Source organism: Amycolatopsis thailandensis, from assembly GCF_042723255.1.
Classification (GTDB): Bacteria; Actinomycetota; Actinomycetes; order Mycobacteriales; family Pseudonocardiaceae; genus Amycolatopsis; species Amycolatopsis thailandensis.
In genome coordinates this window covers 1,764-59,434 of record NZ_JBHXJK010000019.1, presented here as the reverse complement: position 1 = coordinate 59,434, position 57,671 = coordinate 1,764, and the positions used below count along the sequence as shown (strand labels likewise).

Sequence of the window (57,671 nt, the reverse complement as noted above, 5' to 3'; positions counted from 1 at the left end):
CGATCTGAGTCCGGGTATGGAAGTCGAGTTTGTTCAGGATATGAGTGATGTGGGTTTGCACGGTGCGCGGGGAGAGGGTCAGGTGCTCGGCGATCTGCTGGTTGGTGAGGCCGCGGCGGACGAGATCGGCTACCTCGAGTTCCCGTCGGCTGAGTGAGGGCTCGCCGTCGGTGGACCGCCCTGTGCGTCGGCCGCGGGTGTTCGTCGATTCGGGATCGAGCGCGTAGGTGAGCCTTTGCGGTGCTGTCATGGATTCGCCGACGGTGTGGTGGCGGCGGAACTCGCTGTCGCCGAGCGCGACGCGGGCGCGATTCACGTGCCGGTGATGAGGGGCGGTGAACAGGGCCAGTGCGTGCATGGCGAATCCGTGTTCGCGGCTGGCGGTTTCGGCGGCGCCGTAGAGCACGGCGGCGCGTGTGTGGTCGCCGAGCCGTCCGGCGACCCAGCCGATGGCGGCGAGGGTGTCCCCGGCGAGGGGACACATCCCGGTCTGTGCCGTGGTGTGCTGGAGTTGCCGGAGAGTGGCCGCCGCCTCGGCGGGGGTGCCGTACTCGGCGTCGACGCGGGTGAGAGCGTCCAGCAGGTAGTTCTGGCTGTAGAGTTCGTCGTGCTCGACGCTGTCGGCGAGCCCGTCGCGCAGGATCTCGCGTCCGCGGCGAGGGTCGCCGGTGAAGGCCGTGCACCAGCCGAGGTGATAGATGCTGGCGAGTTCCCGTTGCCGGTCACCGCTCGCGTGGAACTCTTCGACCAGGACGGCGAATTCCGTGGTGGCCTGGCCCAAGTCGCCGGTGAACGTGGCCAGCATGGCGGACATGTAGCGCGCCCGCGCCGCTACATCGCGTGCCCCGCCGTGTTGTGCGAGTTCTCGGGCCTCGTCCAGCAGCTCCGTGCCACGGGCGAAGTCGCCGACGATCACGGCGTAGTGCGCGTCGCACAACACCGCTTCCGCGCGCCCCGGCCCGTCACCCGGCCCTGCCTTGAGCAGCCGGTCGAGCCAGTCCCGGCCCTCGGCCTGGGCCCGGCACGCTTGCCAGTACACGTCCAGGTTCGAGGCGAGTCGCCAACCGGCCGCGGCCTCGCCGGGCGTGTCCACACAAAATCGTAGCGCTACCCGGAAGTTCGGGTGATCCGTTCGCAGGTCATGGCACTGCGGTAGTGAGGCTGAGGTGCCACGGGCGCGGTGCAGCCGGGTCGCCAGGCGGGCGTAGTGGTCACGGTGGCGCCGCCGCACCTCCTGCTCGTCGGCGAGGTGCTCCGCGCCGTACTCGCGAAGCGACTCCAGCAGCCGGTACCGGAGACCGTCGCCGTGACGTTCGGCCATGAACACGGACTTGTCCACCAGGGACCGAAGCACCTCCGGGACACGCTCGGCCCCCAGCGTGCCGTCATGGCACACGGAGCGGGCAGCGTGCAGATCGAACGTCCCGGCGAAGACGGACGCCCGTGCCCACAACAGCCGCTCGTCCGGGGAACACAGATCGTAACTCCACGCGAGAGTGTCCCGCAGCGACCTCGTGCACGGCGACCTGTGCCGTTGCTTGGCTCCCAGGAACCGCAGCTGGGAATCGAGACGTTCCGACAACTGCCCGACCGACAGGGACCGCATCCATCTCGCCGCCAGTTCGATGGCCAGCGGGAGCCCGTCCAGTTCGCGCACCAGCCGAGCGATCTCGTCACGGTTGTCGCGGGTGACCGAGAATGACGGCACGACCGAACGGGCCCTGTCCACGAACAGCTTCACGACGTCGAAGGCCTCGATCTCGGCCAGTGTGCACGGCGCGTCCCTGTCCGGCACCGGCATGGGGGCAAGGGGGAACAGCCGCTCTCTTGGCGACGCGAGAGGCTGTCTGCTGGTCATCAGGAGCACGATCGCCGGACATGCCTCCAGAATTCTGGAAGCCACGTCCGCGCAGACACGGATCAGGTGCTCGCAGTTGTCCAGGACCAGCAGCATCCGGCGGTCGCGCAGGGTGTTCAGCAGATTGTCGATCGGGGTGGCGGACCCGCCCGGCAAGCCGACGTGCACCGCGATCGTGTGTCCTACCAGCGCCGGATCACGTACTTCGGTCAGATCGACGAACACCACCTCGTTCCCTCGGCGCGCCCCGGCCTCGGTCATGACCCGGCGCACCAGCCGCGTCTTACCGACCCCGGGCGCACCGACGACGGTCACCAGCCGCTCGGACGCCAGAAGCCGCAGCAGGTCCCTGATCTCACCATCGCGGCCTATATAACCGGCAGAATCCGTGACAAGAGCGGGGTGGTCCTCGCGGGAGATGACACTCATTGCGTGAACTCCAGGAAACTGTGACGTCACACGATCCGGGACTGAATGTGAGTACTTTGTCTTTCTCCAGGTGGGTGGCAGGGGCCGGAACATTAGCTCTCATGCGCGGCTGTCGACAACGCGAGAGACGCTCGATGGTGGGTCTATCGGAGACGGCCACGTTGTCCATGTCAATAACTCGGCTGGTGCGGAACCCGGCGTGATTCGGTGTGCCAGCGGTCTGAGCAGCCCAGGACGGTCACCGGATGGCGCGCGCGATGAGGGGGCCGCGTCAATAAAGTGAATACTCCTCGCGAATGTCGCGTCGCTGTCCTGTCCGCGAAAACGCGACTTTCGTAGGTGTCCCGCAGTTCTGTGCGTCCGAAGTCGCGCAAGTGGCCCTTCCGGACGCATTCCTTTCCTCGGTACGAACTTCGGCATAGGTCACGGCCGCGGGGCGAGGCAGGGCATGAAGATCCAGCCTTCATGTGGGTACCGGACCTGGAGCCAGGTGTTCATCGGGACGGTGCCGACACCACAGGTGACTGTTCCGGGTTCTCCCGTGACCGGACGACAGGCGCCGTAGACGGTTTGACCGTTGTCGGTCATCATCGTCATCCCGAGCGCGCGGTCGAACTTGGGTTGTGGACGGACCGCGACGTTGCGGAACGCGAGTCCGTAACTGCATTCGCCTGCTCTGGCGTGCTCCGTGGCGTCCGGTGGGGACACGGTTTTCGTGACGACGACCGCGACCACGCCTGCCACGAGGGCCGCGCAGGTCGCGGTGAGGATCAGCAGCAGCCGCCGTCGTCGTCCGTCTTGGGACGGTGACGCGGCTTCTGGCGTCGGTCCAGGGCCTTTGCCTGTCACGGTGTCGGTCTGGTCCGTGTTCGGTGCGCGTTTGGCTTCGTCAATCCGATCCCAGGCGTCGCCCCAGGGGCCAAGCTTGTCGTCCGCGACGCCGAGAGTTTTGAGGATGGCTTCGTAGACGTCGTGTGGTGCGAGGGTCCGGCCACTGAGGTAGTTGTCCAGCGTGCTGCGAGGCACCTCCTTACCGCGATGACGCGCCACCGGCGCGACCAGCGCGTCCAAGGAAAGCCAGCCGGCCCCCTGTCTGCGGCCTTCGCCGCGCCGGAGCCGGTCGAACTCTCTCTTGAGATCTCCCAGTGTGTGCACGGCGGTCGGATCGGCGACGTCCACCTCTACCCCCTCAGTAACGGTAGGTAGTAATTCTGTCACAAGATCATCCAGGTTCGTTCATGGTCGTCCAGAGCTGTCCAGATCCGCGTCTTCGCAGGTCCGAGGCGGTGTTCCGTGAGGAGTGCGAGATCGCCTCGCAGCATCACGACATCCGGAAAGAGAGTGATCGACCATGTCCAAGCACGCACCGCGACCGCACCAGCGGCGGCTCGCGACCGCTGTCGGCGCGGCGCTACTCGGGACTGTCGCCCTCGGGACTTCCGTCGCGGAAGCCCTTCCAGGCCCGCTCGCGGACGGTCTGGTCAGCGCCCAGTACGCGGCCACACAGGCAGCGAGTCCGGTGGTCCTGCCCGTCGAGTGGCAACAGCAGACCAAGGGCTACAACTGTGGCCCGGCCGCCACCCGGATCGCGCTGTCCGCCCTGGTCCGCCGGGACCGCCTGCCGTCCCAGCAGCAGCTCGGAGTCGACGAGGGCACCAGCCCGGACACCGGCACCTACCGCACCGGAATGGCGGCAGGCCTCAACAAGTACACCCCCAGCGTGCGCTGGGAGCCCAGCACCGGGGACATCTGGACCGGCGTGACCGCGGCGATCAACAAGAAGCGTCCCCTGCCGATCGCGATCGAGATCGGCAGCCGCAGTGAACTACCGCCCGGGTGGAGTGCCGGAAAAGTCGGCGTGCAGCACTGGTTCACCGCCATCGGCTACAACCCCGCGACACACGAGGTCAAAGTCGCCGATCCCGCGTCCAAGTTCAGCGGATTCAACTCGAACCCCGAGTACTGGATCAGCCTGACGACACTGCGGGCCATCCACGTCGCTCACATTCGCCCCACGGCCTGAACCCGGCCGCCACCTGAACGGAGTAACTGATCATGGAAACGAACACCTTGCGGCGCTTCCTCACACTGGCCGGCACAGCGGCCCTCGCGGCCGTCGCCTTGGGAACCGCTGTCGCCGAAGCCCAGCCGACGGCCCCCATGCCGCGGACAGAACCCGCACAGGAGGTCCTGGCGGCACCGTACCGGGTCACGCCGTGGATGTATGCCACGGTCCGCAACCAGCCGCGATCGGCGGGCAAGCCGGTCGACAGGGTCACCGCGCACCACGGTTACGACGCCTACTGCTGGCTCCATGGTGAGAAGATCAACGGCAACACCATCTGGGTGCGGCAGCTCGGCAACGCGCGCATCCAGGGCTATGTGCCCGCCGCGTTCCTGGAAGGCGGCGTGACCGGCGGCGTGGCAACCAAGTGCTGAACCGCCCAGAACTGATCTGACCGAGGGCGGGGCCCGCGGTTCATCGCGGGCCCCGCCCTCACTTTGTCGGTGGCGCAGCACCGGCGCGCCTCTGACGAGACCGCGAAGCGAGAAACGTGCCACGTTGAGATCCGGCAAGACGCTGCTCATGGCCGGTGGCACTTCTCGCTGTAACAGCGGCGCCGAGGTCGACGACTTCGTTTCGCGTACGACACCCGTCGCGATCCGATGGCACGCCCCCCGGCCCCGGATCGGCAGCCGGGTGCGTGGGCAAGGTGTCAGTTCGTGCACGGACTGACACCCCAAGACTGCTCGATCAAGAAAACCTCGTACGCATCATGGTCAGGTGAGTCGTGGTCGTGACTTCCCCGGAGAACCGCGGTTCACACCATGCGTCGCTCATGCTCGGGAATTCGACGCTCACAGCGGGCGCGAGAGCGTGGTGTCCTAACGCGGCTGGGGTGGTGGGACGCGGCGACCCGATTCCGGGTAGACGAGTACGAAGCCGTGCTCATCGACTTCGAGGTCGCCTTCGAAGGCGCGGTGTGCGCCGATGTGGCGAACCAGCCCGACCCCGTCTGCCGGTGCCCGTAGATGCTCGTAGCGCTGCCGGGAGGGGTGCACGCTCAGATCGGGCACCGACACCCAAGCCGGACGGGTGGCCTTGGGCGGTCACCTCACCTGGTTGACCAACCTGCGCCACGCCATCGACCAGCCACGGTAGCGATTCACCGGGAGACACGAGTTCCCGCCGGAAGACGTTCGTCGGGCGTTTCGCCGAAGTCTCGTGCGGGTACCTCTTCGCACGCAACGCAGGTCTGTGGTCTGTCAGGAGGCGTCGGAATGGTGCCGGTCGGACGAGATGTGGTGCGTCCCCGGGCGCTTCCGGGAACCGCGGCTATCTCATGAACGTCGATTCGCACCCGGTCGACAGCTCGGTCAACTGTGGGCACGACCCGGTAAGGGACTGGGAAAGCCCGTCTCGAGACTTTCGTGCCTGCACACAATGCGCCAGTCTGCGAGCGTTGGTCGAAGAAATTCGATCCGTGTTGAGGTCGCTCGCCCGGGCGGGAGTGGAACCCAGGCCGGAGCTGGCGGACCTGATCATCGAGCGGTTACGTGCGACGGGTCATACCCGATCCGGGCAGCGGCCGGCTCGCCACCGGTATCCGCTTGCTTGATCGACCGAGAACGAGCCACAAGAGAACGGACAGGACGAAGCTGGGGATCACCAGCAGGTAGACGGACCAGTCTCGGAAACCGGAAAACCACAACATCGTGGCGAGCGCGACGGTGATCGAGGTCCAGGTCGCCGCGAGAGTGACTCCGTCCCGCCGTCGAGGCGCAGGTTGGTGCACGCGGCTCTCGACGTTTCCGGTTCGTTCTTTCGCAAGCCCCATAGTCCTTCGATACCCCGATCCGGGCTTTCCCAACCGCGTCCCCGTGAAGCCCGAAAGCCGGTGAGATCGGCGCGAAGACAAGGAAATCCGGTCGATGGCCCCGGTCGGAGAAAGTATGGACCGGGACCATCGATTCAGCTGGCGGGGAGGGCTTAGAACCAGTGGGCGCGGCCGCCCACCTTGCGGCCGGTGCCGCCAAGGATCGCCAGGACGACGCCCACGACGGCGAGCACGGCGCCGATGGTGGTCAGCACCGGGATGCCGACGATCAGGCCGACCACGAGGATGATGACTCCGAGCACGATCATGGTGATTCTCTTTCCTGGCAAGGCAGGCACGCGCCTGCCGCTGCGATGGGGACTTGCCTCGTGTGCCCCGGCTCGCGCCGGGCCAAACCCGCGAACCGGAGGAGAACCGTGACGCTCGGCACTCCGGTCTGTTCGAAGCCAGTGGCCGCGATGGAGACGGCGATCCCGTACAGCCCAGTACCGCTGTTGGCTACGGATCCTCATCTATCGCTTCCGGCCTGGCCGTGGCCTCGGCGCCAGGGAAAGCTGGGTCCCGTGTCGAAGCGATTCGAGGAGCCCGCGACCGTTTCGACCCTCGGGCCGCGCTACGTACGTGACCGCATGGTGGCCGGCGTGCTTCACCGGATGGCGAGTATGGCGGACGTCGCCCCCTACCTGCGGGGGCCGTCACGCGTGGCCGTGGTCCGGCTGACCGGCGAGGTGCTTTCGCGGTGCCTCGACGCGCTCGAGCCCGAAGGTCGGCTCAGTGGCGGCGAGGACGCGCTGCGACCGCGCGCGGGAGAGCCCGCCGCGGTGAGGATCGTGCTGGCCAGGGTGCTGGGCCGGTTCGCGTGGGAACAGCTGACCGAGGTCATCGGCCCGTTCGAAGTACCCCCGCTGGCCGTGTGCCGGTCCGCGGAAGCGCTGTTCGACAGTCTTGCCGAGCTGGCCCGCCCGGCCTCTCATTAAATGAGGGCCCTTAGAGAAATCCCGGACAGAAGGTTCGCGCTTAGAGTCGTTCCATGAGCGGTGCGACAGCGGATTTCGTCGCAGGGACGGCGCGGGCGATTGCCCGGTGTCCCGCCTTCGCCGTGGTCGAAGGCGAACCGGGAGCGGGCCGGACATGGCTGCTCGACGAGCTCGCGCGCCGCGAAGCCGGGGAATGCGCCGTGGTCCGGGTCCGCTGCGCCCGACGGCGGCGGCCCGTCCCGCTCGGCCCGGTGCTCGAAGCCTTGAGCGCAGACCTCGGCAGGTGGACGACGGTCGCCGCTCTGCTGTCGCCGCTCGCCGGAGTCCTCCGTCCCTTCCTGCCGGAACTGGCCGGAGTGCTCCCCGCCGAGCCGGACGGCACCGACAACCGCCACCTCGTGTTCCGGGCGCTCCGCGAACTGCTGACCGCGCAAGACCGCACGGTCCTGCTCGCGGACGACGCGGACGAAGCCGACGAGGAGACCCAAGATCTCTTCCGGTTCCTGGCGGACAATCCTTCTCCGCGGCTGGCTGTCGTCACCACTTCGGCGATCCGGGCGCATTGGCCCGTGCCGGGTGAGTCCTGGTGGCCTCCGAGATCGGGAGTGACCGCGAGACTCACCTTGGCGCCGCTGGATGTCGACGACGTCGTGGCGCTGGCCGGCTCGCGGGAGCTCGGCGAGCGGGTTCATCGACGGACGGGCGGTGTGCGCGGAGCTGTTCACGCGGTTCTCGAATCGCCTCGCGCTCCCGTGCCGCCTGCTTGGTCCGCCGCCCTCACGGCCAGGCTCACGGAAGCGGATCCGGGCTGTGCCGCGATCACCGAGACGGCCGTCGCCTTCGGCCGTCCGGCCGACTGCGCTGAGCTAGCGAAAGTGTCCGAATTGGACGGTGATGTCGTCGACCGTGCGCTGCTTTCGGCTCTCGACGCGGGATTTCTGCGCGATCTGGGCAGAGGACGGTACGCCGCACGCAGTCCTTTGGTGGCGGAGGTCGTCCACGCCGCCGTCCCCGGTCCCCGGCGGTGCCGCCTGCACGGTCGCGTCGCTCGTCTTCTCGCCGGTTCGAGTGAGCCGGACGCGTCGAGAATCGCACAGCACCATCGGGTGGCCGGTGAGCTCGGCGATTGGGTGCGGTGGACCTCGGAGGCCGTCGACAGAGCGGTGGCCGACGGCAAACCGGACGAAGCCGTGCGCCTGCTCGAAGCCGCGCTCAGAGACGACGGACTTTCCCGTGCCGACCGGGAGAACTTCGCGGTCAGGCTCAGCAGGGGAACCGCCTACGAGCTGATCAAGGAGCCGACGGTCCGGTTGCTGCGCACAGCGGTGCGGGAGTGGCCGATGAGCAAGACCGCCCGCGGTGAGATCCGGATCAATCTCGGCCGGGTGCTGATCAACCAGAGCGGGCAGATCGACGCCGGTCGCTCGGAGATCCAGCTGGCCGTCGCGGACCTCTCCGACCATCGCGCCCTGCTCGCTCGTGGCCTGGTCACGCTGGCGCTTCCGCATCTCGGCGCGATCCCGGTCGAAGAGAACCTGCGCTGGCTCGATCAGGCCGAGCGGGCCAGCCAAGGCATCCGTGACGTCGAACTGCTCGCCGCGGTCACCGCGAACCGGATGTCCAGCCGGATGCAGGTCGCCGACCCCGGTGTCTGGCAGGACGTCGGCACGCTTCCGGAGTCACCGCGTTCGGCCGATGTGCGCCGCCAGGTCTGCCGGACCTACATCAACCTCGCCGACGCGGCGGCGTGGAACGGCTACTACCCCGTGGCCAGGTCATACCTCGCGACTGCGCGGAGGCTTATCCAGGACGAGTACCAGCCTTATCTGGAGGCCTTGGCGGCGGGCACGGACCTGCGGCTCGACGTCGCGATGGGCTTGTGGACCACAGTGGACAGCGAGGCTCGTGACCTGGTCGAGCGAGTGGGCGAGGACAGTTCCCTGGCGGGGGAGCCGCTACTGGCGCTCGGCTGGTACCACTTCGGTCGAGGGCGGCGGGCGGCGGCGTTGCGTGATTTCGACGCCGCGTTCAAGCTTTCGGCGGGAAGCGTCCCCTTGCAGGCCTCGTCGTTCGCGGGACGGGCCGCGGTCCAGCTGGCGGGCAAGGATCTCGCGGGGGCGCGCCGTCTCGTCGAGTACGGGCTGACGAACGTCCGCCGCAAGAACAACTGGGTGTGGGCGGCGGAACTGCTTCCGCTCGCGGTCCGGATGCTGATCGAGGCGCACGAGAGCGAAGCCGCCGAAGCGCTGCTGGCCGAGTACCAGGAAGGGATCGCCGGGCGTGACGCGCCGCTCGCCGTCGCGGCGGACCTGTTCTGCCGGGGCTTGCTCGCCCGGTCCCGCCCCGCTGAAGCCGCCGAGCTGTTCAGTCGCTCGGCGCGGTCCTACCAAGCGTTGCCGCGACCTCAAGCGGCCGCGGGCGCGGAGGAACGCGCGGGCGAGTGCTACGCCGAACTCGGCGAGCACGAACGGCTGCTGGGCGCGCTGACCTCGGCCGAGACGACCTACCGGGCGCTGGACTCCCTCGCCGACGCTCAGCGGTGCCGCCGGGCACTCGCGGCTCACAGTCCGGACGTTCCGCGACGCGGCCGTCGCGGCTACGGCAAGGCGTTGTCACCGCGTGAGCTCGAGGTCGTCGGCCTCGCCGCGCAGAACCTGACCAATCGCCAGATCGCGGAACGCCTGTTCCTGTCGGCGCGCACCGTCGAGGTCCATCTCGGCCGCGCGCTGTGCAAACTCGATCTGCCTTCGCGCGCCGTGCTGAGTGAAGAATTGCTGCGGGACCGGATCGCCGGGTCGAAAACCGCCTGAGTCATGTGATTCAATCAATTTGACCTTTTCGTGTTCGCGTTATTTGATGAGGTCCCTTATTTTTTCGGCATACGGTTCTCAGTGATTCGAGCCGGTCGCTACTGGTGTGACTTGCGGCAAAAGTGCTGGTAGCGGCCCCGTGAATTTAATGAGTAGTCCATCGTGGACAACCACTATTGTTCTCGGCTCCCGGAAAATTCACTGTTGTCACAGCGTCGCGGCAGTCCTCGTTCTCTCCCCGCCCGCGCCGATTCCCCACCTTCAGGAGTATGCCGATGCGTGAACGTTTCCGTCCTCGACGGACCTTGGCTCTGGCCACGGCCCTGTCCGCCGCAGCCCTCGTCCTGCCGTCCGCCGCCTCCGCGGGCGAACAGGCCGTTCTGAAAGGCGGTCCCGGCGCCATCCCGGGCGCCTACCTCGTCACGTTCAAACCCGGTCAGGCCACCACCGCCGACGCGCACTCGCTGGCCTCCGGCTACGGCGCGCAGGTGACCCGCACCTACGACTCGGCCCTGCGCGGCTTCGCCGGCCGCATGACCGAGGCGCAGGCCCGGAAGCTCGCCGCGGACCCGGCGGTCGCCACGGTCGAGCAGGACTCCCTCGCCCGCGCCACCGACACCCAGAACGACCCGACCTGGGGACTGGACCGGATCGACCAGAAAGACCTGCCGCTGGACAAGAAGTACGACTACGCCAACAAAGGCGACGGTGCCACCGTCTACGTCCTCGACACGGGGACCGACTACCGGCAGTCCGAGTTCGGCGGCCGGGCGAGCAGCGGCTACGACTTCGTCGACAGCGACAGTGACGCCTCCGACTGTCATGGCCACGGCACACACGTCGCGGGCACCGTCGGCAGCACGACCTACGGCGTCGCCAAGGGAGTGAAGATCGTCGCCGTCCGCGTGCTCGGCTGCAACTCCAGCGCGCCGTGGTCGACGATCGTCTCCGGTATTGACTGGGTCACCAAGAACGCCAAGAAGCCCGCGGTGCTCACGATGAGCATCGGCGGTGGCGCGACGTCCACAGTGGACCAGGCGGTGCAGGGCGCGGTCCGGGCCGGGATCACCGTCACGGTCGCCGCGGGCAACGAGGGACAGGACGCCTGCAACGTCTCACCCGCCCGCACACCTGAGGCGATCACCGTCGCCGCGAGCGACGCGCAGGACAAGCGTTCGATCTTCAATTCGTCGCAGTCGTCGAACTACGGGACCTGCACGGACCTGTTCGGGCCGGGCAGCAACATCACCTCCACCCGCAACGGTGGCGGCACGCAGCAGATGAGCGGCACTTCGATGGCCACCCCGCATGTCGCGGGCGCGGCCGCGCTCTACCTGACCGCGAATCCGTCGGCCACCCCGGCACAGGTCACCAAGGCGCTGCTCGACAACACCACCCCCGGCAAGATCTCCGACGTCAAGGGCTCGCCGAACAAGCTGCTGTACACGGGTTTCCTCGGTGGCGGCACGCCGAATCCGCCGTCCTGCGCGGGTGGGAGCAGTAATGACGACGTCGCGATCCCGGACGCCGGTGACGCCGTGTCCAGCACCGTGACCATCGGCTCCTGCGACGCCAAGGGCACTTCGGGCACCTCGGTCGCCGTGGCGATCAAGCATCCGTACTCGGGCGATCTGAAGATCGACCTCGTGACGCCGAGCGGAAAGGTCGTCAACCTCAAGCAGGCCGGCGGCGAAAGCTCGATCGATCTCTCCAAGACCTACACCGTCGACACCTCGGGCGAGAACCGTTCCGGCGACTGGAAGCTGCGTGTCCAGGACGTCTACCGCTTCGACTCCGGCCTCCTCGACAGCTTCGGCCTGACCTTCTGATTTCCTCCCCTGTGAAAGGAAACACCGTGCAGAGAAAAAGAATCCTGGGCCTGCTGGCGCTGGGCATGACGGCGTTGTCGATCCCCGTCGCGGGCGGCACCGCCGGGGCGGCGCCCCAGCCGTCCGCGTCCGCCGTCGCCCCGACCGGCGACGTCCGGATCCCCGACGGCGCCCACGCCCAGGGCATCGGCGGCGTGCCGGCCTCGGTGAAGGACTACCCGTTCGCCATCGCGGCCCTGCGTGAAGGCGGCTCGCGTCCCAAGGGACAGAGCTGCAGCGGTTCGGTCGTGGCGCCCCGCAAGGTGATGGTCGCGGCACACTGCAAGGAACTGGCAGGTGAGAAGTCCGTCCTTTATGGACTCGACGATCTGAAGAGCACCGGCGGTACCCAGCTCAAGGCCGTCGACTACCAGCTCCACCCGAAGTTCACCCAGCCCTGGAACGGCTACGACGTCGCGATCATCACCACCGACGCCGACATCCCCGTCCCCGCGGGCGGCTACGCGAAGGTCGCCACTTCCGCCGACACCGGTCTGGAGACACCGGGCAAGGACGGCTTCAGCCTGGGCTACGGCAAGAAGACCCAGAACGACAGTCCCGCCGACGTCACCCTGCAGAAGCTGACCCTGCCGATCGTCAACGCGAATCAGTGCACGGGGGTGGAGAACGGTGTCGACCCCAAGACGATGATCTGCGCCGGCTACTCCGACGGCCGCAAGACCGTGCTGCCCGGGGACAGCGGCGGTCCGTTCATCGTCAACGGCGTGGTCGTCGGCATCACTTCGTGGAGCCGCAGCGACTTCAAGTGGTACAGCGTCTACAGCCGCCTGAACAACGAGATGGGGGACTGGGTCAAGCAGCAGATCGGCGACGCGCCCAGCGCGGACAAGTTCACCCTCGCGGCCTCGCCGGGTTCGGTGAAGGTCGACCCCGGCAAGTACATCTCGACGTCGATCACGAGCAAGCCGGGCAAGAACGGCAGTGAGAACGTCGCGCTGACCGCGTCCGGGCTCCCCGACGGTGCCAAGGCGACCTTCCAGCCGTCGACCATCAAGTCGGGTGACACCGCGAAGCTGACGATCGAGACGGCGGCGGGAACACCGGAACGGGACTACACGATCACCGTGTCCGGCAAGGGCACGACCGACACCGTGACCACCACGCTGACGCTGACGGTCGGCAAGGGCGGGAGCGAGCCCGGTGACATGAAGGTGACCCTCGACCCGGCTTCGGGGACCGCTCGCCCGGGTTCGATGGTCAGCACGAAGGTTTCCGTGACCGGCGGCAGTGGTTCCATCACGCTCTCGGCCTCCGGCTCGGGCCTGCCGTTCGCGCCGTTCTTCAACCCGCAGACCATTTCCAGCGGCGGCACCTCGACGATGCAGGTCTTCCCGCCGTTCCAGGCCGGGACGTACCCGATCACCGTGACGGCGAAGGACGGCTCCGGCAAGACTTCGACAGCCACGTACACGCTCACCGTCCAGTGACCACGAAGACCACGGAGGTGATCCACCATGCGTAACTCACGAAAGTTCCTGCTGGCTCTGGGAGCGCTGACACCGTTGCTGGCGCTCGGCGTCGGGAACGCCGTCGCCGCGGAAGCCGAAGGTGTGGTGATTCAGGCGAAACAGCACTACGGCGATCAGTACATCGTGGTGCTGAAGGACGGCCTCGCGACCGCGCAGGCGTCGTCCGCGTCGCTGACCCAGCGCTTCGGCGGCGAGGTCCGGTCCACCTGGTCCGCCGCACTGAACGGCTTCTCGGTCAAGAAGATGACCGAGAAGCAGGCGCGGCGGCTCGCGGCCGATCCGTCGGTGAAGGCCGTCTACCAGGACGGAACGGCCCGCGGTGCCGACACGCAGACCAACCCGACCTGGGGCTTGGACCGTGTCGACCAGAAGAACCTGCCGCTGGACAAGAAGTACACCTACAACAACAGCGGTGAGGGTGTCACCGCGTACGACCTCGACAGCGGCATCAACCCGTCGAACCCGGAGTACGAAGGCCGGGCCAGCCTCGGCAAGGACTTCATGGGCGGAGACGGCAAGGACTGCAACGGGCACGGCAGTCACACGGCCGGCACGATCAGCAGCAAGACCTACGGCGTCGCGAAGAAGGTCAAGATCGTCGGGCTGAAGGTCCTCGGTTGCGACAACACCGGCCCGGACTCGGGCATCATCGACGCCGTCGACTGGGTGACGGCCAACGCGGTGAAACCGGCCGTGGCGAACATGAGCCTCACCACTGACGCGCCGGGTGTCGGTGACGACGCGGTCAAGCGGTCCATCGCCTCCGGAGTCGTCTACGGCATCGCCGCGGGCAACGCCTCGACCGACGCTTGCAACACCAGCCCGGCGCGGGTGCCGGAAGCCATCACGGTGAACGCGACGGACTCCAGCGACAACCGCTCATCGTTCTCCAACTACGGAAGCTGCACCGACCTTTTCGCGCCGGGCACCAACATCACGTCGCTGAGCCCGAGCAACGGCGGCTCCGCCGGAATGAGCGGGACCTCGATGGCGACACCGCACGTCGTCGGCGCGGCCGCGCTCTACCTGGCGGCCAACCCGTCCGCGACTCCGAAACAGGTCCGGGACGCGCTGGTGAACAACGCTTCCGACGGTGTCGTCAAGAACCCGGGCAGCGGTTCGCTGAACAAACTGCTCAACGTCTCGTTCATCGGCGGTGGTGGCCCGGCGCCGAAGTGCGGCACGAAGTCGAACACGACCCCGGTGTCCATCCCGGACGCCGATGCCGCCGTGACGAGCTCGGTGACGCAGGATGGTTGTGACGGCAGGGCGTCCTCGTCACTGCCGGTGAAGGTCGACATCTCACACACCTATTCCGCGGATCTGGTGCTCGATCTGATCGGGCCGAGCGGTAAGGCGTACCGGCTCAAGGGCTCCGGCGGAGTCGGCACGGCAGGTGGTGTCCACGAGACGTACACGGTGGATGCCTCCGGCGAGAACGCCAACGGCACCTGGAAGCTGAGCGCCCAGGACGTCTACAAGTTCGACACCGGCAGTATCGACGGGTTCACCGTCACGTTCTGACCCGGGGGCGAGGAACGAGGTGGGGCCGGACTTGGCTACCGGTCCCACCTCACCGCGTCCTTGTCCGGCTGCCGGTGCGGGGATCCGACGACTCCGGACACCTTGCCGACGACATCGCCCGCCCGCGGATACTCGCGAATGCCACCCTGACTCCCCGGACCCGGTTACGGTTGGCGCGTCTGATAGTCGGGCAGGGCTGGGGCTGCCCGCAGGCGGCGATGGTGGAGATGGTCTGCCGCGACACCTCAGCACCATAGATCTCGGCCAGGTGCGCGGAGATCTCCCCGGTCGTCAATCCCTTGGCGGTCAAGGAAATCACCATCTCGTCCATACCCCCAAGGCGCTTCTGCCGCTTCGCCACGATCTTCGGCTCAAACTGGCGTCCCGATCCCGACATCCTAGTCAACTGCGCACCTACCACTGGGCCATTGTCAGTGCTCTGGTCTAGCCGTTGGCTATGAGACCCCCCGACAGCGAGGTTCGGGCTCGTATCGCGAAAATGGACGAGATCGACGTCGCCGCGCACGCCACGGCCGTCGGCGCCGACCTGGAATTTCGTGGATTCGATGTTGAGATATGTCGCTATTCGGATAGGTGACGGTGGGTCGGCTTTGACTCTCGGTTCCTGGACACCTGCGACGGCTCATGCTGTTTTTGGAAGGCAACGGTCGGTCGCGGCGACACCCAATGCGCTCAAGGGTGGGTGGTGAGTTCGTTGATGTGATGTGCGAGTGCGTCGATCTGGTCGAGTAGCTGGCCGACCTCGACGTTCAGGTCGAGGTGTCGGACGTGGATGCGGATTCCGGCGGTGGGCAGGAGATGGGTTGTGCCGCTGTGGGGGCCGTCGGCGTAGATGAGGGTCGCGTCGGGCAGGTTGGCCGCGGTTGCGTAGGCGAGGGTCTGGTAGAGGTGCTGTGCGGTGCCGCGGCCAGTGTCGAGGCGGTATTTGAGTTCGCCGACAAAGCGGCAGTGGCCGTCGACCCAGCGGCTCAAGTCGGGCTGGACATGCAGTATTCGGCGCTGGTCGAGATGAAGTGCCTGCGAGTCCGAGCCTGCGGGGAAGTCTTGTTCGCTCAGGCCGAGGGCGCGCCGGGTGGTGGTGCGGACGAACTTCTCGAACACGTCGGTCATTCTGATGGCGAACCCGGGGGTGGTGATCGTTCCTGGGCCGAGTTCGGGTTCGGTGCCGATCAGTATGAGGCGGGCGAGCTCGACCGCCGGCTTGTAGTGCTCGTTGAGCCGGGTCCATTGGACTAGCGGTAAGGACCGAGGCGCCCGAGAGACCGGCGTGACCGATTCGAACGTGCGCCGTAGCCGGGCCAGCGATCGGCGAACCTGGTGCGAGGTGATCGGGATCTGTGCCAGCAGATCGAGTGCTGTACGCAGTAGCTGGTTCTCGGGAATGTCCTCGTCGTGTGACTGGTAGGTCACCGCGAGCGGGAGGTCACGACCGGGTGAGCCCCGCAGCTGTTCCGCGAAGTCGATACGGCCGCGAACTGTATGGAGCCGCTCGTGATGGTCGCGGTATCCGCGGAGCAGGCCGGTGCGGACTGCCTGGTCACACATGTGCGTGAAGACCGCGGCCATGGCGTCGGTCAACGATTCGGCGCTGTCGAGCCTGGCTTCGTTCGTCCATGCCGGATCCACGGCGTGGGTGATCAGGAACAGCACTCGTGCGATGGGCAATTTCGGGGCCACGACGATTGCGGTGTCGCCGACCATGGCCATGCCGACCCGGTCCTGGGCTCGCACGTCGTACTGTCCGTTACCGTTGTCGGTTCGCGTGACAAGGCATTTGAACGTCGTGCGCAGCACGGTGACCTCGGCCGGCGTGAGCGGTACGTCGCGCCGCTCCCGGTACTCACGAAAGTGGAGTGTCCTCATCAGTGCCGCCCGTCACCTCCTTACGCAGAGCCGTGAGCGAGAGTTCCTCCAGTTTGTGCGTCCGGCCGTGGAAGTGGTCGCGCAGAGTCGGGAGGACGGCGTGCTCCCAGATCAGTTCGAGCCAGGTGTCGTCGATCGGCGTGTTCCGGAAGAAGTGGCTCGGGCCGATGGCGGCGTCCGGGTCGGCGATCTTCTCGTTGGCTTTCTCGACAGCGTCGGCGATCCACCGGTAGTCGTGCTGGTGCTTGTCCAGGTAGCGGCGCAGTACTCCAGCCACGGGTTCGGTGTGGGGGGCGAAGTCGACGAAGTAGAACCGGCGTCGGAGCGCGCTGTCGAGCAGGGCGATCGACCGGTCCGCGGTGTTCATCGTGGCGATCAGCAGCAGGTTGGGCGGCAGCGTTATGGGCTGCTGGCGGTAGATCAAGTGGGCGGACTGATCGCGGTATTCCAGGAGGAAGTAGAGCTCGCCGAACACGCGGGCGACGTTGGCGCGGTTGAGCTCATCGATGATCAGGACGTGATCGTGGTCCGGGTTCGCGCGCGCCTGCTCGGCGATGGTGAGCAGCGGGCCCGAGATGAGAGTGAAGCCGGTTCCGTCCTGGCGGGGACGGTAGCCCTCGACGAAGTCCTCGTAGGAGTAGGTGGGGTGGAACTGCACGAGCCGCACGCGGTCCGCTGAGCCGGCGAGCCACTTGGCGAGTGTGCGGGCGACGTGGGTTTTGCCGGTGCCGGGGGTGCCCTGAAAGATCACCTGCTTCTTGTCCTTCAGCAGGGCGACGACCTTGTCGAGGAACGCCTCGTCCAGATGCAGGTCCGCTGCGACTTCACTCAGCGTACTGTCAGCCTCCTCGACGGAGACCTGTCCGGCTTCGTCAGCCGTATCGGGAGTGGCGGGGAGTTGTGGTGGCACCGCACCGGTGCCGCGGCGCCAGTCCCGGAACGCGGCGATCTCTTCCTCTGTCCAGTCCTCGGGAGGGTCGTAGGTCATCAACGCCCAGATGATCGACTGGGCGTCAAGTCGGTCACCCAAGGGGACGCCGTTGCGGCGGAACGCGTCCATGACCTGATCGAGGAAGACCAGGAACGCCTCGTACCGTTCACCCTCGGTAGCGGCCGGTTCCGGTTTGGTATGGCCGGTGAGGCGATACGCGAGATCGACTGCCCGCGCCCGCCATGGGGGATAGCGGAGGGCATCGTTCGCCCCCAGCAGCACTGACGCCAGGCTGAGCCGCGCCCCGGTCCCGTCCGCAGCGGATCGGGGGAGGCGGCTGAGGAACCGGTCCACCGACTCAGGGCCCGCGTCACCCCAAAGTTCATTGAGGACTTCCCAGCCGTCCTCGGCTCCGTCGAGCCACCGGAAGAAGTTGTCAGCGGCACGCCAATCGATCAGATTGTGTCGCCGCAGAAACGCGAGGTCAGAGGTGGTCCCCGACGAGCGGGCAGCCTGCAACGCCGCGGCGCCGGCAAGTTTGTAATCGCGTTCCTGGCCTGTGAGGTCGATCGACTGGCGTATCCGCTGGCCCCACCGGACCAGGGCGTTCCATCGGTCGTTGATCTTTCCCCAGTCCCACACGTAGGGCGACCGATAGAAGTTGACGAACTCGCCAGAAGCCCAGCGGCCGGTCGGGGCCAGGGCGTTGGCCACAGACGCGACACGAAAAGACGCCGGTTCGGAGGTAGAGCCGGCCAGCTCGGGCCAGGTCGCCTGGATCTTCTGGCGATGCTCGCGGCTCACGACGGGGGCGAACACGTCCGGGAAGAGTAGATGCTCCAGCGAGAACCGCTGGATCGCTGCACCGTTCTCCTCGAGACCGTCGAGAAGCTCAACGAACCTGCGAGGCTCTTCCAGAACCTGGCGGCGCTCGGCTCCGGGCAGCCGCTTGAGCGCCGCGACTGCTTCGATCAGATACGCGTACTGGCGCCAGCGGTAGTTGTTGTATCCCTGACCAGGATTCAGCAGACCGGACTCGAGCGTGCGGGCGAGATTCTCTGGTACGTCGTGACCGCCGTCGACGAAACCGAGCACACCCCGTATCAGTTCCAGCTTCTTCTGACCGCCGATCGCGGAGCTCCGCGCGATCAGCAAGTGCACATACAACAGTTCCGCGGCCAGCCGCACAGCACCTGGTGACGAAGTCGCCAGCTGACCCCTCAGCTTGCCGCGGAACGTGCCCTCACCCAGGTCCGGCTGGAGCACATAGTCTCGGACCAGGATCTCCGCATTCTCCAGAGTGGAAACGCGGTCATCTTCGAAGAGACTGAGTTCATCGAGCAGACATCGGTCTCGCCACAGCTGCGCCGCCGCGTACACCGGTTGAGCGGAAGGATAAGGAAGCCTCGTCCGGGTCATACCCGACATCAGATCAGAGAAGACACTGTGCCGCGACTGGCAGCGACCAGCGGGAGGCGCGCGACGACCTTCTCAAAGCAGACTCCTGACGGCAGGCACGGGCACGCTAGATGTCACAGTCGCGACCGAGCCCATGTCGCTATCCGGCAGGAACTGGAGATCCTCGGCCCCGCACGCGGTCGTTCTCACCGGCGAGCACGACTCCTTGCACGGCGACGGCGACCGGTACGCGGCCCGGTTGCGTGAAAACAATGGCCGCTCGCTCTGGTCGCGAGCGTCGTCCGTAGTACGTTTTCTTCGGGTTCGACCAGGCAGACTACGAAACAGTCCCGGTGAATGCACCGGTGCATGAGGCCCGGCTGCAGGCCGGTTGAGCAGTTCTGTGTCGGGGCGGAGCCAGCTATGTCCCCGGTGTGCGGTGAAGTCGTTGGCGCGCAGGTTATCGACGTGAATCACCTCGTCGAAATCGTGCCTCGCAGCGAGGTGTTCCACTATGGTCGTCTTACCGAGGCTGGAGCCGCCGCCGATCGCGTACATGGTCATCATCGTTGACTATCATGAAAAATGCCGGCCAACATCGCCCAGGTTGTCAGGCGACGTCGGTTTCGCGTCCCATACTCTTCTCCGAAGACCTGGCCCCACTCGCTGAAGGTCTTGTTTGAGGTCAAGACAATCGAGCCCTTCTCATATCGCTTCGAGCTGACCTGGAACACCAGGTTCGTCTTACCCGCGCGATGGCGGACCCGGTCAAGGACTCGGTCGGCCCGGGTTGTTCGGGTTACGCGGAAAAGTGCCCAGAGGCTCAACCCCAAAGTGGACCTGGTCTCGACGCTCAACGGCAGCGAGTTCACCCTCCTCGTGCCGGTCGACGACAGGTTCGCAAAGACCGCCGGAGTCCGGGCCGGTTTCCGGCGGTAACGCGCTGTCGGGCGACGATGCTCGTCGCCTCGGGCACCTGGCCCAGGGCGGTGGGTATCCCCGGCGATCGCTGGATCGGGCGAGCACCGGGGACCTGTCCTCGTCTACGCAGCGGTGGGGTCACCGCTGCGGAAAGCTGGCCTACTCGTGCTCGACGAGAAGAGCATCGACCTGGTCGCCACTGACGTTCGCGAGATTCCGGGTAGGTGCGCCGTTGTAGTGGGCAAGAGCCGGCACCACCGCGATCTCCTGGCCGCCGGTGAGCGGGACAGGGCAGATGCAGGTCGCGTGATTGAAGTTGTTGGCCGCCTGGATACCGCCTTCGGTGAACTGCTGGGTGTTGTGGTCGTCAGCTGACGCCGACGAAGCGCCCGCGAGAACCGCGCCGGTCGCGGCGAGCAGGACAGTGGCAATGCGTGATGGTTTGAACACGCATTGCAGCGTAGTGGGTGGCTCGCGGCGCACCGAACGAGTGATTCGCCAGAGCTATTCGGGGCCCGCGTCGGCCAGGTACTGGAAGTCCAATCACCGTGTCGAGTCGCGGCAGATGGTGCCCATGGATGCGCTGAATGGATCATCCGGTGTGGGGTGTTCTGCTCTGTTCGAGTGGTCGTGATTTTCTGGCGCTGCGGCTGGTGATCAGCGGGCGCTAGCGTCGGCTGGTCTGGCGGCGAACCCGCCGTCTGGGGAGCCTTCGGGCTTTTGAGGGGAGATTTTCCTTATTATGCAACGAAAATTGTTGCGGCCCTTTGTGCTGCGCACAATCAGTGCGGCCGCCGCGGGTGTCCTGGTGGCCGTGGTTCCGGCGACAGCGTCGCCCGCTACGGCCACGGAGGTCTCCGGTGGTGTGCCGTTGCCGGTGACGTGGACGCCGCCGGCGCAGGTGAACCGGACCCCGACCGGTGTCCCGGCCGATCAGGTGACCGCGAGACCCACGGAAGCCAGACCGGGTTCGGGGCCGTCGACCCAGTCGGTGACCTGCGCGACCTTTGCCCGGCTGGGAATTCAGCCGTGGTTCCCGATGGACCGGTATCCGATCTCTGACCGCACCGAGCTGCTGGTCAACCGGGCCAACGGCAACGCCGTGATCACCGATCGGGCGCTGACGGTGAAGGGCACGGGGCTGGATCTGTCGGTGAACGCGGTCTACAACAGCCGCGGCGTCATCGGCGCGTTCGGCAAGCTGTGGACGGTGTCAAGCGGGCCGGACGTCCAGCTTGACGTCAGCAGCAGCGGAGTCATCGTGCAGGACCCGACGGGATACTGCTCGGAGTATCTGAAGAATCCCGACGGCAGCTACGCCACCCCGATCGGCGGACACGCCACGCTGGTGAAGCTGGCTGACGGCAAGTACGCGCTGTCGCAGCACTCGTCGGGTGAGACTTGGTCGTTCACCGGTGCGGGGCGGCTGATCTCGCAGGCCGACCGTAACGGGCACAGCCTCACCTACCGCTATAACGCCACTGACGGCACGCTGGCCTCGATCATCGACACCCAGGGCCGTGTCACCACCGCCGCCACCGATGCCGACGGGCGTATCAGCGCGATCACCGATCCGGCGGGCCTGGTCGCCGGCGGCTACGCCTACACCGAGCCCGGCCCGGGTGGCCGCCTGTCGAGCATCACCAACCGGAGTGGCGGCAAGACCACCTTCGCCCAGGACGACATGGGGCGGGTCACGTCCGTGACACCGCCGGCGGGCGGGGCCTACACCCTCACCTACGACTCGGCGGGCCGGGTGACGCAGGTGAAGGCACCGAACTCGGACGGCGTCCCCAGCGTCACCGACTACGCCTACGGCGACACGACCACCACGGTCACCGACCCCAACCGTCACCAGAGCACCTACACCATCGACGACAAGCAGCGGCAGATCAAGGCGACCGACGCGCTCGGCCACACCAGGGCCCAGTCGTGGTCGGCGAACGGTGACGTCGCGAGCGTGACCGACGGCATGAACAACTCGGTGACCTACGACTACGACGCGCTCAACAACCTCAAGGGCGGCAAGCTCCCCACCAGCGCGACCGCATCAGTCGGCTACACCGACACCGCGCACCCGCATCTGCCCACCCAGGTGTCGGACTTCTCCGGCACCAAGGTCAGCAAAACCTATGACAGCAACGGCAACGTCAAAGCCGTGCGCTCCGATGGTCTCGGCGCCGACGTGGCGAAGTACACCTACACCGCCACCGGCCTGGTCGCGACCAAGGCCGACGGCAACGGCAACGTCACCCGCTACGGCTACGACAACGCCGGAAACTTGACCACGGTGACACCGCCCGCGCCGCTCAAGCCCAGCATCTACACCTACGACTCCCTGTCGAGGGTGACGAGCGTGACCGACGGCAACGGCGTCAAAATCAACTACGGTCACGACAAACTCGACCACATCGTCGCCGTGTCCACCGCCGACGGCACCGGCCTTGCGGCCTACGGCTTCGACGGCATCGGCAACCGCACCAGCGCCCGCACCGCGCACGCCGAGTTCACCAGCACCTACAACCGGCAGCTGCTGACCCGGGTCACCCGCACCGCCGGCGGCGCCGGCCAGCCGACGATCTACTCCTACGATCGTGCCGGGAACGTCACCGGTGTCGAAGACCCGAGCGGGCGCACCCTCTACGGCTATGACGCCGCCGACCGGCTGACCTCGCTGACCGACCAAGCGGGCAAGGTCACGAGCTACGGCTACGACAACGCCGGCAACCGCACCTCGGCGTCCCTGCCCGGCGGGAGCAAACAGACCATCGAGGTCGACGTCAGCGGGCGGCAGAAGGCGATCACCGTCACCGATTCCGCGGGCAAGTCCCTGTTCTCCAGCAGCTACCGCTACACCCGGACTGACGGCACCGACACCGGCCAGATCCAGGCCCGGACCGACTCGGCCAAGTCCACCCGCTACACCTACGACGGATTCGGCAGGCTCACCCAAGCCGGCACCCGCGGCTACGCCTACGACCTGGCCGGGAACCTCACCTCCGGCGACGGACGCACCTACACCGTCAACACCGCCAACCAGATGACCAAGGTCGACACCACCACCGCCACCTACGACGGCGCCGGCAACCTCTCGACCACCACCCCCGGCGGCCAGACCCGCTACAGCCCCACCAACCAGCTCACCTCGATCACCTCCGGCACCGACACCCTGTTCACCGCCTCCTACGACACCCTCGACCAGACCCAGCCCGACACCATCACCGAGACCACCGACGGCGCCACCACCAGCCACGCCTTCACCCGCACCGCCATCGGCGTGTCCCGCACCGTCGTCAACGGGGCCACCACCACCTACACCCACGACACCGGCGGGAAGCTGACCGCGGTCACCGACACCACCGGCAAACACCACAACGCGATCACCGACAACCAAGGCAGCGTCCTGGCACTGGTCAACGACACCGGGCAGCTGACCGCCCGCTACGACTACACCCCCTACGGCACCACTACCGCCACCAACGTCCTCGGCTCCGGCGCCGAGGCCAACCGGATCCGCTGGATCGGCACCTACCAGCTCGCCTCCGGGCTCTCCCTGACCGGATACCGCCACTACAACCCCGTCTACAGCCGCTTCACCCAAACCGACCCCACCGGCCAGGAACCCAACGACTACGCCTACGCCCAAGGCGACCCCATCAACAACAGCGACCCTTCCGGCGCGAAAGCCAGCAAGGGGTGTATCGGAGCTGGCGTCGCCGCGATCTTCGGTCTCGTCGGCGCGGCGGCCGCGGTCGCCGGAGCCGGAGCGACAGGAGGAGCCCTGGTGCCCGTCGCCATCCAGACCAGCATCACCGCCACAGGTGCGATCACCGGCACGGCAATAGCCTGTAGCTGAGCGAACCAAAGCCAACGGACCGAAGAAAGGATGGCAGCCATCGACAAGAAGATCACCGGTCCCGCGATAGCAGGAACAGTGTCCGTCCTGTTCGCCCTCTTCGCTTTCCTGTACCTGCGGAACCTCTACGTCAACATCATTGCGGTAGCAGGTCTCCTGGCAGCGATCTACACCTTCTGGCACTACTACCGCCACCAGCGGCAAGCCCGCTCCTAGCCGGACGTCGGGGTCCCGATTGCTCAACAGCTGCGGGACCCCGACGCAAACGAAAAACCGCCCTACTTTGGCGAACTTGCCAAGTGGGCGGTGTTTCGTCGATGTGTAGCTAAGGGGCGTGCTCCAGGAGCATCATGACGAGACACGCCGCGCGTTGATCGATCTCCCCGGGATCGCCGACGTGATCATCGTGTCGCGCCCAGGGGTGCTTCCGCCAGTAGACGAGGGGAAAGCCGTCCGCACGTGGCAAACGTTCAAAGCGGTTGGTGTCAGCCCCGAAATCCGGGGCCGGCACCTCGCGCTTTTCAGACGGCGGTCGGCAGCGTCGGCGTGATGGTGACGCCGTTGATATTCCTGTTCGCAGGGGATGGCGACCGCTTAAAGAACGCCGACCGCCGACCGAGCTGTATTGCGATGATCGCATCCCAGGACCAAAGCGATCAACCGACGAATACTCGCTGACTACGAACAGACAACGCCCGGATGTCAAGCAATCCCAAGTCGCCCTGAAACCCTCAGGATCACGTGATGCCGCGCCTGTTTCGCCGGTGTCACCAGCTACTGTATCGCCAGGTCTGGACCGCCTGGTTGGTGCAGCTCCACTGCTGCAGCGCCGCACCAGCGCCACCCCAGTTCTTGTCGTCCACGCAGAGGCCGCCCATGGCGCTGGGTTGGGATCTCTACGGGATTGTGTGGCTCGTTCTGGGGTTGACCGACGAGGGCCCGATGGATTGGAGGAACTGGGGCAACATCGGGCTCGGCACGTTCTTGCTGGTGGGAAGCTGCTATTACTGGACTCTGTTCGTGCGCAGGCGCCATAAAGATCGCTGACAATCGTCGTGGACTCGACACTTGGCCTCCTATAGCCGCTTGCCACGCGACTGCCCTGCCGCACCTGTCTGAGCCCCCACGATCCCACTCGGCACAGGAATGGAAACGGCTCGTCATTGACGCGACCGCGACGTCGTGGAGCTCGATGTCGATGTGCTGGGAGACCTCGCGCAGTGTGGCGAAAGCCTGCTCTGCGTTCCAGTTGCGTAGCAGGATGATCATGCCCTTGGCCTGCTCGATCACCTGTTGCGAGGTGAGCGCGGTGTTGAACGCTCACCCGACTGTTTTTACGCATGATTAGCCGAACGAACCGGTTGCCATACCTGCGTCCTTGATCGTCTCGGCCCTCGGTGACCTGGTCGGCGTCCACCGCGAGTTCTCACGCGACGTTCGACGCGATCAGCCTCGGCGGTGGAACGTCCGGAGAGGCGACCATGCCGCGATGTGCAGCCGCAGGCAGGGCGGCTGCACATCACCCTCAGGTGCTCCAGGAACCCGGATCATTCCACGGCGCTGTCATTCGGGCTTTTCGGGAAGCTGGACGTCCTTCCGCTTCCGGCGTTCGAAAGTGTTTGTCAGCAGTATCACGGTCAACTCGGCCGCAGGCGCCCCCATGAGTTGCAGCAGATCGCGTACCGACCCGGATTCGAGCAGAAGATTGCCGGTCATTGTGGTTACGCAGAACATGATCAGGACGATGATTCGTTGTCGGCTTGTACGGTCCATGCCTGTATGTGTGCGGAAAACCGCCGGTCTGCCCGAAACCGGCGGACCAAAGCGTGTAACACCCGAACGGGCTACGAATCAGCCGATCGAGTGAAGTTCCGGGTAACCGGGAAAGGGAACGATTTCGCGGCGCACCTACTCCGTGAATGCCGACTTACTCCATGGAGGAACGCTGTGACACATGTCCACGATCGGACGGGTACGACACCGGCCGCGGCCGAGAGCGGCGATCACGCGGACGCGGCCCCCGGAACCCTTGACGAGCATCGAGGGTTCGCCCGGGAGGTCGTCGCTTTCACCACCGCTCCCGAGGGCGACCGCGCCCTGGCTTTCGAGCGGATCATGGTGTCCCACCAGGACTATTTGATCAATGGACAGATAAACAGGAGGAGCGCCCCGCGCCGAGACCTACGGTAACCGGACTTCCCACGGCACGGTTGTTTCTGGTGTTCGCTTGTGGATTCTCCGACGGCGTCGGCAGAACTCTGTTCCGTCCTCGACGTCCGTTCTCCAGGGATCCATGGAGACGACTGCGGGGATGGTCACGGTGCGGCGCTTGGCAAGGGACCGCGCGGGCGTCGGATCACTTGCCCGGCACCCGCGCTTTCCCGGACACACAGCTGTCCACGAAGTAGTCCCCATATAGTGAGAGCCAGTCCGCTGTGGAGCTGTACGGCTCGTCCCACGGTGCGCCACCGGTGAAGCGTTTGAGGTTGTTCAAACACGCCTCGGGCGTGGGAAACGCGAGCTCGGCGAGCAGCGTGACGTGTGCCTCGGCTCCTAGCTCACCCGCTCGGCGTAGCTCCACTACCTTCTGTTCCTCGCTCATCATCGTTATCGCCGAGCACGACGAGACCAGCAGCACCATCGCACCAGCCGCCACCGCAGCCACTGTGCGCCCCCATGTCGTTGTCATACATACAAGTCAAGCAGCATGGCCTCGTCCGCGGCCACAGGAAGTCATCCTCGACACCCTCAACGTCCTCGTGACCGTGTCTGTCCGGAAATACGGAGGCGAGCAGTGCCCGCACCGTCGGGATTCCGGCGAGCTGCGGTTCTGTTCCCGCTGTGTCCTCCACTGTCGCTGGAGGGAGCGAGTGTCAGCCGGGCGGCATCGACAGGTGTCGACGCAACGGACGGATGCACTAACAGCCGCGGCGTAGTGGGTAACGGTCGGTTGGCCCGTGCCGGCGGCCGTTCGCCCGCCACCGCGGTGGCGCTGAACTCGAGGAACCGAAGACGTCACAGTCGCTTCCGCCTGTGCCGTCCCTGGTCCTGGGCGGTCAATCACCAAGAGCGCGTGGTGCACCTAGACGAGCAGGCTGCGCTCCGGCGAGGTTCAAGTCCCGGACCCGTGAGGCAGGCGAGCTTCGAGGTGGGGGCGAGGACGGCGAAGTCGTCGGTCAGGTGAGTGAGCGCGAGGTAGCTGCCGGAGACGGTGGCGTCGCCGTATCGGGCGAAGACCGTGGGGACGTGTCGGCTGTGGGCGGGAGATAGTGCCCAAGCGCGACGGCGAGCACTCCGATCTGCTGGGTCAGGTCGAGAAGAGCGCGACCCGGCGGGGACTTGAGGACGTCAGCAGGGCGTGTGACCTCGGCCTGCGGCGCGGCGGCGTGTTGGTTCCCGGAGAGGAGAAGTTCACGGTGGGCGAAGGCGACGGGTTCGTAGACGACGTGGCTGGCGGGGTCGACGGCTTGTGCAATTTCATGAACGTTCCCGACAGTGGGATACCGGAGCCCAGGTCGAGGAACTGACGTACCCCAGTGTCAAGCATGAACCGCACGGCCTGGCGCAAGAAGACCCGATTGCGCCGGGCGACCTTGACGACCTCCGACTGGATGGCGATCAACCGCTGCGCGATGGCCCTGTCAGCGGCGAAGTTGTGGGCGCCCCGAGCAGATAGTCGTGCGGGCGGCGGTCGTGAGTGCGGCTACGGACCTTCAGAGCTCGCGGCGGTGCTGGATGACCCACTCGGCGACCAGTTGCAGTTTCATGTTGGCGGTCTGGGAGGACTCGAAGAGCAGGCGGAAGGCTTGGGTGTCGTCGATGTCGTGGCGGTGCATGAGGATGCCTTTGGCCATGCCGATCGTGTCGCGGTTCTCGACCGCGAGGTGGAGGCGGGCTTCGGTTTGCGCGCCGACGAGGGCGATCGCGGCGTGGGCCGCGAACAGCCGCCCGTCGTCGTCAGCCTGGTCGCTGAAGGCGTCTCGGGCGCGAGCGTAGAGGTTCAGAGCGCCGAGTGTGTGTTCGGAGACGAACAGCCGGTAGGACAGCATGGAACGGATCCCGGTCTCGGCTGCCGCGGGGGTGAACGCCGGCCAGCGCTGCTCCGCGGTGAGGTCGCCGGTGCGGAAGATCAGGTGCTCGGTGATGGCGTCGAGGCAGGGGCCCTGCCTGGTCCGGTATTGCAGTTCGTCGATGGTGGACACGACCTCGCTGGTCGGAGCGACGGTCCGGATCCGGTGTCCGGGCTCGACGAGGGAGATCCCGGCGTGCTCGGTGCCCGGGACGTGGTCGACCGCGGCTTTCACGATCGCGACGAGGGTGGATTCGACGTCCGGCTCGGCTTGCAGGGTGCGGGCGATCCCGCCGAGCACCGTGTTCAAGCCGTCGCCGGCGGCATGTTCGTGATCGTACATCGGACCCCTCCGCCCGCTGTGACGAATGATCAGTCTAGCGAGGGATGTTGCTGGCCTTGAGCCTGCTCGGCGCACGCTGTCCGTGACACAGCCATGGGTGGACCCTTCCGACTGGATCGTCCTGTTGCGCCGGGTAGGCCGGGCCGGCGCTCGATCAGCTGCGTGGTGCTGTGCGCGGACACCGGCCACGCTCAGGAACGTCACTGCGTGCAGATCGATCCCGATCACCTGGCTCACCACACCCGCTGCAGCGCCTGGTCTACCGCCGAGTCGAGAAAGTAGAGGGGCGTCGCCAGGAAGGGGACGATGGTGAGGTCTTGCTTTCTGGCGATCCGGATGTGTTTCGGTGCTCCTTGCCAGAGCAGGTTTTCCTCGGGGGCGAGGGTGAAGGGGTCGGCAGGTACGATCGCGCTCTGCAACCTTGGCACCAACCACAGCTGCAGCGGCGACCACCGGTCGGCGCTGTCCTATCGCGACGGTGAGATGAGCCTGGTGTCCCCTACCGGTTAAGTGAACGCCCGACGGCTGTGTGGTGAATGCCCGGCTGAGCGTGTAGCGCGGCCGGTGGGCATCCGATGATCAGGACAGATGGCCGAGGGGGAGGGCACGATGGTCCGTCGCGCGCTGGTGTGCTTTCTGCGTTTTCTCCTGGTGTTGTCGCTGACGGCGGGTGTCGTGGCGGCGTTGCCTGTCGGGACCGCTTCAGCTGTGGGTGATGGGGGTGTGGACAAGCCGCTCAACAGTGTCCCTGATCAGCCTGATGTGGATCCGGCGAAGGTCTCGGTTCCTTCGGAGGAGACGCCGAAGCTGCCGCCGGCGGGGTCTGCGGCGCGGAAGTCGGTGGATGACGCGCTGGCGGCACGCGATGAGGCTGCGGCGCGTGTTCGGCAGAAGCTGACGCCGGTGCGGGTGGAAGGCGCAGCAGCCCGGCCTGTCGAGGTGAATGCGGCCCAGCGTCAGGCGGTTGCGCCGTCGTGCGGCGACGGGGGGCCGCCTTATGACCTGAAGTGGGAGAACCTGGGCGTCACCGTGCAACCGTTCTTGCCTACTGGTGGCCGGGTGAAGCTCCGGCTGACGATGGTGGGGGCGGGAGACTTGCCTGCGGGGGCGGCTTTCGTCAGTTATCACCTGGGTGGTGCGTCCGGGTTGCCGTGGGTGAAGTACGACGGGAACCCCTTGCAGGACATCACGGTTCCGTTCAGGCAGGGGCAGGCGCTCGAACTGGAGGTGCCGCTGGCGGGTTTGAAGCCGGGCAGCCATTTCGTTGCTTGGGACGTGTTCGTCAAGGGGTATGGCTGGCTGAGTGAGAAAGGTGTGTGTTCGCTCAGCGTCTTCTACAACGTCGCGAACCGTGCTCCGAATATCAGTGTGCTCGGCCCGCCGAACGGCGGAACCACCTTAAGTCGCTCGCCATCTCTGGCTGCGGTCGCGAACGATCCGGACGCCTTTCCCTTCGCCAATCCTCGCTACCTGTTCACGGTGTGCTCCGACAGGGAGATGACAACGCGCTGTAAGACGAGTGGCTGGCAGGATCACTGGGCGTTTCAGGTGCCGGACGGATACGCCCGTTGGAACGATACGCTCTGGTGGAAAGTCGAGGTCACCGACGGTGCTCTGAGCACTGTGACCCCGGCGATGGCGGTCATCGTGGTGCCGCCCGCTCCGGATCAGTGGCGCACCGTCGGCAGCGGCATGAACCTCAGTACGGTACGCGGCACGGTGCTGCCGTTCGGCATGTACACGCGCCAGGCCGTGGATCTCGAGGTGCGGACCGAGTCGACTCCGAAACTTCGGGTGAGCCGGGGTTACTCGAGCGCGGCGACCACCGCCGGTCTCGTGGGCGCGATGGGCCGCGGCTGGATGAGTTTCTTCGATTCCCAGGCCAGCTGGAACACGGCGGAACAGTCGTTGACGATCACCTATCCTGACGGACGGCAGCAAGTATTCGGAAAGAACCCCGACGGAACTTTCGCAGCCCGAGGCGACACCGGATCCAGCAACACAGTGAAGCTGGTAAGCGGGGTCTACGAAGTCAAGGCCGGCGACGGCGAAATACTGCGTTTCGATGCGACCTACGGTCAGCTACGAGAGATCGTCGTCCGCCCCGCCACCTACAACAAGATGATCAGCATCACCCGCGACGACAAGGGGCGGATCGTCGGTCTCGGACAGTACAACTCCGGACGCCAAGTGTCCGTCGAATGGTATCCGCCAGGCGGTGAAGGAAACTGCCGCAGCCGCGAACTGATCAAATCAATCACCGGCGAGGCACCCGCGCCGGGTGAGGCACCCATCCGCGTCGAGTATCACTACACGGCGTGCGACCGCCTGGCCGAGGTCTGCCAGGTGGGCGTCGGGTGCGAAAAATATGCCTATGACGACCAGGCCCGGCTGATTGGTGGCGCGACGCGAGCCGGCCGTCCACTGGACCGGGTCACCTACCGTGCGGTGGGATCGCCGGAGGTCTCGCGTGTCGACACTGCGGCGGACTCCGACCAGAGCACCACCTTCACCTATTACAGCCTGCCGCTCTCGGAGCCGGCTCAGTCGGACTACCTCCAGCACGTGAACCGCCGAGGCGGGAGAACGGTCCAGACCTTCGACGGCAAGGACGAGACCTACCTGTTTGACGAACTCAACCGGCTCTACGAACTGGATCACGCGCCGATACGCGCGAACCCGCAGACGGTGGTGTACCGATACTGGAACTACAGTCCCTACACCGGACGGCTGGAAACCTTCTTCGACGAGAAATTCAATACCACGCACATTATCCCCAACCCGAACGGCGATGTGGCCACGCGCTGGACGAATCGGAAGGTCGACGACGTCGTCGGCGCCAATTACCGATACAATTACACCGCTCCGCTGGATGATCCGCGATACGGAAAAATGCTCACGAGTTATCCATATGATCAGTCCACCAAGCCGTATGAACCGGAAACTTACGACTACGCAGCGCATAATGGCCTCCTTGTCTCGAAGACCATGGCGCACGAGGCGGGTGCTCCCGCAGGAGTGGAACAGTACAACTACACGCAGGGAACGGAAGCGCCTGAGGATCTCCTCTTCAGCGTGACCAACGGGTCGGGCACCGTGATCTACGACCGCAATCGCGCAGGCGACGTGACCGGGATCCGCAACACCGTGACGGGAGCACGTACCGGATTCGAGCGGGACAACCTCGGCCGGATGACCGCCAAGATTGAGTACTCCGCGGCGTTCCCACAGGGGGCCCGGACCTCGTACCGCTACGACGCGGCCGACAATATCGTGGGCGAGGTCTACCCGGAGACCACTGACGCCGTGACCGGCGAGAAACACCAACGCGTCGTAACCCGAGAATTCGATCCGGATGGGTTGCTGCGGTCGGAGAACAACGTCGACACTCCGGCTTCTGCCCGTTGGCGGGCCGCGCATCCCGACCAGACGGCCGCCGACCCCTATACGCGGACGACGACCTTCCGCTATCACCCCGACGGAAAACTCGCCGAACGTGTCGGTCCGAACAACGCGAGTTTCAGCTACGAGTATCACCGGGGTCTGCTGGAGAACGTATGGCGACCGGACGGCAATCTCGATGTTTACCTGTACGACGCGAAAGGACGTCTGACCACCGTCGAGCGCCGCAGCACTGACGGCGTGATCCGGCCCATGGCCAAGTACGGTTACGACCCCGCGGGGTACAAGACCTCCGAGATGGACTCGGCAGGACGGGTCACGCGCTACACCTACAGCTGGGACGGAATGCCTATCCGCGCCGCCCGGGTCGTCCCGGCCACCGCGAAGGCACCCGAACGGGAGATCGAGCTCTGGAAACGTTCCTACGACGCGCTGGGCAACGTCACCTCGGAAACATCGGCTGCAGGAACCCAGACCACCACGGGCAAATACTCCCCGGCCGGGAAGATGCTCGAGCAGACACTCGACCCGTCCGGTGTGAACCGCAAAACCACCTACAGCAACGATCTGTGGGGGAGGCCCGTCCAGATCGCGGTGTCGGACAAGAACCGCACCCAGACCACAAAACTGATCTACGACGCCGGTGGCCGAGTCATCGAAACCCGGATCGTCACCAACTCGGGCGATCTCGTCACGAAGAAGACCTACGACGAGTACGACCGCGTACTCACCATCACCGACCCCCGCGGAGCCGCCAGCGCTCAGCCGGGGGCCTACACCTCCGCTGTCCGCTATGACGAGATGGGCCGTGTCGTGGAGGAACGAGGGCCACCACGCGAAATCGAGAATCATGGGCAGTCCGCGACAGTCCTCACCCCGATCACGACACGGGGCTACAACGCCTTCGGCGAACAAGAGCATCTGCGCGACGCCCGTGGTGGCGTCACCACCGCCGAACTCGACAAGCTCGGCCAGACCGTCGCGCTGCACAGCCCGGTCTATCAGCCCGCGGGCAAGCCGCCGACCGATGGCGTCGTCCGCTACGAATACAACCAGCTCAACCAGATCACCAAGAAGATCGATGCCGTGGGTGGCGAGATCACCTACGCCTACGACCCCTACGGCAATGTCACCACCCAGTCGGGACCGAAGGTCGGAGACGTCGTCCCGGTCACCACATTCACCTACGCCCCGGGCGGTCTCGTCAGTCGAATGACCGGCCCGACGGGCGCAACCGTCGAATTCGAGTACGACGTGTTCGGGCACGTCACCACGAAGACCAACGTGGTGCGCGTACCGAACGGCCCACCGTTGCGCTACAGCACCACATCCGTTTTCGACGACGCGGGCCGGATGACCTCCCAGACCGATCCGGCGAACAGGACCACCCGCTACAGCCACAACGCCGTCGGTGAAGTCACCGGCGTCGACCCAGGCAGCCACGGGGACCAGACCTTCGAATACGACTTCGCCGGCAATGTCGTGCGCCAGACCGACGCCCTGGGCCGCGCCCTCACCACGACCTATGACCAAGTAGGCCGCCCGACCACGACCACTGTCATCGGCGCCAAAGGCGAACGACTGCCCGGCGCCACCACCGAATACGACCCCGCGGGCAACCCCATCGCCGTCACCACGCCCGAGGGTCGCCGCACCGAACGAACCTACGACGCGGCCAACGCCGTCCGGTCGATCGTCGAACACCCCAGTGTCGGCACCGCGGTGACCACCACCTTCGGCTACGACCTCGCCGGGAACCGCACCCGCGTCACCGACGCCCGCGGCAACAGCACCTGGCAGACCTACACCCTGGCAGTTGCCCGAACGGGAAATCGATCCAGCGACACCGTCGTACCCGGCCGAGGCCGACCGCACCAGGGCGATCACCTACGACTCATCCGGCCTGCCCGTCACCGAGCGGCGTCCTGGCGGCATCGTCATCCAGCGTACGTTCGACCCGGCCGGAAACCTCACGGATGAGACCGGCGCCGGGCCGAACACCCCCGCCGCCACCACCAGCGTTGCCTACGACCTCGCAGGACGCGTCATCTCCGCCGGCCACCCCAAGGGGCGGCAGACGTTCAGCTACGACGACCGTGGACTGCTGCTCGACTCCGACGGACCCGCCGGAAAAGCTGCATTCCGTTACACCGCCGCGGGACAGACCAGCGAGCGCACCGACGTCACCGGAATGACCGGCTTCACCTACTACGACACGGGTGCCGTCCGCACGCAATCGAACCCGGACACCGGTGGCACCCTGACCTATCTCTACGCCGCAGACGGGCAGCTCGACACTCAGCAACTCGGTGTAGTGGCCAGCCGCAAGATCGAGTACGACGCCTTCGGCAGGCTCTCGAAAGACAGCCTCACCAAGCCCAGCGGCACCGTCGACACACTCACCTACACACTGGACCGCGACAACAAGATCACCGGGAAGTCCAGCGCCGCCGACCCCGCCTACGGCGGCACCTACGACTACGACCGCGCCGGACGGCTCACCGGGTGGAACCCCCGAAACGGCGCGCCCGCCGAGACCTACGAACTCGATCAGGTGGGCAACCGCCTGTCCACCACCGTCACCTCCACAGGCGGAGCGCCGTCCGTGGCCGAACGGTCGACGTTCGACGCCCGCAACCAGCAGACGACACGCGAGATCCCGGCGAAGGCGACCACCGGATACACGTATACGGCGCGCGGGACCCTCTCCCGCGAAACCACCACACTGGCCTCTGGCACGAGCTCGGCGACCGACACGATCTTCGACGCTCTGGACCGCGTGACCAGCGACCGGGGCACACAGTACGAATACGACGCACTCAATCGCGTGGCCAGCCGTAATGGTGTGTCCTTCGCCTATGCCGACGGCAATGACGACCCGATAGTCGCTCCCGCGACCGACCCGGCTCAGACGGAGACAGTCGGTCGTGACCTCAAAGGCAAGGCCACAAGCGTCAAGACGGCTCAAGGCTTGACGATCCCCTGGGCGGACGCGCATGGTGACATTCGCGCGCTCGTCGACCCCGCGACCGGCGATATCCGCGCTCGCAAGACATTCACTCCGTTCGGCCGCTCCGGTGAGGTGAGCGGGCCACCGAGCACGTTGGGATTCCAAGGCGACTGGACCGATCCCGGTACCAACAGGGTGTCGATGGGAGCCCGGTGGCTCGACACCGATACCGGCCGATTCACCAGCCGGGACACCGTCCCGCTCAGCCAGGACAGCGCGGCGGGCACCAACCGGTTCAGCTACGGCGCCGGCGACCCCATCAGCACCATCGACCCGACAGGTCACACCGCCTGGCCGTGGGATCTCGGACTGGGCGGTGCCCTGGACGACATCGGCCGTGCGATCGGGAGTTGGGGCGACGACGCGGCGGCCCTGGGGAACTGGATCTGGGGCGGAGTCAAAGCCGCGGGCGAATGGGCGTCGAGACTACCGCCCTGGGTGAAGATCCCCGCCAAATTCGGCAGCAGAGCAATCCCGTATGTCGGGTGGGCGCTGCTCGGACTCGACGTCATCGACATGCTCGACACGGCCGAGTACAGCAGTGCCCGCGCGGTCGAGATCCCCGCCATCGCGAAGCCGTACGTCGTTCCGATCGTCGCCCCCGCGCCGCCACCGGTACCGCCGCCACCGCCGCCGACCATCGTCAAGACGGTGACCAAGCGAGTCCCGGTCACCTGGATGGAGCCGGAGAAAACCACCTACGTTCCTGGCTACCGGATCACCAGCTACACCCAGCACATCGACACCTACCAGTACACCACCATCTACTGGTCCAACGGCGCCGTCGTGCAACTACCGCCCTTCCTCTCGGAATGGATGACGGTGAGCTGGTGGGAAGCCATGCCCACCATCGACCCCGGCAGAGCCGAACAGGTCCAGGTCGGCACCAGCGCCGATGACATCGCCGGCCATGTAGAAAGCCAGCAGCCACAGGAACATCTCGGTGGCTGCGGTTTACAAGGCACTGAAGTTGACTGCCTCGGCGAAGCCCTCGCACCCACGATGGGCGGCTGCTTCACCCTGGTCGACACCATCAGCGCGTGCTACCCGGACACCCCCAACCCGCAGGCGAACCAAGGGGGAGAGGAGCAGCGGTCCACCCATCAGGGGCCAACACCTGTACCGCAGCTCAACACAGAACTCGACGACTCGTGCGCGAACGGTGGTCAAGCACGCAGCGACGGGACCAGATCGGCACAGACCTGGACCAACTGCAACCTCGACATCGACGAACTCAACGGCGGCCACGCCATCGAGAGACATGTGGGCAAAAGTGACCAGTACTTGATCGGCCGTAAGGATCAGCCCAAGGCGTCGACCTTTCCCGACCTTGACAGTGCCAAGCGTGCCGCGACCCATAACCTCAATGAGAATTGGGCTCAGATACAGTGGTGGCTCAAGCATTCGATCGTCAATAAGATTGCGATCGAATCACTGCTCCCTTCCGGTGTTTCGGGTCGAGTATACTTGCGCAAAGAGGATCGTTTTGTCTCCGCGGTCGGAGTGAAGACGGTGCTTGTTCGAGATCCGAACATGCCGGGAGGTTTCCTGATCTTGACCAACTATGCGACATAGTGAGGGGATGAATGCTCGGATACTTGGCCTCCGTTTACTTTCATCAAGATCATGATCTACATGGAGGGAGTGCGGCCGAAGTTGTAAGAACTTTCGTAAAGGAGGAATCATTCGAAGTTTCGAACCAATTGCTCTTGGAGCTCGATGAACTGAAGAAAAGTGACTTGACGGAAGATATGGCGCGCCAGCTGTGGCTGGATGAGTACGACGCACAGTACGAGCCCGATGTCAGGGATGGAATCAGCTACCTGGAATGGTTCGATCAAGTTCGAAGAGAGGTGGAAGGTCAGTTGGCTCGCGAGAGTCAGGGGTGACGGAGGGGTGGGCCCAGCGGATCACGGCGTGTCAAAGATTGGACTGTGCGGACAACTTCCTCGGAGGCGGTCGGTTACGCAGTTAGATCGGGAAGTGCCAGCCCAGAATTTTGGTCTGCCTATCTGATCGGTTCCACGGGTTCACGCTGCCTGCGGGAATGCGGGAATGCGCGATGTCCGGGATGAGTCCAGACCGCCATCCACTGCGGAACCGAGCGCTAGCCCTCCCGCGCGGGGGAAACGCTATGCGCTGTTGGCAGCGACCGCAGGTTAAGGGGCCAGTCCCGCTCATCCGCAAGGGCCGGAAGAGCGCTGAGGGCAACGACGAATCTGATGACCGGGTTCCCTCCGGCGATGAGGAGGCGAACCCTCTGGAGGTTGACCCGTAGCAGTATCGCGGCAAGGGCGGATTGGAGGGTGTCACCCCTGGTCCGGGGGGATCGGTCTGCCTTCGGCTAGAAGACGTTCGAAGCCATCACTGTAGGGAGTCCGGACCTCCGTGGAGCCCGGTGCGGGGATCTGCACGGCGTCGTGGCGGTCCTGTTCAGCCAGGCCTGCCGCGGCGGTTGCCCGCCGTAGACCGCGGGGTCGACGGCCGTGCAGTGCTGCTCGATCCACTGCCGCCGCGACATCCCGGCGCCGCCGTTCATGTCGGGCATGCCGCGGTCGCTGCCGGATCCGCTCAGGACGTACTTCAGTTTTCCTTCGGTGGTCCACTGCTGGAGCTGGCCGACGGACGGGGAGTCGTCGCTGCCGAGGAAGCCGCCCATGCCGATCACCGTCTCGTCCGAGCCATGATGAAACCGGCGGCCATGACGGCGGAGCCGTTGACCGCCAAGGTGATCTCGGCGGTGCCGCGGTGCTGTTTGGTGTAGTCGAGGATCCGCCGCTGGTCGTCGGTGAGCTGCCCGTTCATGGCGTCGGCCATGCCGCCACCGGGTGGCCGCCCGGTTCCGCCGCCGGGCGGCGCGGGGAAACCACCACCGGGCTGGGGCGGTCGTGCCCCGGGACCGCTGGGGAAGTCGACAGGACGTGAACGAAGACACGCCAGAACTATCCGGCGCGATCAGTCAGCAGCACCGGAAGATCACTTCATAGTGGACCCCGGGCTCACTGTTCGTCGCTCGGACACCGTGCCGTGTTCCCTCACTCGTGCGCAGCCCGCGCCCGCCTCAGAAGCACGAAGACAGACGCAGGGTTTCTGACAGCGGCTCGGGCATCGCGTCCAGCGGCTGGGCTGAGGGTGGGCGGCGCGGTGGCAAACGAGTCTGGGTGACCGGTCTGCTGCTCGGCCCCCACCCGTGCCAGATCGCCGAGAGGCTGCCGGATACGGGTGGGGCATGAGGTTCAGGTCAGTTTCCGACGACGCGATCCACGGCGCTGCCGTCGATGGAGACGGTGTCCCGGTTCGGTCGGTTGGTCTTGTAGTTGCCGAGAGCCGGAACGACCGCGATCTGCTGGCCGCCGGTGAGCGGAACGGGGCAGATGCACGTGGCGAAGTTGTGGTTGTTGGCCGCCTGGATGCCGCCCTCGGTGAATTGCTGGGTGTTGTTGTCCTGGGCCAGCGCGGGCGTGGCGGAGATGAGGGCGGCGCCGGCGGCGGCGAAGACTGAGGTTTGCGATACGTGATGGCTTGAACACGCATGGCAACATAACAGTAGGGAGACCGCGCCTCTTCGTCCACCTCCAGGGAGGTGAGGCGGGAAAGCGTCATCGATCCACCGTCCGGCGGGTTGTGTTCGGTGGCCGGGCGGCGGGTTGCGGCGCTGGAGGGGGTGGAAGTGATGGTGCCGGCGGCAGCGGGGTTGACGGTGATCGTCACTGCGGCCGAGCCGGACACGGCGACCGATTCTCGTCAGGCGCATTTCCCTAGGTGTGAACTCACAGCGGAGGGCAGGGCCTGTCGCCGAGAAGTGACGCTGGTGGCTGCCGTTGCCGCACGAGGTCTGCTTCACCCTTGGGCGACCCTGCACGCGTCAGTTGGAGCACAGGTGGTGCATGCCGAAGCATGATCGCCCAAGTGGTGGTGATCGCGTCGCTCCCGGCTCGGCAGGCGTGCAGATGAGCTGGTGCCTGAGAGAGTGGCTCTCGAGATCAGGGCATCGTCAGGCTCTGGCGCATAACGAAGAGTGGGTAAAGGTATGGCTCAGGGCAGTGTGAAGTGGTTCAACGGCGAGAAGGGCTTCGGCTTCATCGAGCAGGACGGTGGCGGGCCGGACGTGTTCGTGCATTACTCGGAGATCCAGGGCAACGGTTACAAGTCCTTGGATGAGGGGCAGCGGGTGGAGTTCGAGATCGGCCAGGGCCAGAAGGGACCGCAGGCCCAGCAGGTCACCGCGATCTGACATCACGGTTGCGGAGGTCCCTGTCCGATCTAGGCGGGGACCTCCGCGACCGTGTGATGTCCGGAACTGAGAACGGCGAAGCCGCACACTGGCTAGTGGCGTCGTCGGCTGAGTGACATCTCGATGACGACGCGGTTGGTGCGGATGGGCAGGCCACGTTCGAGGCGCAGGTCTGGATCGGTCGCAGGACGGCGTGGTGGCTGGCGATGATCGCGCAGGCGGTGCCATGCGAGTGGGCAGTGCCTTCCCGGTAGTCCTCGCTGAGGTCCGCCGCCTTCTCCGTAGCCAGGGTGAGTTTTGTGACGGCGTCGCGGAAAGAGTCTGCGAGCAATCGGGTGCGTGGCGCTGCGTGAGGGGCGTGCGCTGTGTGTGCCGAAGGAGAAATACCCAGTGGTGTTACGTTCCTGGAGCAGTCCATGTGACCCCATTTGGCGGGAGTGGGACGGCGTGCTCCAGATTTGCTCCAGCCACTGAACAGTAACTGAAGTTCGCCGTGCCAATTCTCAAAGTGAGGTGGAACGGAAAAAACCGCCCTACCTTGGCGTACTTGCCAGGTGGGCGGTGTTTCGTCATTGTGGAGCTAAGGGGACTCGAACCCCTGACCTCCTCACTGCCAGTCTGGTTCGATCAAGGCGCTGACCTGCGGTTATCGAGAACCCGCTGGTCGGCTGGCGCAGTTGTGCGCAGTTCGATGCGGTCCTGTGTCGTTGGGCGCTGTCGTAACTGACGTCGTGCTCCAGATCTGCTCCAGAAAAATTGGTGTGAGAGTTCGGCTGATCGTTCAAGGCGCGGGCAGGTGCGGGGGACCTCGCCGGGGTCGGAGTGAACGGCGTTGTCTCGGGGCGTGACTCACGTACGGCGAGCGACAGCGCGGATCACGAGGTGACGCCGATGTACTCCAGTCGCAGCCAGCCCTCCTGGTTCTCTGTCGTTGCGGAACAGGTAACCAGCAGGCGGCGCGTGGCATCCCGGCATGAAGCGACGTTCTTTGCGCTTGCGGGCGTTAGCGTGATCGGCAGATCGCGTTGTCGACCAAGCGCGTCTTGGCGGCCATCTGGTCCTTGATGTCGCCGTCGTTCGACAGTGACACGATCACGCTGGTCCGGCCATCTTCGGTGACGGCGCCGCCGGTGACGAAGCCGGGGGTGCCGCCGTCGTGGAACCAGGTGACGATGCCGCAGTTCGTCACGTGGCGGATCACACCGAGTCCGTAGCCGTCATAGAGCCCGCGCGGGTCCGTGGTCTTCATTTCGGCCAGTTGGGCGGGTGGGAGCAGCTTGCCGCCGAGTAGCGCGCGCCAGAACTTGCCGAGGTCCTTGGTGGTCGACACGATCTCCGCCGCCGCGCCGCCCCATCCGAGACTCACCTCGGTGCTGCGGAACGCTCCGGCGCCGGTCAGCGTGTATCCCTCGGCGTGCGGCCACGGCAGGAAGGGGGAGTCGCCGGGCAAGGTCGTGTCATGCATGCCGAGCGGCTTGATGACACGGTCCCGCACCTCGTCACGCCACGACCGTCCGGTGACCTTTTCGATGATCATTCCGGCGATGATGTAGTTGACGTTCGAGTACTCCCACTTGCTGCCGGGTGCGAAGACCGGCGGATGCGCGACGCTCAGTTCCACGACCTTTTCCGGGGCCATCTGCTTGAACTGGTGTTTGCGGAAGCCGGCTTCGGTCTGCATTTCGAGTTCCACGGTGTGCGGGTAGTCGTAGATGCCGCTCGTGTGCTGGAGCAGGTTGCGTACCTTGATCAGGTTACCGTCATTTCCGTTTCCTCGCACGAGATTCGGCAACCATTTCTCGACGCTGTCGTCCAAGGAAATACGGCCTTGCGCGACGAGCTGCAGCAGCACGGTCGCGGCGAAGGTCTTGGTGTCGCTGCCGATCCGGAAGTGGCCGTCGGTCGGCACCGGCACGTTGTGGCCGCGCACGGAAGTGCCACTGCTGCCGGTACTTTCCCTGCCTGGTGATACCAGCCGTGCCTGGACGCCGACGGCGCCGGAATCTCGGATGGCGTCCAGATCACGCTGCAGATCATGGGGTGATGCCTGCGCCACGCCTGCCGTCAGAACAGTTGCCGCCATCGCGACTATAAGAGCTTTTCGCATGCGGCGAGGCTACTGACGTCGAAGTCTATCGGCGATCCACTGAACGCTACTTTCCAAGGTAGCGCAGGCACCACCCTCTGTCGTGCGGAAATCCACTGGGGACGGTGGTGCCTGCGCTACCACGGATGTGGATGCTGGCGCCATCGCACTGCCGGGCGTGACCTGCGAGGGTTCTTTCATGGGGCTTGAGAGGAGAACGGTGGGGGCGGCGGCATCGTCTCTCATTCCGGCGGTCGCGCAGGCGGAGCCGGCCGACCGACTGGCTGATCCGGTTCGCGCTGGAGGTGAGCTGGTCGGCAGGTGCGAGTATCGATGAGCACCTGCAGAGCGAGAAAGGTGATGTTCGCGAGGTCGTCGCCAAGAACCTGGTGGGCAGCCTGTGGGATCGTGAAGAGTTCGTGAGCCTCCTGAAGTGGATGCGTGCCTATAACCGCGATCACCCCGGCCGTACCGTGCACTTCCTGGGGCACTGCATCGGTGCGCCTGCGGTGGACGACGCGTTCTTCGAACGGGTCACTGGGTACGTGCACAGGGAGCATCCGGAGAAGCTGTCGCAGCTCACGGAGCTCTACTCCGGACTGCGCCCGATCGACGCGTTCGCGTACCTGAACAAACCGTTGGCGGAACGGCGACAGCTCGCGAACAAGGCCGGGCAAGCACTCGATCTGGTCAGTGGCATAAGCGATCCGTGGGTCGTGCAGCATGCGCGCAATATCGCCCGGACGGCCGAATTCCTCAGCGTCGACGCGGCCGACGAGGCCACGGTGCCGGAGTTCATGCGTCTGCGTGACCGGGTGATGGCGGAGAACGTCGGGTGGTGGCAGCGGCAGCTCGGAGGCAAGATCTTCACGTCGGCGCATGACAACCACGTCGGGTACCTCGCGGCCGACTACCCGGTACACCCGAAGACGCCAGGGGCTTTCTGCGTGACGTTTTCGGTCGCGGCGACGTTCTGATCGGCTTCGCCTTCGACCGTGGCTCGTTCCTGTCGACGAACGAGTCGGTCGGCATGGGCGACTGGCAGAAGTTCACGGTGGGTGCTGCCACGCCGGACACGGCGGAGGCCACGCTTGACCGGGTCGCGTATGAGGACTTCTACCTCGACCTCCGCACCGCGCCCCGCGGGCACGGGCATGGGCGTTTGACGTCGTGATCCATCTCCATGACGTGACTGCGGCCGTCAAGCGCTCGGGACGGTTCCGGCGTATGGAGTCGTGGTTACCGGTTCGTCCGTGGCGATGAACCGGTATCGTCGAGGACGAGGTAGGCCTTGTCCTCCGAGGGACGGATCTGTATTCCAGGATGACCCATTGCTGAGCAGTCGTTTCGTCGAACTCGCTCTCTGCCGATCATCTCCGGTTGTATCCCAACCCCGACACCTCTCATCGGCGTTACAGGACTTTGTGCGATCTCCTCGCGACACCGCCATGCCGCCGCGCGTCAAGGCGAAAATACCACTGAAATTTCCTTGCGATCGTCGTGGAAATTAGTTATTCAAGGTCCGAGGGTTGGCTGTATACCACAATCGGTGATGAAACGCTTCGGCAACCAGGACCCTGTTCGCGCATGATTTGTGGAACTTCTACCGAAGCTCCTGTCTGGCTGGTCATTATCCTGGTTTTATCGACGAACCAGGGGGTTCTCTCATGCGTAAATCAATCGTGGTGGCAGTGGCCGCCGCACTGCTCACCGGGATGGTCGCGCCTGACGCGACAGCGGCGCCCGGTCGCTCCGATCTGCGACAGGCGATGGACGAGATCATCACTGCCGGCGCGGCCGGTGTACAGGTCAGACTGCATGACAGCCGAGGCGACTGGATGGGGACGGCAGGCAAACGTGAACTCGGCGGGCGCGACGGGGTACCGGTGAACGGCCGGTTCCGTGCCGGGAGCGTCACGAAGACCTTCGTGGCCACTGTGGTCTTACAGCTGGTGGGCGAGGGCAAGGTCAAGCTGGACGATCCCGCGAGCCGGTACCTGCCGCGGTTCGGCTTGGACGAGCGGATCACCGTGCGGATGCTGCTGCAGCACACCAGCGGCCTGTTCGACTACACCGGCGATGTCAAGTCGGACGGCTCGGTCGAGCCGGGAATCCCGTTGTCCGGCCAGGAGTTCGTGAACAAGCGGTTCCACACCTACAGTAAGCGAGACCTCGTCGAGTTCGCGCTGTCGAAGCCGGCGAAGTTCGCGCCGGGAACGAACTGGTCGTACTCCAACACCAACTACGTGCTCGCCGGACTGCTGATCGAGAACGTGACCGGCACTGACTGGGCCGAGCAAGTGGAACACCGCATCCTGCGCCCGCTCGGTCTGAGGAACACCTCGCTGCCCGGCACCAACCCGAATATCCCCGGCCCACACGCTCACGGCTACCTCGGTTACCAACATGGCGGTGCACGGCGTGTCGTCGACATCACGCGGCAGAATCTGTCGTGGGGTAATGCGGCCGGTGAGATCATCTCCACCACAGCCGACCTGGACAAATTCATTACCGCGCTGCTCGGTGGCAAGCTGCTCGCGCCTGCTCAACTCGCGGAGATGCGCAAGGTCAGGTCGCTAAGCCCCTCCGGGGCCTATGGCCTCGGCCTGGCGCAGATGAAATTCCCCTGTGGTATCTCCGTGCTCGGACACAACGGCGGGATCCAGGGCTACCGGTCGGACATGTTCAGCACAGCCGACAGCAGCACACGCTACGAGGTATCGGTGACCACCGCCGCGGTCGACCTCGCAGATCCCGCCCAGGAGCAACGGCTCGAAGCGGCGAAATTGAAGCTCGGCAAGGTGATCGTATGCGGCGAAGCCGGGTAGCGCATAAAGGTCGTCGACGCGGCCGTCTGTTCGCACTGACTTCTACTGTGAGGAAAGAGAAAATGCCACGTATGCGCGCGCTTGCCGCCGCCACTGCCGTCGCGGCGGGCCTGCTGGCCGGATCCGGGGTCGCACTCGCCGACCAGGGAACCACCCAGCGAGGCGGTCTCGACCGCTTCTACAACCAGAAGCTGGACTGGAAAGCCTGTAACCACAAGGAGCTCGACGCGGCAGGCGCCCAATGCGCCGACGTCAAGGTGCCGCTGAACTACGCCCAGCCGCGTGGGCGCACCATCACCGTCGCGATTTCCCGGCTGGCGGCATCCGACAAGCAGAACCGGCGCGGCATCATGCTGTCGAACCCTGGCGGACCCGGTGGGCCCGGCCTCGCCATGACGCTCGGCGTCCGTGAGTCCATGACGCCGGACGTCTCGTCACGCTACGACCTGATCGGCATGGACCCGCGTGGTGTCGGCCGGTCGACGCCGGTCGACTGCGAGTGGCCGGTCGGCAACATGCTGCGCTCGGCGGGCGTCGACCGGGCAGCGTTCGACGCGAACACCCAGCTGGAGAAGGACTTGGCCAAGCGGTGCATGGTCAAGGAAGGCCCGGACGTCCGCCACATCACCACCCGGAACACGGCACGGGACATGGACGTCATCCGAGGCGCGCTCGGCGAGCAGAAGATCAGTTACTTCGGCGTGTCGTACGGCACCTACCTCGGCTCGGTGTACACCCAGATGTTCCCGCAGCGCAGCGACCGGTTCGTGCTCGACAGCGCGGTCGACTCGAAGAAGTTCGGCGTGCCTATGTTCCAGGACATGGGCAAACCGAACGAGGCGGCGCTCGACGACTGGGCGAACTGGGCCGCGGCCCGTGACGGCGAGTACCATCTCGGCAAGACCGCCAAGCAGGTCCGCGCGGGCGTCGAAGGCCTGATCAAGCAGTCGGCGCGCCAGCCGATCCGCATCGGCGAGTACCGCCTCGACCAGCACGTACTGCCGATTGTGCTGTTCGGCCCGCTGGCCGATTCTCGGCGCAACGCGGATCTCTCCGAGACCATCCGGCAGCTCACCGACGCCGCTGCGGGCAAGCCCGTGCAGCCTGGCGAAGCGCTGGAGCGCGACCTGCGCTACTTCTACAAGCCCACGCCGGGGGAGCAGAGTTCGGCCCAGGCGGCCATCATGTGCGGCGACACCCGGTCACCGCGTGACCCGGAGTGGTACTGGCGCAACATCCAGCGTGACCGTGCGGCCGAGCCGGTCTTCGGTGCCTTCGCCAACAACCTGACCGCGTGCGCGTTCTGGCCGGAGCCGGTCGAAGAGCCGACCAAGGTGCACAACTCGGTGTCCTCGCTGATCGTGCAGGCCACCGACGACACCCGCACGGCGTATGAAAGCGGCGTCGCGCTGCACAAGTCGATGACCGGGTCGAAGCTCCTGACCCTGCAGGACGTCCGCGTGCACGTCGTGTTCGGCAACTACCCGAACAAGTGCACGGAGAACGTGATCAACACGTACTTCCGCGACGGCACGCTCCCGAAGACGGACATCACCTGCCACGAAGACTGAAAAGATCGTGAGTGTTCTCGACGTTTCAAACCGTCGAGAACACTCACATCGGCGAACGGCCCGGACACCTCACGAAGACCGCGCTGGAGAATACTCGTCCATCCCGGCCCGATCCGTACTGCGGGATATCGTGCCGTCGCGGGTGAGTGGCGCGTGAATGCCGACGATGAATTTGCCGGCCGTCAGCTTAAGCGGGATGCGCACCCTCTCGCCCAGGTCCTGACCTCGATGCCCGGCATCGGTGTCAGGACCGCCGCCCGCATCCTCCTCGAAATCGGCGACGCCTCCGGGGCCGGCAAACGAACGTTTTACAGACCCGACGGCCGTCGGCGTTGAGCATGAGCGCGGGCTGTTTCTGTTCGACCTAGGCTGAGGTGGGATCGGCTCCGGCCGCCAAGCATTGGTGTCAGGAGGTTTTCGGTGTTGCGCGTGCGCCGTGGTGCACGTATCGCTCCCCGCTGGGAAGTGAGTAGAACGTGACGGGTGTCCACCGGTGGGTTGAGGATGCTCGGTACACGAAGAGTGAGTCGGTGATGGGGACCAGGGCGTATTCGTGGACCGGTTGTGGCGTCAGCTCGGCCATCGGGCCGGTGATGATGTGACGCATGCGCAGGTCCTGGTCTTCCTCGAAGATTTCGATTCGGGTGGCGGAGCGTTCGTAGGTTCCGACGTGGCACCGGATGTCGACGTTCGTTGGAACGTCGGCGGGTGCCAGTGGTTCGGGGAGTGCGATATCGGAGAGGTCGGCGAAGATTTCCCGGTAGAGGTCCGTGTAGAGGTCTCCGACGTTGCCGCCGTTGGTGAGCAGTACGACCGCGAGGCCTTGGTCGGGCAGGATACGGAGGTAGGAGTTCTGTCCGATGGTGCCGCCGTCGTGCCCGAGCAGCCGCTGCCCGTCCCAGGCGAACCGGATCCAGCCCAGTCCCCAGGAATCCCCGAGAACGTGGACGTCGGGGAGGGTGGTTTGTTCCCGGGCCATCTCGGCTGTCGCTTCCTCGGACAGGATCCGAGCGCCGTCGGCGGAGAGGCCGCCGGTGAGGTGGAGCCGGGCGAAGGCCAGTACGTCCTCGGCGGTCGAGTTGATCAGTCCGGCGGGTCCTGCCGAGCGGGGTGGTCCCCAGACCGGTGCGGGCCGCGGGGTCCCTTTCTTGTCGGGCAGGTGTCCCATAGCGACACGGAACCGCAGCGCTTCCTCCGGGAGGGTTCCGGTGTGGGTGAGCCCGAGCGGGATGAAGAGCTTGTCGCGCAGGGCGGTGTCCCACGTGGTGCCGGTCACCTTCTCGATCACCCGGCCGGCCAGGCCGAATCCTGAGTTGCAGTAGGAGAACGTCGCGCCAAGGGGGTGATTCTGGGCGGCGGTGGCGAGGTCGGCGACGTAGCGTTCCAGGCAGTCGTCGCCCCGGCCGGTGTCGGTGAAGATGTCGCCGTCGATGCCGCTGGTGTGAGTCAGCAGGTGCCGCATCGTCACCTTGCCGGTGACGACGGGGTCGGCAAGTCTCAGTTCGGTCAGCACTTCGGCGACAGGGGCGTCCAGGTCCAGCAGGCCTTCGTCGACCAGTCGCATCACCACGGTCGCGGTCCAGACCTTGGTGATCGATCCGATCTGGAAGACCGAGTCTTCGGTGACCTCGACCCCGGTGGCGGAATTGAGTACCCCGTGATGTGCCAGCACGACGTCGTCGGCGCCTTCGTTCAGTCGCAGGATGCCCAGCGTGGCGCCCGGCACCCGATGCCGTACGGCCAGGTCGGTGAGCCGTCGCTGCCAGTGCGGCTTGTCGATGACGGGATTCAAGGTGACGAACTCCGTTTCCGTTCCGGGTAGGGAAAGGCGGTTGTTCGGGGCGCGGCCCGTTTCGGTGAGTTGGTTTGGTTTGGTGTTCATTCGCAGGTTAGTCCGGGGGTAACGTGCTCGATTCGTCCAACTCGACGAACTGGGCCGGTCGGTCTTGTGTCCGGTTACGAACCCTCGTCACTCGTGTTTGAGATCCTCGGCGCGGCAGGGAAACGATAGGCCGAGAAGCAGTGGTTCCCGCGCCGAAAGACGAGATCACCCGGGTGGATGACCCAGCTCGCGCGCTGCCTGATCAACGGGTTCCCTTGTGGACAGGGTGGGGTTAACCCCACCCCGAGTGGGCAGCAGGTGTCATCGCCTCACACCGTCGGACGGCTTAAAGTTCAGCTATCCGGACTTTGAGTCGGTACACGCGGCAGGAAATCGATCCCTGCGTCAGAAAGTTCACCATTTCGGGGCGCTGCGAACGGTGCCCGAACAAGGAGGAAACAATGCGTTCGTCAGCTCGAACACGACGGCGGGGGATCGTGGCCGCACTGACAGGTGCCTGTCTTCTATTGCCCGCGGCGGCGCACGCCGACGACCGCACGGCCTCGCTCCCGGCCGCGGACATGGGCACGGTTCTGGACCGGCTGACCATCCCGGATCTCCAGCGGGTCATGGACGGCAGGCTGGTGAGTTCCGAGCGGCTCACCCGCGGCTACCTCGATCGCATCGGCTCGCTCAATCCGCGCTTGAACGCGGTGGTGCAGACGAACCCGGACGCGCTCGCGCTCGCCCGCCAAAGCGACAACCGTCGCCGCGCCCACCAGACGCGCGGACCGCTGGAAGGCATCCCGATCCTGCTGAAGGAGAACATCGACACCGCGGACCGGGAGACGACCACCGCGGGCTCGACAGCGTTGCTCACGGCGAAGCCTGCCAAGGACGCGTTCCTGGTCCAGCGTCTGCGTGACGCGGGCGCGGTCATCCTCGGCAAGGCGAACATGTCCGAGTGGGCCAACTTCTACGGCTCAAGGCAGATCCCGGGCTGGAGTGCCGTAGGCGGGCAGACCCGCAACCCCTACGTCCTCGACCGGAGCCCGTGCGGTTCGTCCAGCGGTTCCGCCGCCGCGGCGGCCGCCGGGTTGGCGACGGTGACGATCGGCACGGAGACCGACTCGTCGATCGTGTGCCCGTCCGCCGCGACGTCGACGGTCGGGGTGAAGACCACGCTGGGGGTGGTCAGCCGCGGCGGCGTCGTGCCGATCACGAACCAGCACGACACCCCCGGCCCCATCGCCCGCACGGTGACCGACGCGGCGCTGACCCTCGCGGTGATGGCGGGAGCCGACGCGGCGGATCCCGCCACGGCACCGGTGGCGGGCGCGCTGCCCGCCGACTATCGCACCATGCTCGATCGCGATTCGTTGCGCGGCAAGCGGATCGGTGTGTGGCGCAAGGGCCACGAGGGCATCGACCGCGACGTCGACCGGGTCTTCGAGTCCACTGTTCAGCGGCTCCGCGCCTTGGGGGCGATCGTCGTCGAAGGAGCGGATGTCCCCGATGTCAGTGGAATGGTCCAGCCGCACTTGCTGCCCGCCGTGCTGACCGAGTTCAAGCACGACCTCAACGGCTATCTCGCGGCGACCCCTGGCGGGCACCCCAAGAACCTCACCGACCTCATCGCCTACAACAAGAAGAACGCCACGATCGAGTTACCGGGCTTCGAGCAAGATCTGCTCGAGATGGCCGACAAGACCGACGGAAACCTGAACGACCCGGCGTACCGCGCCCACCGGGCGGCCGCGACCGGACAGGCACGGGAGTCCATCGACACCGTGGTGAAGAAGTACCGCCTCGACGCGATCGTGACGGCCACCGACCTGCCCGCACCGCCGATCTTCGGGGGCGGCGGCAGCCCCTTCGTCAGCAGCACCCGCAGCACCTCGACAGCCGGATATCCCCACATCACCGTTCCTGGAGGCTTCGCCCGGACGGGACTGCCGATCGGCATCTCGTTCCTCGGCACCCGCATGACCGACGCGTCCCTGCTCGGTTACGCCTACGCCTACGAACAGGCCACCCACGCCCGGAAGGCACCGCACTACCTGCCCACCACCCGCTGACATCGAAGGCCTGAACCCGTCCGGCACCGCGGCGCCGGACGGGTTCAGGCCTTGATGCCGGACTCCAGCACGGTGAGGTCGTCGGTATCGAAGAGGTGGTCGATGAGCCCGCCCAGGTGAGTCCAATGCTCGCTGGAGAGGGCCGCGGCCCCGTCGGCGTCTTCGGTGGCGTACAGGCGAAGCAGATCCTCGTGGTGGCTGGGGAAGGGAAGGGCGGCGGACGGCGACACTGCAATATCTTTACGACGGGACGTCGTCCCGACCGTGAGAGGTCAAGGACCCGGTCTCACGTCCTGATCGGTCACGACGAGACGATCGCGCAAACGCCTACCGGGGGGGGCTGACGCGGTCAGGCGTGCAGTAGCTGGTCGCTACCAGCCCTCCATTCCGAAACGGAGTCCTCGGACGCATGAACGCGACGTCCACTGTCAGGGGTAATGTCCGATGTCGGCAGCGGCAAGGGCGGCAAGACGCTCGGCCCGTGGTGGGCTTGCCGGTTTGGCAGGGCTTCGCGGCCATCTTCGAAATCCCGTGTGACCCAGGTCTTCTCGGTTGTGCAGATCTGCTTGACCTCGTCACGCACGGGTCGATAGCTGTTTGAGGTAGGGGAATGCTGGTCGATGCCCTTCTTGCCGGCGTGCTCGTCGTCCTGATGGTGGCTGGGGTCGATCCCGCCGCGTCGTTGCTCACTTCGGTCTTGGCGGCTTTGTCGGCGGCACCCATCGCGGTGCGCCGCAGCGCTCCGTTGGCCGCGCTGGCGGTGTCCGGTCTCGCCTATGCGGGGTCGGCGTTGCTCGGTTACGGCCACTCGAAGACCTCGGGGATCGGTGTCCTCATCGGAGTCTTCAGTGTCGCCATGTACCGGTCGCGACGGGTCGCGGCGGGCGGCTGGCTGTTCGGTGCCGCGGTGGTCATCGTCAACTACGTCGTCGGACCCTACGGTGTGCCGTGGACCGATGTCGGCATGGCGCTGCTACAACTGACGGCCGCGTGGGCGCTGGGCGAGAGTACCCGCAACTGGGCCAGGAGGGCCGAGCAGGCAAGACTGTCGGTGCTCGACGAGCGCAGGCGGATCGCCCGTGAACTACACGATGTCGTGGCGCACCACATGTCCGTCGTCTCGCTGCAGGCGGGTGTGGCCGAGTATGTGTTCGACTCCGACAGAGCCACGGCCAAGCGGGCACTGACTGACATCGGCGGAGCGGCCCGCGAGGCGCTCGGGGAAATGCGGCGGCTGCTCGACGTGTTGCGAACCGATGATCAGGACGCCGAATACGCGCCGCAACCGGGGTTGGCCGATCTCGACGCGCTGATCGCCCGTGTCCGGGACGCGGGCCTCGACCTCGAGTACGAGGTCATCGGGGCCGCGTCCCCGTTGCCCGCCGGGCCGGACCTGTGCGCGTACCGGGTCGCGCAGGAGTCGTTGACCAACGTGCTCAAACACGCGGGTGGCTCGGCCGCCCGACTGACTTTGGACTACGGGGAGACCATGCTGACGCTGAACGTGACCGATGACGGATCCGGGTCGGCGGCCCACCGGTCGGCCGGTGAGCCTGGGCGGCGCGGAATCGTCGGCATGCGGGAACGCGCCGAACTCTACGGCGGCGTGCTGACCGCCGGGCCCCGGCCGGAGGGTGGGTTCTCGGTGACGGTCAGGTTGCCGCTGTGACCATCCGCGTACTGGTCGCCGATGACCAGCCGCTCATCCGAGCCGGGTTGGTGTCGCTGTGCAACGCCGCGCCGGGCTTGACGATCGTGGGCGACGCGGCCGACGGCGGCCAGGCGATCGCGCTGGCCGCGAGCACCACGCCCGACGTGATCCTGATGGACATCCGGATGCCCGGCCTGGACGGGATCGTCGCCACTCGCCGGATCCTGGCCGGCGCCCCGGATCCGGCGCCGAGGGTGATCGTGCTGACCACCTTCGACCTCGACGAGTACGTCTACGCCGCACTGGCCGCCGGCGCGGCCGGTTTCCTGCTCAAGGACGCCCCGCCCGCCCGGATCATCAGCGCGATCCAGACCATCGCGGCCGGTGACATCCTGCTCGCGCCACAGATCACCCATCGGCTGATCGAGGCCTACGCCAGGCATCACCGCTCGCCCACCCCTGGGGACTCCCGGCTGAGCGCGCTTACCGCGCGGGAGACGGAGGTACTGCGGCTGATCGGTACCGGGGCGGGCAACGCCGAAATCGCGGGTGGTCTCGCGCTCAGCGAGGCGACGGTGAAAACCCACGTCAAGAGGATCATGAGCAAGCTGCGGCTGTCCAGCCGCGCCCAAGCGGTGGTGGCCGCCTACGAGAGCGGTCTGGTGGTGCCCGGCAGGCCTGCCGGACGCTGACACACGCTCTGCCCGCGACAGCACCTCGGCTGCTGGGATGAACCGTCTCAGGGTTTCCCCCTACCCCGCTGGGAGACCGTGGTTCAGACCTCATGGCGACGCGTTCTGAGCCTTCCCCTTGCCAGTGTTCGTGGTGGCAAAGCCACACGATCACTGGAGGTTTCCTTGCACTCGAACAGGATGAGACGGGCCGCTGCCGCCACCGTGGCGTTGGCGGGCAGCGCAGTGGGCGTTCCAGCGGTGGTCACGGCAGGGGAGCCGTCCGGGAACGCAGGTTGGCAGCAGCTCGAGCGGCGCCAGTAAAGAGAACCCCGCTGTGCTTCACACCCGTCTATCGATTAAAACAAATACGTAAAGGTGAATATCGTCATGGTGAACAAATGGAAAACCTCGCCACTGCCTGTCATTCATGTTGCCGAGTTGTGGCCGGTCAGTGGTACTACGACAACTGAAGCCTTCGTCGCCCAGCAGCACGGGCCCTGCATTGTGGCTGCCACAGGAGGTCCGGCGGACGAATCCAGGTCGCGGGTCTACTGGGACTGGGTAGACAGCGGGAATGGTCATTATCACGGGCACTGGGACGGTGGGAAAGTGATCGACGACAAAAGTAATGCCCAGATGGAAGTCGAGTACGGCTACCCAGGCTCTGGTGGCTATATCGACAGGATTGATTCATCCGGTACCTACTCCGGTGCGCACGGCATCAGATTCCACGTGTGCTTGAGACTGTCATTCGCGGAGTTGTGGAAACTGGGTTAAAACTCTTCTGGCACGCTCATCATGGCTACCGCACGGGCCCGTCCATCGCCGCTCGCTCCCCACGGGGAAGTGAGTAGAACGTCACGGGTGTCCACCGCTCAGTGGCGGGTGCTTGGAAGACGAAAAGTGAATCGGTGATGGGGGCCAGGGTGTATTCGTGGATGGGTTGTGGTGTCAGGTCGGCCATCGGTCCGGTAATGATGTGACGCATGCGGAGATCCCGGTCTGTCTTCTTCGAAGATTTCGAGCTGAGTCGTCGGTGACCTCGCCCCCCCGTAGCGGAATTGAGTACCCCGTGATGTGCCGGCACGACTTCGTCGACGCGTTCGTTCAGTCACAGGACGCTCGGAAGGCGCCGCGCCACCTGTCGACCACACGCTGACAGCACACGCCTGACTGTGTCTGGCCACGGTCAGGCCTCGGCGAGGTCGTCGGTATCGAAGAGCTGGTCGATGAGCCCGCCCAGGTGTGTCCAATGCTCGCTGGAGAGGGCCGCGGCGCCGTCGGCGTCTCCGTCGGCGCACAGGCGGAGCAGTTCTTCGTGGTGGGTGAGGGTGTCGTGGCCGCCGAGCAGTGTGGAGAACTTCCGGTGGAGGATTCGGTGGATCTGCGGGTGCAGCTGATCGATCACCCGTCGCAGGACGGGGTTTCCGGCCGCGTCGACCAGCACGTCGTGGAAGGCGTCGTCCGCGCTGAACGCGGAGGTGACGTCTTGCCTGCCGACGGCACGGGCGAACCGGTCGTTGGCTCGCTTCATGCGGCCGATGTCGTTCGAGGCCAAGTGGGGGACCCCGGTCCGGACGGCGAGTTCGTCCAAGGAACGCAGCACGGCCAGAGTGGCCGCGACATCCCGGCGATCCAGTGTGGTGATGCGGGTGTAGACACCGGGTTTGGCTTCGACGAGGCCGGTGTCGGCCAGCCGGGTCAGGGCTTCGCGGACCGGCGTGCGGCTGAGCCCGAGGCGCTGGGCGAGGTCACCGTCCTTGATCCGCTCGCCCGGCGCGAGCTCGCCGCTGATGATCGCGTCCTTTAGGCGGTCGTAGGCCGCGTCGCTCAGCCGCTGTCGCTCCAGCGGTACTTCATCCCATCGTGACATTCTGCGTCCAGTATATCGCACCTCGGCTCAGGCGACCTCGCCGAGATGTGCAGGGCCACGAGTGCTCGCACGAGAACCTGGACCGGGTCGACCAAGGGGACCGGAAGGTCCTGCGACTTCAGGCTGAGCGGCACTTCGCTGCAGCCTGCGATGACCGCCTGTGCGCCGCGGCGGACCAGGCGTCGCGCCGCCGTGCGCAGCAGTTGCGAGCCGGTCTCGCCGGCTTTGATCGACCGGATCGCGGGCATCACCTCATCGGCTTGGGATACAGGGTCTGGTTCCAGTACCGATATCCCGGCGTCGGCCAGCCAGCTGTCGTAGAGCTTCGTGCGCAGGGTGCCTGTCGTGGCGAGCAACCCGACCCGTCGCACCGAGGGGTGATGACGTGCCAGGTATCGGCCGGTTCGCTCGATCATGTGCACGAGCGGGACGCCCGCCTTCTCGGCCACGGCGGGCAGGAAGGCGTGCGCGGTGTTGCAGGGCACGGCGATGACGTCCGAACCGGCCGCGGCGAGCACGCGCGCGCCGTGGAGCAACCACGGCGTCGGATCGGTGCCACCCTCGAGCAAGGCCCGGCTGCGGTCAGGCACCGTGGGATCGCACCACAGCAGCACGCGCAGATGGTCTTGATCCGTCGTCGCCGGCGTATCCCGGACCAGTCTCGCGTAGAAGTCTGCCGTGGCCGCCGGGCCCATGCCGCCGAGTACGCCGACGAGAGGACCGGCGGACCTCGGCTGACCGGGATCGTCGCCCGGCATAGGCGGGATCACCTCCGCTCGTGGTGGACAGTTGCAATATATTGCATTTTGCATGCTGGCGATAGTGGTGCCACTGTCTACGTCGTGATGAGGCATCGCGACCTACGAGGGACGGAGGTAGCGCTGGCTGTACCCCGGATCGGGCAGAGAACGGGATTACGCGCGCCGAAGTCGCCTTCTAGGTTCGATCCCGTGGAGCAACGGATCGTGACCACCGAACGACGAGGGAACATGCGAACAGTGCAAGCCGCCGCGGCCGTGGCCACCGTGCTCGCGACGTTGCTCGCGGGCACCGTCACTGCCTGGGCCGAATCGGCCGAGACCGCCGGGCAAGCGCCCCGTACACCCGATCACTTCGCGAACCAGCGTATCGGCTGGAAGCTGTGCTTTCCGGGTGAGCTGCCGTCCGGTGTGCCCGCGGGTGCCGAACGAGCGGAATGCGGAACCTATGCCGCGCCCAGAGACTGGAATCATCCCGGTGACGGCCACCGCATCACTGTCGCGGTCAGCAGGCTGCGTCCGGCACACGGCACTCCCAGGGGCACCGTGTTGACCAACCCGGGAGGCCCGGGAGCGGCCGGGCGCATGATGTCGTTGTCCTTCCTGCGCCTGGGCCGCACAAAGGTCGTGGACAACCTGGAAGTCGTCGGCATCGACGTGCGGGGAACCGGCGACAGCACCCGCGTCTCCTGCGGCGGCTACGACTGGCTCGGTCAGGTGGATCCGAAAGACCGGCGCAGTGACAACGTCACCCGGATCTACGACGCCGCGGCTCACCAAGCCGAACGCTGCCAGCGGCAGTCGGGAGAGCTCGGCCGGTACATCACCACCGAGCAGACGGTCAAAGATCTCGATCTGCTGCGCCATCTTCTCGGTCGCGAGAAGATCAGCTGGATCGGATACTCCGGCGGCACCTGGCTGGGTGCGCACTACGCGACCTACTTTCCCCGCCGGGTCGACCGTTTCGTCCTCGACTCCAACGCCGACTTCACCGCCGGCTGGCAGACCTCGATCACCGGTATCGCCGCCGCGATGGAGCGGCGCTTCCGCGCGGACTTCCTGCCTTGGGTGGCCAAGTACGACAAGGTCTACCACCTCGGAACGACCGGCGAGCAAGTCCGCCGGAACTACGAGCGCACCCGGGCGGAGTTGGCCGCACACCCGGCTCGGCTGGCGGACGGCACCGAGTACACCGGCACTCAGTTCGATCTGCGCTTGATCAACGGCATGTACCTCAAGACCGCGTTCCCCTCAGCCGCGGCGGATATCGCGACCCTGCGCGCGGTGGTGGACACACCGGGCCGTAGCGCCACCGAGGAGCAGTCCCAAACCCTCGCACCGGGCAAAGCGGGACTCGCCACCGACGACGCGGTCGCCGGCACCCAGTTCGCCATCCTGTGCAACGACACGCCCTGGAATCGCAGTCGCGCCCGGCTGGCCGGAGAGGGCGAGGGGCTCGGCAGGGCCTATCCCTTCGCGGGGCACTATCAACTCGGCGCGCCCTGCACCTTCTGGAACCGCCCGGCCGTACGGCTCAAGACTCCCACCGGGCACGGGGTACCGCCGGTGCTGATGGTCCAGTCCGAACACGACCCGGCTACCCCACTCGAAGGCGCACAGCACGCGCACCGGACCTTCGCTCACTCGCGGATGATCACCGTGTACGGCGAAGGTGACCACACCGTGTACGGACGTTCCAACAGTTGCGTCAATGACATGGTCGAAAACTTCCTGCTCGACGGGAAAATCCCGCCACGGGACGTCGCCTGCACCGGAACGCCGCTCCCGGACCCCACCGAACCGCTTGGCTCGTCCGGGGCGATCCGGGCGGGCGACGACGCACTGGGCCTCGACCGGATCCTGCGCTGACACCACTGTCCTGCGTCACGAAACCGGCCGGGCTTTTTGGTTGTCCACAACGGACAAGCAATGACGCCGACCGCATACCGTCGATCTCACCACCCAAGACAGGAAGGCGACCGATGGAGGACTCGTTCCCCGATCTGCAGGCTCTGCTCGACGAAACAGCAGGCAAAGCCGGCGTGCCCGGTGCCGCGGTGGGCATCCATCACCGTGGGCGGGACACTGTCCTGTCCACGGGATCGACCTCGCTGGAGAGTGGGCAAGCGGTCGACGAGAACACCCTCTTCATGATCGGGTCGACGACGAAGACCTTCACCGCCGCTCTGCTGATGACGTTGGTGGAGGAGGGAACGCTGGACCTGGACACGCCGGTCGTGGCCTACCTCCCCGAGTTCGAACTCGCGGACCCCGCCGCGCGGGAGCTCATCACCGCCCGCCACCTGCTGACCCACACCGGCGGATTCCTCGGCGATCGTGACATCGAGACCGGCTGGGGAGACGGCGCCCTGGCCGCCGCGGTCCGGCAGTTCGACGAACTACCGCAGACCTTCCGGCCCGGGAGCACGTTCTCCTACAGCAACACCGGATTCCTGCTCGCAGGTCATCTCGCCGAGGTCCTCACGCGAACCCCCTACGAAGACCTGGTGCGAACACGGATCCTCGAACCGCTCGGCATGACCGAGTCCTTCTTCCTGCCGTGGGAGGTGCTTGTCCGCCCGCACGCCGTCGGGCACGCGCTCATGGACGGGAGGCCCACGGTGTCCCGTTCGCTGGGCATCAGCCGGGCCGGAAATCCGGCTGGTGGACTGTGGTCCTCGGCCCGCGATCAACTCCGTTGGGCACGCTTCTTCCTCTCGGGTGACACGAGTGGGTCGCGGCCCTTTAGCGAGGCGGGACGAACCGCGCTGATTCAGCCACAGCGACCGGCCGCCCTGGCCTTCGAAGAAGTCGGGCTGTCGTGGCTGCGTACCCGGCACGGCGACATCGACCTGGTCCGCCATGGCGGCAACGTCAGTTTTCTTCAGGTGTCGGAATTCGTGATGATCCCGGAGCGGGAATTCGCCGTCACCGTACTGACCAACAGCGGAGGCGGCGGAGCCCTCGGTACCGCGGTCCTGCACTGGGCGACCGAGCACATCGCGAACCTGGCCCCTCCCTCGCCGCGGCAAGCCATCGCTGTTCCGGTGAGCCGCCTGGCCGACTACACCGGGCGGTTCGAAACCGGCGATCTCGCCATCGACATCACCCGGTCCGGCGACGTACTGCGAGCGCAGATGGTGCTTCCCGAAGACGCGGGTGTCACCGCACCCCCGCCTTTCGAGATCGCGTTCGTCGACGATGACGTCTTCGCCCGTGCGGCGGACACCCGCCACCGCAGCGGACGGTTCCACCGGAACGAGCACGGCAAGGTCACGCTAGTGGAGATCGGCGGACGCACCGCGATGCGCGATATCTCGCCGGTCGCGTGATCGCGGCCGAAGAGGCGGATACCGGACGTGGGGGGGGGGGGGGGGCGGGTGCGCCCGCCCCGCCCCCCCCGGCGAGTGAACGCCCGACAAAAGGAGCGCCACAACCAGCGGGATCTACAGATAGGTGTGAGCGACCGCCCCCTAACCGCGCTACC

42 protein-coding genes and 5 pseudogenes (1 of these 47 only partly in view) are annotated in these 57,671 nt (G+C 65.9%); 24 read left to right on the top strand and 23 right to left on the bottom strand.

The features are described 5' to 3' along the window. On the bottom strand, positions 1–2,287 hold the 5' portion of the coding sequence (locus ACFWMR_RS10465; RefSeq protein WP_378378186.1) for an ATP-binding protein. The gene continues 44 nt to the left of window position 1, outside the view; 2,287 of the gene's 2,331 nt are visible here — the first part of the coding sequence; its start codon is at positions 2,285–2,287; its stop codon lies beyond the left edge, outside the window. Positions 2,288–2,710: 423 nt separating this feature from the next. Then, positions 2,711–3,466, bottom strand: coding sequence for an XRE family transcriptional regulator (locus tag ACFWMR_RS10460; RefSeq protein ID WP_378378185.1), 756 nt, complete (start codon positions 3,464–3,466; stop codon positions 2,711–2,713). Positions 3,467–3,638: 172 nt separating this feature from the next. On the opposite strand from ACFWMR_RS10460, the gene ACFWMR_RS10455 reads away from it, so the two are divergent. Together ACFWMR_RS10455 and ACFWMR_RS10450 are read left to right on the top strand one after the other, a co-directional pair. Continuing rightward, complete coding sequence (locus ACFWMR_RS10455; protein ID WP_378378184.1) at positions 3,639–4,310, top strand: C39 family peptidase; 672 nt, start codon at positions 3,639–3,641, stop codon at positions 4,308–4,310. 32 nt (positions 4,311–4,342) lie between these two features. Further along, positions 4,343–4,726 (top strand): hypothetical protein, encoded by a 384-nt coding sequence (locus ACFWMR_RS10450; protein WP_378378183.1) that lies wholly within the window; start codon positions 4,343–4,345, stop codon positions 4,724–4,726. Positions 4,727–5,173: 447 nt separating this feature from the next. On the opposite strand, the gene ACFWMR_RS10445 is transcribed toward ACFWMR_RS10450, so the two are convergent. Continuing rightward, a complete protein-coding gene (locus tag ACFWMR_RS10445; protein WP_378378182.1) occupies positions 5,174–5,365 on the bottom strand; it encodes a putative glycolipid-binding domain-containing protein in 192 nt (63 codons plus the stop codon). A 913-nt stretch (positions 5,366–6,278) separates the two neighbouring features. Beyond that, on the bottom strand, positions 6,279–6,434 hold the full coding sequence (locus ACFWMR_RS10440) for a hypothetical protein (protein ID WP_143267220.1): 156 nt from the start codon (positions 6,432–6,434) through the stop codon (positions 6,279–6,281). A 255-nt stretch (positions 6,435–6,689) separates the two neighbouring features. On the opposite strand from ACFWMR_RS10440, the gene ACFWMR_RS10435 reads away from it, so the two are divergent. The 5 genes from ACFWMR_RS10435 to ACFWMR_RS10415 all read left to right on the top strand — a co-directional run bounded on the left by ACFWMR_RS10435 (position 6,690) and on the right by ACFWMR_RS10415 (position 14,795). Continuing rightward, positions 6,690–7,103 (top strand): hypothetical protein, encoded by a 414-nt coding sequence (locus ACFWMR_RS10435; protein ID WP_378378181.1) that lies wholly within the window; start codon positions 6,690–6,692, stop codon positions 7,101–7,103. Between the two features lie 53 nt (positions 7,104–7,156). After that, positions 7,157–9,913, top strand: a complete 2,757-nt coding sequence (locus ACFWMR_RS10430; protein ID WP_378378180.1) for an AAA family ATPase — start codon at positions 7,157–7,159, stop codon at positions 9,911–9,913. 275 nt (positions 9,914–10,188) lie between these two features. Next, positions 10,189–11,742, top strand: coding sequence for a S8 family peptidase (locus tag ACFWMR_RS10425; RefSeq protein ID WP_378378179.1), 1,554 nt, complete (start codon positions 10,189–10,191; stop codon positions 11,740–11,742). Positions 11,743–11,768: 26 nt separating this feature from the next. After that, positions 11,769–13,229 (top strand): trypsin-like serine protease, encoded by a 1,461-nt coding sequence (locus tag ACFWMR_RS10420; RefSeq protein WP_093937702.1) that lies wholly within the window; start codon positions 11,769–11,771, stop codon positions 13,227–13,229. 27 nt (positions 13,230–13,256) lie between these two features. Next, positions 13,257–14,795 (top strand): S8 family peptidase, encoded by a 1,539-nt coding sequence (locus ACFWMR_RS10415; RefSeq protein ID WP_378378178.1) that lies wholly within the window; start codon positions 13,257–13,259, stop codon positions 14,793–14,795. Between the two features lie 217 nt (positions 14,796–15,012). Here ACFWMR_RS10415 and ACFWMR_RS10410 read toward each other — a convergent pair. The 5 genes and pseudogenes from ACFWMR_RS10410 to ACFWMR_RS10390 all read right to left on the bottom strand — a co-directional run. Further along, positions 15,013–15,171: pseudogene (locus ACFWMR_RS10410) on the bottom strand (transposase); the annotation flags it as partial. A 317-nt stretch (positions 15,172–15,488) separates the two neighbouring features. Beyond that, positions 15,489–16,679, bottom strand: a complete 1,191-nt coding sequence (locus tag ACFWMR_RS10405; protein ID WP_378378177.1) for an McrC family protein — start codon at positions 16,677–16,679, stop codon at positions 15,489–15,491. Beyond that, positions 16,657–18,990, bottom strand: a complete 2,334-nt coding sequence (locus ACFWMR_RS10400; RefSeq protein WP_378378176.1) for an McrB family protein — start codon at positions 18,988–18,990, stop codon at positions 16,657–16,659. Before ACFWMR_RS10400 ends, ACFWMR_RS10405 begins: the two co-directional genes overlap by 23 nt. 581 nt (positions 18,991–19,571) lie before the next feature. Further along, positions 19,572–19,742: an ATP-binding protein gene (locus ACFWMR_RS10395; protein ID WP_378378213.1), complete on the bottom strand. Its 171-nt coding sequence runs from the start codon at positions 19,740–19,742 to the stop codon at positions 19,572–19,574. A gap of 346 nt (positions 19,743–20,088) precedes the next feature. Further along, positions 20,089–20,379: a hypothetical protein gene (locus ACFWMR_RS10390; protein ID WP_378378175.1), complete on the bottom strand. Its 291-nt coding sequence runs from the start codon at positions 20,377–20,379 to the stop codon at positions 20,089–20,091. Between the two features lie 358 nt (positions 20,380–20,737). Between ACFWMR_RS10390 and ACFWMR_RS10385 the strand changes: the two genes are divergently transcribed. Together ACFWMR_RS10385 and ACFWMR_RS10380 are read left to right on the top strand one after the other, a co-directional pair. Further along, positions 20,738–23,785: an RHS repeat-associated core domain-containing protein gene (locus ACFWMR_RS10385; RefSeq protein ID WP_378378174.1), complete on the top strand. Its 3,048-nt coding sequence runs from the start codon at positions 20,738–20,740 to the stop codon at positions 23,783–23,785. Between the two features lie 30 nt (positions 23,786–23,815). After that, on the top strand, positions 23,816–24,001 hold the full coding sequence (locus tag ACFWMR_RS10380) for a hypothetical protein (RefSeq protein WP_378378173.1): 186 nt from the start codon (positions 23,816–23,818) through the stop codon (positions 23,999–24,001). A gap of 558 nt (positions 24,002–24,559) precedes the next feature. Here ACFWMR_RS10380 and ACFWMR_RS10375 read toward each other — a convergent pair. From ACFWMR_RS10375 to ACFWMR_RS10350, 6 genes and pseudogenes are all read right to left on the bottom strand, one after another. Beyond that, a pseudogene (locus tag ACFWMR_RS10375) lies at positions 24,560–25,087 on the bottom strand (ANTAR domain-containing protein); the annotation flags it as partial. Between the two features lie 261 nt (positions 25,088–25,348). After that, positions 25,349–25,558, bottom strand: a complete 210-nt coding sequence (locus ACFWMR_RS10370) for a hypothetical protein (protein WP_378378172.1) — start codon at positions 25,556–25,558, stop codon at positions 25,349–25,351. Between the two features lie 583 nt (positions 25,559–26,141). Continuing rightward, entirely contained in the window at positions 26,142–26,441 is a 300-nt protein-coding gene (locus ACFWMR_RS10365) for a hypothetical protein (RefSeq protein ID WP_378378171.1), read from the bottom strand. Between the two features lie 520 nt (positions 26,442–26,961). Further along, positions 26,962–27,407: pseudogene (locus ACFWMR_RS10360) on the bottom strand (SAM-dependent methyltransferase). Between the two features lie 91 nt (positions 27,408–27,498). Beyond that, complete coding sequence (locus ACFWMR_RS10355; protein ID WP_378378170.1) at positions 27,499–28,197, bottom strand: GAF and ANTAR domain-containing protein; 699 nt, start codon at positions 28,195–28,197, stop codon at positions 27,499–27,501. A 233-nt stretch (positions 28,198–28,430) separates the two neighbouring features. Then, on the bottom strand, positions 28,431–28,616 hold the full coding sequence (locus tag ACFWMR_RS10350; RefSeq protein WP_378378169.1) for a hypothetical protein: 186 nt from the start codon (positions 28,614–28,616) through the stop codon (positions 28,431–28,433). 169 nt (positions 28,617–28,785) lie between these two features. Between ACFWMR_RS10350 and ACFWMR_RS10345 the strand changes: the two genes are divergently transcribed. The 3 genes from ACFWMR_RS10345 to ACFWMR_RS10335 all read left to right on the top strand — a co-directional run bounded on the left by ACFWMR_RS10345 (position 28,786) and on the right by ACFWMR_RS10335 (position 36,498). Further along, positions 28,786–33,579, top strand: a complete 4,794-nt coding sequence (locus tag ACFWMR_RS10345) for a DUF6531 domain-containing protein (protein WP_378378168.1) — start codon at positions 28,786–28,788, stop codon at positions 33,577–33,579. Positions 33,580–33,790: 211 nt separating this feature from the next. After that, the gene (locus ACFWMR_RS10340) at positions 33,791–36,184 is read left to right on the top strand and encodes an RNase A-like domain-containing protein (RefSeq protein WP_378378212.1); all 2,394 of its coding nucleotides are present in this window, start codon (positions 33,791–33,793) and stop codon (positions 36,182–36,184) included. 11 nt (positions 36,185–36,195) lie between these two features. Then, positions 36,196–36,498: a contact-dependent growth inhibition system immunity protein gene (locus ACFWMR_RS10335; RefSeq protein WP_378378167.1), complete on the top strand. Its 303-nt coding sequence runs from the start codon at positions 36,196–36,198 to the stop codon at positions 36,496–36,498. A gap of 455 nt (positions 36,499–36,953) precedes the next feature. Here ACFWMR_RS10335 and ACFWMR_RS10330 read toward each other — a convergent pair whose 3' ends face one another. From ACFWMR_RS10330 to ACFWMR_RS10320, 3 genes are all read right to left on the bottom strand, one after another. Then, positions 36,954–37,268 carry a hypothetical protein gene (locus ACFWMR_RS10330; protein ID WP_378378166.1) on the bottom strand — a complete coding sequence of 105 codons (315 nt, stop codon included), beginning with the start codon at positions 37,266–37,268 and terminating at the stop codon, positions 36,954–36,956. Between the two features lie 5 nt (positions 37,269–37,273). Beyond that, positions 37,274–37,426, bottom strand: coding sequence for a hypothetical protein (locus tag ACFWMR_RS10325; protein WP_378378165.1), 153 nt, complete (start codon positions 37,424–37,426; stop codon positions 37,274–37,276). 424 nt (positions 37,427–37,850) lie between these two features. Further along, positions 37,851–38,453 carry a hypothetical protein gene (locus ACFWMR_RS10320; protein ID WP_378378164.1) on the bottom strand — a complete coding sequence of 201 codons (603 nt, stop codon included), beginning with the start codon at positions 38,451–38,453 and terminating at the stop codon, positions 37,851–37,853. Positions 38,454–38,639: 186 nt separating this feature from the next. On the opposite strand from ACFWMR_RS10320, the gene ACFWMR_RS10315 reads away from it, so the two are divergent. Beyond that, positions 38,640–38,843, top strand: coding sequence for a cold-shock protein (locus ACFWMR_RS10315; protein ID WP_378378163.1), 204 nt, complete (start codon positions 38,640–38,642; stop codon positions 38,841–38,843). Between the two features lie 1,003 nt (positions 38,844–39,846). On the opposite strand, the gene ACFWMR_RS10310 is transcribed toward ACFWMR_RS10315, so the two are convergent. Next, entirely contained in the window at positions 39,847–40,926 is a 1,080-nt protein-coding gene (locus tag ACFWMR_RS10310) for a serine hydrolase domain-containing protein (RefSeq protein WP_378378162.1), read from the bottom strand. Between the two features lie 308 nt (positions 40,927–41,234). Here ACFWMR_RS10310 and ACFWMR_RS10305 point away from each other — a divergent pair, with 308 nt between their 5' ends. From ACFWMR_RS10305 to ACFWMR_RS10285, 5 genes and pseudogenes are all read left to right on the top strand, one after another. After that, complete coding sequence (locus ACFWMR_RS10305) at positions 41,235–41,906, top strand: erythromycin esterase family protein (protein ID WP_378378161.1); 672 nt, start codon at positions 41,235–41,237, stop codon at positions 41,904–41,906. Then, positions 41,873–42,103: an erythromycin esterase family protein gene (locus tag ACFWMR_RS10300; RefSeq protein ID WP_378378211.1), complete on the top strand. Its 231-nt coding sequence runs from the start codon at positions 41,873–41,875 to the stop codon at positions 42,101–42,103. Before ACFWMR_RS10305 ends, ACFWMR_RS10300 begins: the two co-directional genes overlap by 34 nt. A 493-nt stretch (positions 42,104–42,596) precedes the next feature. Beyond that, complete coding sequence (locus ACFWMR_RS10295; RefSeq protein ID WP_378378160.1) at positions 42,597–43,757, top strand: serine hydrolase domain-containing protein; 1,161 nt, start codon at positions 42,597–42,599, stop codon at positions 43,755–43,757. A gap of 71 nt (positions 43,758–43,828) precedes the next feature. Beyond that, positions 43,829–45,328 carry an alpha/beta fold hydrolase gene (locus tag ACFWMR_RS10290; protein WP_378378159.1) on the top strand — a complete coding sequence of 500 codons (1,500 nt, stop codon included), beginning with the start codon at positions 43,829–43,831 and terminating at the stop codon, positions 45,326–45,328. Positions 45,329–45,523: 195 nt separating this feature from the next. Next, positions 45,524–45,616: pseudogene (locus tag ACFWMR_RS10285) on the top strand (transposase); the annotation flags it as partial. Between the two features lie 118 nt (positions 45,617–45,734). Here the strand turns inward: ACFWMR_RS10285 and ACFWMR_RS10280 are convergent. Further along, a pseudogene (locus tag ACFWMR_RS10280) lies at positions 45,735–47,108 on the bottom strand (serine hydrolase domain-containing protein); the annotation flags it as partial. Positions 47,109–47,677: 569 nt separating this feature from the next. On the opposite strand from ACFWMR_RS10280, the gene ACFWMR_RS10275 reads away from it, so the two are divergent. Beyond that, complete coding sequence (locus ACFWMR_RS10275) at positions 47,678–49,228, top strand: amidase (RefSeq protein ID WP_449224321.1); 1,551 nt, start codon at positions 47,678–47,680, stop codon at positions 49,226–49,228. Between the two features lie 44 nt (positions 49,229–49,272). Here ACFWMR_RS10275 and ACFWMR_RS10270 read toward each other — a convergent pair whose 3' ends face one another. Beyond that, on the bottom strand, positions 49,273–49,458 hold the full coding sequence (locus ACFWMR_RS10270) for a hypothetical protein (RefSeq protein WP_378378157.1): 186 nt from the start codon (positions 49,456–49,458) through the stop codon (positions 49,273–49,275). Positions 49,459–49,838: 380 nt separating this feature from the next. On the opposite strand from ACFWMR_RS10270, the gene ACFWMR_RS10265 reads away from it, so the two are divergent. The 3 genes from ACFWMR_RS10265 (at position 49,839) to ACFWMR_RS10255 (ending at position 52,330) form a co-directional block, all read left to right on the top strand. After that, positions 49,839–50,897: a sensor histidine kinase gene (locus tag ACFWMR_RS10265; protein WP_378378156.1), complete on the top strand. Its 1,059-nt coding sequence runs from the start codon at positions 49,839–49,841 to the stop codon at positions 50,895–50,897. Further along, the gene (locus tag ACFWMR_RS10260; protein ID WP_378378155.1) at positions 50,894–51,571 is read left to right on the top strand and encodes a response regulator; all 678 of its coding nucleotides are present in this window, start codon (positions 50,894–50,896) and stop codon (positions 51,569–51,571) included. The genes ACFWMR_RS10265 and ACFWMR_RS10260 overlap by 4 nt, the downstream gene beginning before the upstream one ends. Before the next feature lie 369 nt (positions 51,572–51,940). Next, complete coding sequence (locus ACFWMR_RS10255) at positions 51,941–52,330, top strand: hypothetical protein (RefSeq protein ID WP_378378154.1); 390 nt, start codon at positions 51,941–51,943, stop codon at positions 52,328–52,330. 412 nt (positions 52,331–52,742) lie between these two features. Here ACFWMR_RS10255 and ACFWMR_RS10250 read toward each other — a convergent pair whose 3' ends face one another. Both ACFWMR_RS10250 and ACFWMR_RS10245 read right to left on the bottom strand, forming a co-directional pair. Next, on the bottom strand, positions 52,743–53,426 hold the full coding sequence (locus tag ACFWMR_RS10250; protein WP_378378153.1) for a GntR family transcriptional regulator: 684 nt from the start codon (positions 53,424–53,426) through the stop codon (positions 52,743–52,745). Beyond that, the gene (locus ACFWMR_RS10245) at positions 53,384–54,184 is read right to left on the bottom strand and encodes an aspartate/glutamate racemase family protein (protein WP_378378152.1); all 801 of its coding nucleotides are present in this window, start codon (positions 54,182–54,184) and stop codon (positions 53,384–53,386) included. Before ACFWMR_RS10245 ends, ACFWMR_RS10250 begins: the two co-directional genes overlap by 43 nt. 231 nt (positions 54,185–54,415) lie before the next feature. On the opposite strand from ACFWMR_RS10245, the gene ACFWMR_RS10240 reads away from it, so the two are divergent. Both ACFWMR_RS10240 and ACFWMR_RS10235 read left to right on the top strand, forming a co-directional pair. Beyond that, positions 54,416–56,053: an alpha/beta hydrolase gene (locus ACFWMR_RS10240; RefSeq protein ID WP_378378151.1), complete on the top strand. Its 1,638-nt coding sequence runs from the start codon at positions 54,416–54,418 to the stop codon at positions 56,051–56,053. Positions 56,054–56,166: 113 nt separating this feature from the next. Then, positions 56,167–57,516: a serine hydrolase gene (locus tag ACFWMR_RS10235; protein ID WP_378378150.1), complete on the top strand. Its 1,350-nt coding sequence runs from the start codon at positions 56,167–56,169 to the stop codon at positions 57,514–57,516. Positions 57,517–57,671 lie beyond the last annotated feature (155 nt).

What these genes read in the sequence shown, in the direction of transcription:
- ACFWMR_RS10355 (WP_378378170.1), bottom strand. Translation starts at nt 28,197, where the DNA reads ATGTACGATCACGAACATGCCGCCGGCGACGGCTTGAACACGGTGCTC.
- ACFWMR_RS10345 (WP_378378168.1), top strand. Translation starts at nt 28,786, where the DNA reads ATGGCCGAGGGGGAGGGCACGATGGTCCGTCGCGCGCTGGTGTGCTTT.
- ACFWMR_RS10440 (WP_143267220.1), bottom strand. Translation starts at nt 6,434, where the DNA reads ATGATCGTGCTCGGAGTCATCATCCTCGTGGTCGGCCTGATCGTCGGC.
- ACFWMR_RS10250 (WP_378378153.1), bottom strand. Translation starts at nt 53,426, where the DNA reads ATGTCACGATGGGATGAAGTACCGCTGGAGCGACAGCGGCTGAGCGAC.
- ACFWMR_RS10235 (WP_378378150.1), top strand. Translation starts at nt 56,167, where the DNA reads ATGGAGGACTCGTTCCCCGATCTGCAGGCTCTGCTCGACGAAACAGCA.
- ACFWMR_RS10415 (WP_378378178.1), top strand. Translation starts at nt 13,257, where the DNA reads ATGCGTAACTCACGAAAGTTCCTGCTGGCTCTGGGAGCGCTGACACCG.
- ACFWMR_RS10240 (WP_378378151.1), top strand. Translation starts at nt 54,416, where the DNA reads ATGCGAACAGTGCAAGCCGCCGCGGCCGTGGCCACCGTGCTCGCGACG.
- ACFWMR_RS10425 (WP_378378179.1), top strand. Translation starts at nt 10,189, where the DNA reads ATGCGTGAACGTTTCCGTCCTCGACGGACCTTGGCTCTGGCCACGGCC.
- ACFWMR_RS10430 (WP_378378180.1), top strand. Translation starts at nt 7,157, where the DNA reads ATGAGCGGTGCGACAGCGGATTTCGTCGCAGGGACGGCGCGGGCGATT.
- ACFWMR_RS10370 (WP_378378172.1), bottom strand. Translation starts at nt 25,558, where the DNA reads ATGGACCGTACAAGCCGACAACGAATCATCGTCCTGATCATGTTCTGC.
- ACFWMR_RS10335 (WP_378378167.1), top strand. Translation starts at nt 36,196, where the DNA reads ATGCTCGGATACTTGGCCTCCGTTTACTTTCATCAAGATCATGATCTA.
- ACFWMR_RS10340 (WP_378378212.1), top strand. Translation starts at nt 33,791, where the DNA reads ATGACCGGCTTCACCTACTACGACACGGGTGCCGTCCGCACGCAATCG.
- ACFWMR_RS10310 (WP_378378162.1), bottom strand. Translation starts at nt 40,926, where the DNA reads ATGGCGGCAACTGTTCTGACGGCAGGCGTGGCGCAGGCATCACCCCAT.
- ACFWMR_RS10255 (WP_378378154.1), top strand. Translation starts at nt 51,941, where the DNA reads ATGGTGAACAAATGGAAAACCTCGCCACTGCCTGTCATTCATGTTGCC.
- ACFWMR_RS10290 (WP_378378159.1), top strand. Translation starts at nt 43,829, where the DNA reads ATGCGCGCGCTTGCCGCCGCCACTGCCGTCGCGGCGGGCCTGCTGGCC.
- ACFWMR_RS10265 (WP_378378156.1), top strand. Translation starts at nt 49,839, where the DNA reads ATGCTGGTCGATGCCCTTCTTGCCGGCGTGCTCGTCGTCCTGATGGTG.
- ACFWMR_RS10295 (WP_378378160.1), top strand. Translation starts at nt 42,597, where the DNA reads ATGCGTAAATCAATCGTGGTGGCAGTGGCCGCCGCACTGCTCACCGGG.
- ACFWMR_RS10325 (WP_378378165.1), bottom strand. Translation starts at nt 37,426, where the DNA reads ATGGCCGACGCCATGAACGGGCAGCTCACCGACGACCAGCGGCGGATC.
- ACFWMR_RS10450 (WP_378378183.1), top strand. Translation starts at nt 4,343, where the DNA reads ATGGAAACGAACACCTTGCGGCGCTTCCTCACACTGGCCGGCACAGCG.
- ACFWMR_RS10405 (WP_378378177.1), bottom strand. Translation starts at nt 16,679, where the DNA reads ATGAGGACACTCCACTTTCGTGAGTACCGGGAGCGGCGCGACGTACCG.
- ACFWMR_RS10455 (WP_378378184.1), top strand. Translation starts at nt 3,639, where the DNA reads ATGTCCAAGCACGCACCGCGACCGCACCAGCGGCGGCTCGCGACCGCT.
- ACFWMR_RS10380 (WP_378378173.1), top strand. Translation starts at nt 23,816, where the DNA reads ATGGCAGCCATCGACAAGAAGATCACCGGTCCCGCGATAGCAGGAACA.
- ACFWMR_RS10245 (WP_378378152.1), bottom strand. Translation starts at nt 54,184, where the DNA reads ATGCCGGGCGACGATCCCGGTCAGCCGAGGTCCGCCGGTCCTCTCGTC.
- ACFWMR_RS10330 (WP_378378166.1), bottom strand. Translation starts at nt 37,268, where the DNA reads ATGGGCGGCTTCCTCGGCAGCGACGACTCCCCGTCCGTCGGCCAGCTC.
- ACFWMR_RS10315 (WP_378378163.1), top strand. Translation starts at nt 38,640, where the DNA reads ATGGCTCAGGGCAGTGTGAAGTGGTTCAACGGCGAGAAGGGCTTCGGC.